A 57,671-nucleotide genomic window follows, 5' to 3' on the forward strand; every position below is an offset into this window, starting at 1 on the left:
CTGTACCGGGCATCTGCTTACGGACAGATCGCCATCATGTTCCCGATGATCATTTCGGTAAAAGAAGTGAAGCAGATCAAGGAGATCATCGAAGAGGTCAAAGCAGAGCTTCGTGAGGCACAGATCCCGTTCCGTGAGGATGTGGAACTGGGAATCATGATCGAGACACCGGCCGCCGTTATGATGAGCCGTGAGCTTGCAAAAGAAGTGGATTTCTTCAGCGTAGGAACCAACGATCTGACTCAGTACACGCTGGCGATCGACCGTCAGAATCAGAAGCTGGATGCCTTCTACGATCCGCACCACCCGGCAGTCCTTGCAATGATCCGCATGGCAGCCGAAAATGCCCACGCAGAAGGAAAATGGATCGGAATCTGTGGCGAACTCGGAGCCGATCTCGAACTGACGGAAGAATTCCTTGCCATGGGACTGGACGAATTATCTGTCTCTCCTGCAATGGTACTTCCGCTCAGAAAGAAGATCAGAGAGAGCAAATAGTTGCGGTATACAGCTACTATGAACAGTAATAGCGAATAAGAGTTAGAAATCAGAGAGAAAGTAATGTGTTTACTTTCTCTCTTTTTTTTGCTAAAATATTCTCTGCTACAAGAAAAATGTGCGAGGATATTTTAAGGAGTGAGAGGGAATATCCGAGACAGACAGCAGGAGGAAAACAATATGTTGGAAAAGGTGTTTAAGCTTAAAGAAAATCACACCGACGTCAAAACTGAGATTCTTGCAGGTATTACGACATTTATGACGATGGCGTATATCCTGGCAGTCAATCCAAGCATTCTTTCCGCAGCGGGTATGGATCAGGGGGCAGTCTTTACTGCAACAGCACTTGCATCACTGATCGGTACGCTGTGTATGGCAGCATTCGCAAATTATCCATTTGCACTTGCACCTGGTATGGGACTGAATGCTTACTTTGCTTATACTGTAGTAATCGGTATGAACTACTCATGGCAGACTGCACTGACTGCAGTATTTGCAGAGGGTATTATCTTCATTATTCTTTCCCTGACGAATGTCAGAGAGGCGATCTTCAATGCGATCCCAGTTTGTCTTAAGACAGCAGTCAGCGTTGGTATCGGATTATTTATTGCATTTCTTGGACTTCAGAATGCCAATATCGTTGTCGGAGGATCTACTCTGGTACAGCTCTTCTCTGTAGATGCATATAATCAGGCAAATGGAGTGGAAGCAAGCTTCAATAACGTTGGAATTACTGTACTTCTTGCAATCATAGGTGTGCTGATCACAGCAATCATGGTGATTAAGAACATCAAAGGAAATATCCTTTGGGGTATCTTGATCACATGGATACTTGGAATCATCTGCCAGATAGCAGGTCTTTATGTACCGAATCCGGAGATCGGATTCTACAGTCTGCTTCCGGATTTCAGTTCCGGACTTGCAATTCCAAGCCTTGCACCGGTATTTGGAAAGCTTGATTTTAAGAATGTATTTTCACTGGAATTCGTTGTTGTAGTATTTGCATTCCTTTTCGTAGATCTTTTTGATACACTCGGAACTCTGATCGGTGTATCTACAAAGGCAGGCATGCTTGACAAAGACGGAAAGCTTCCGAGAATTAAAGGGGCACTGATGGCAGATGCAGTTGCAACTACAGTTGGAGCAGTACTCGGAACTTCTACAACAACAACATTCGTAGAGAGTGCTTCTGGTGTAACAGAAGGAGGACGTACAGGTTTAACATCCCTGACAACAGCGATCCTGTTTGGAATTTCCCTTTTCTTATCACCAATCTTTCTTGCAATTCCGTCCTTTGCGACAGCTCCGGCACTAATCATCGTCGGCTTCTATATGCTGAGCAATGTGGCAGGAATTAACTTCAGTGATTACAGCGAAGGAATTCCGTGCTTTATCTGTATCGCGGCAATGCCATTCTGCTACAGTATTTCAGAAGGTATTTCCATGGGAGTGATTTCTTATGTAGTAATCAACGTACTTACAGGAAAAGCAAAAGAAAAGAAGATCAGTGTACTGATGTATGTACTGGTGATACTGTTTATCCTGAAATATATTTTCTTATAAGATGATGATACCAGGGTCAAAAAGGTCAGAAAGCCGATGCAAGCTTGCTTAGCAATGGAGCAATCTGATTACATCAGTGAGCGGCAAAATTTATTTTTGACACTCACATCATAAGATAAAAAGAATATGGGGATATGTGAAAGCATAGGGACTGTCCGGTAATGGATAGGATTCTGTGCTTTTTGCGTGTCAGAATCGGTGCCGGGTGAGATACTTTGGATTGACTAGCACCCGTACAAATTGCTATAATGGAAAAAGACAAAACAGAGAATCACAGGGGAAAATATATGAATTTACTGACAATGGAACATGTATCCAAAGCCTATACGGATCGTGTGCTTCTGGATGATGTGGGATTTGGAATCAACAAAAATGAAAAAATCGGTGTGATCGGAGTCAACGGAATGGGTAAATCCACTTTGCTGAAAATCGTTGCCGGAATCGAAGAAAGTGATGCCGGAACGATCAGCATGGGGAATCAGGTGAAGATCTGCTATCTTCCGCAGACGCCGGTATTTGAAGCAGGAACAACAATTCTTCGCGCGGCAACAGAAGGAAATTATGATGAGCTGAACCGCTGGACGATCGAGGCAGAAGCAAAGTCTATGCTGAATCAGCTTGGATTTACCGATTATGCTGAAAAGATTGAGCATATGTCCGGCGGACAGAAGAAAAGGGTGGCACTTGTCCGGGCACTTTTAACACCGGCAGACATTCTGGTCCTTGACGAACCGACGAACCATTTGGACAATGAGATGTCCGAATGGCTGGAAGAATATCTGATCCAGTTCCGGGGAGCGATCCTGATGGTTACGCATGACCGTTATTTCCTGGACCGTGTGGTAAATCGTATCGTGGAAGTTGATCATGGGAAATTATATAACTATCCAGGCAATTATTCCGAGTTTGTGCGTCTGAAAGCCGAGCGTCAGAACATGGAGCTTGCCACAGAACGTAAGAGAAAAAGCCTTTTGCGTACGGAGCTGGAATGGCTACACCGCGGCGCAAGGGCGAGAAGTACCAAACAGAAAGCGCATATTGACCGGATTCATGCTATGCAGGAAATGAAAGATATTCAGGAAGAAAAGCGAGTAATGCTGGATTCTGTGGCTTCCCGTATGGGGAATAAAACAATTGAACTTTCCGGAATCTGCAAATCTTATGGAGAAAAGAAGCTGATCGAAGATTTCTCTTATATTTTTCTGAAGAAAGACCGAATCGGAATTATTGGACATAATGGATGTGGAAAATCGACGCTGCTCAAGATTATCAACGGGATCATAAAACCGGATGTCGGAACTATTGAAATTGGACAGACAATCAAGATTGGCTATTTCTCGCAGGAGAATGAATATATGGATGAATCCAAGCGTGTCATTGATTATGTAAAAGAAGCAGGTGAGTACATTGCAACTTCTGACGGGAAGATTACCGCGTCCCAGATGTTGGAACGATTTCTTTTTGACGGGGCAATGCAGTGGTCGCGGATCGAAAAGTTATCCGGAGGCGAGAAACGGAGACTTTATCTACTACGTGTTTTGATGGAAGCACCAAATGTACTGATCCTGGATGAGCCAACCAATGATCTGGATATCCAGACGCTGACAATCCTGGAGGATTATCTGGATCATTTTGATGGTATTATTCTGATTGTATCCCATGACCGGTACTTCCTGGATCGTACTGTCAGTCGTATTTTTGCATTTAATGGAGGTGGAAAAATCCGCCAGTCGGAAGGTGGATACTCCGATTATCTGATCCGTGTGGAGCTTGAAAAACCGAAAGACGGACAGACAATTGCAGAAAATATGTCAGATGCAGCTTCTGCACAGACCGGTGAGTCTGACAGCAAAAAGACCTGGAAGCAGCGGGAGAAAAAGCTGAAATTTTCTTATAAAGAACAGCGGGAATACGAGACGATCGATGAGGATATCGCAAAGCTGGAAGAGAAGATCGAAAAGCTGGATCGGGAGATGGTTAAGAATGCCACCAATTCCGTGAAGTTGTCCGAACTTATGAAAGAGAAGGAAGAAACAGAGACAACACTGGAAGAAAAGATGGACAGATGGGTGTACTTGAATGATCTTGCTGAGCAGATAGAAAACCAGTAAAGTGATTGACAGATTTACAGATGATAAAGTATAGGTAGTGAGAATCATATCAATGTATTCAAAGGAGGAGAGGCATATGATGTGGAATAGAGCAGAACTTAAAATGAGAGGTAATATGGCATTTAAGAAGAATTATGTGTCAGCCGTTGTAGTTGCGCTTCTGATGGGAATCTTTGGCACAGTCTCTGGCGAATCCAGTGCAAGACGGGTAAGTGAGAATTCAGATATATATAGTGGAAATTTATTTAATGTGGGAATGATTACCGGATTGCTTGCAGGAATCGCAACGGTAGTAATACTGATTGTCCTTGTGGCAAAAGTATTTGTAGGTAATCTCCTGAAAATGGGTGGATACCGGTTCTTTATCCTGAACCAGACTGCACAGCCGGGAATCGGAACATTGCTTGACGGTTTCCGTTCCGGACATTATGTTAATATTGTTCTTACCATGTTTTTAAGAGATTTATTTACTGCACTTTGGAGTCTGCTTTTGGTGGTACCTGGAATCGTTAAGCATTATGAATATCTGATGGTACCATATATTATTGCTGAGAATCCGGCAATGGATTACAAAGAAGCATTCCAGATCAGTAAACAGATGATGGATGGAGAAAAAATGGAAGCATTTATCATGGATCTGTCATTCCTTGGATGGTATCTGCTGAGTGCGGTTACCTGTGGACTTCTTGCAATTTTTTATGTAAATCCGTATGTACAGGCATCCTTTGCGGAGATGTACACATTCAATAAGCAGAAGGCTTATCAGGAGGGATATATCCGGTAAGAGTTTCAGAAGGATAAATTTTAAAATGTAAGAATAGAGCGCAGACGCTGGCTTAAAATGAAGCGTCTGCGCTTTTATTTAGTGGGCGGCCTTCTCCGCAAAGGTAGTCGTAACTAGTTCTTCATAAGGAACACGCTCTTTCAGCTCACCGGAGTTTTCCAGAATATCCTGCAGCAGATTGAAGCTTTCTTCGTTGAAGATCAGATCCGATTTCCAGGTGTCTTGTTCGTAGTAACGGCTGACAATGGTTGTAATTGTAGCGAGATCGGTTTCCTTGAACTGTGGTGCAATGACTTTTGCAATCTCTTCCGGAGTATGGGACTGAACGAAATCCATTCCTTTTTGCAGGGCATTGGTGAATTTCTGGATGATGTTCGGATTAGCATTCAGATAACTTGTTTTGGCACTATAGGCGGTGTATGGGACATAGCCGGAATCAACGCCGAGAGAAGCAACGACATAACCGGAATTTTCCGCTTCAAGGGCAGTAGCGCTCGGTTCAAATTCGATGGTATAGTCTGCCTGCCCACCGGAAAATGCAGCAGCGGTTGAACCGAAATCAATACTCTGGTTGATAGAAAGATCCTTCTGTGGATTAATTCCGTTTTTTTTCAAAATATATTCAAAGACCATTTCCGGCATGCCACCTTTTCTTCCGCCAAGAACGTCTTTTCCTTTCAGATCATCCCATGAAAAATCCGGCATTTCTTCACGTGCGACCAGAAAGTTTCCGGCGCGCTGCGTAAGCTGCGCGAAGTTTTTGATGACATCATTTGCACCCTCCTGGTAAGTATAAATCGAAGATTCACTTCCCATAAAGCCAATATCTGCCTCACCGGAGAGGACGGCGGTCATAACTTTATCCGCCCCAAAACCAGTAACAAGAGTCAAATTAATTCCTTCATCCGCAAAATACCCATTTTCAATCGCAACGTATTGCGGGGCATAGAAGATAGAATGGGCGACTTCGTTCAGTGTCACAGAGACAGGAGAAGAATTGGTGTCATGATTGGCTTGGGAAGTGACGGTTTCAGCTTTAGGATTCGTAGCATTATCATCGGCAGGTGCAGAGCTGCAGGCTGATAAAAGGCCGACAGTTATAGCAGAAACAAAAAGTAAGGATATAAAATTTTTTTTCATAAGTCCTCCTGGGTGGTATAACATTCTCATTTAAGATATGCAAAAAATGTGAAATTGGTGTTTTTATCTGATAGCCAATCGCTCTCCGCTGAAGATTTTGAAACTCCAGAACAACCTGCAACTAAAAGTCCCTTATTTTATCATATAATTTATCCGAGTAATATGGCAGATAAATAATAGCAAAAGTATAAGCCATATGTTTCGATTCGGTTAAGTCATTTGTCCTTTTTTCACCATAATATTTGCTCATAAGTGGCTGACTTCCATCACCTACGCCCTGCAATATCAGGTTGATGATCACCAGTGAAATATTAGGAGTCAGAGCAAGTCCGAAAGGGGCGAGTCCTGCCTTAAAAATTGATTTGTATAGAGAACCGAATTCACCAGTATTTGCACAAATTTCCAGTTTTTTTTTACCACAAAATGCACAAGAACCGAAAACGGTTTGTTGATTAATTTGTCCCAAGAGAGTAAACTGAAACATAAGACATTTGGTGTGTGTGTATTTGAGAAAAACTGATAAAATAATGGAGGTGCGGTTATGGGATTCTGGATTTTTATGCTTATAATGGATTTACTGATTCCGTTTACAATGATCGGTTTCGGAAAAATGTTTTTGAAAAAAGCACCGGATCAGATCAATTATGTGTTTGGTTACAGAACGTCAATGTCAATGAAGAATCAAGACACCTGGGTATTTGCACATCATTATTGCGGAAAGATCTGGTATATCTGTGGACTTATTCTTTTGGTGGTATCTTTAATTGTGTTACTTCTGGTTATGGGAAAGTCTAATGATGCCATAGGAAATGTCGGTGGAATTCTGTGTGTATTTCAGATGATTCCACTGGTGGGTTCGATCATACCGACGGAGATTGCACTCAGGAAAAATTTTGATAAATATGGAAATAAAAGATAAATCAGGAGGATGCCATGAAAATAGCAGTATTTTTCCCAGGCATTGGTTATCATTGTGATAAGCCACTTTTGTACTATGCAAGAAAACTGGTTCAGGAATATGGATATGAAAAGATAGTCATGCAGGAGTATTCCTATAATGGCAAAAATATACGCGGCGATAAAAAGAAAATGCAAGAGGCATTTGAGTGCTTGTATGCGCAGGCAGAAAAGAAGCTTGAAGAAATCGCATTTGACGAGTACAGTGAAGTTTTATTTATTTCCAAAAGCGTAGGAACCATTATTGCATCCGCTTATGCTGAGAAATATAAGATAAAATGCTGCCAGATTTTGTATACCCCGCTTGAACAGACTTTTATGTTTGAACATGATGATGCAATTGCATTTATTGGAACTGCGGATCCGTGGAGCGATGTAAAAAAAGTAATTGCATGTTCAAAGAATCAGGCAGTTCCGATTTATGTGTATGAGGATGCCAATCATTCATTGGAAAAAGAAAATATTTTACAAAACATTGATATCCTGAAAAACGTAATGGAAAAGACACAGAAGTATTTGCGGTAGCTATTCCAGGAAAGCGAACCCATTTGCACTGGAGGTGTCGAATAAATCCCGTACAATCCGGATAACGTCGTGTGCATAGGATGGAAGATATCCTCCATGACGGTGTGCCACTGGGAAGGGGAGTTAAATAGGAAAAGCCTATTTTTTACCAGAAAGATCAGAAAAAAACTGATAGAGTAAAAAAATCAGGTTGTGGAGGAGAAGATGAGATTAAGGAATATCCTGATTGTCGTAAAAGACATTGAAAAATCAAAGAAATTCTATCATGATCTGTTTGGTCTGGATATCATTCTGGACAATGATGGAAACGTTATTCTGACAGAAGGACTTGTTTTACAGGACGAAAAAGTCTGGAAGGATGTTACAGGAAAAGAAGTTGTCCCGGAGAATAATTCCTGTGAACTTTATTTTGAAGAGCGGAATATTGAAGCATTTACTGAAAAATTAGAAAAACTGTATCCGGAAACCAAATATGTCACCAGGCTGATGACGTACAGCTGGGGACAGAAAGTGATCCGTTTTTATGATCTGGACGGCAATCTGATTGAAGTTAGGACACCGATGCGGGGATAAAGAGAAAATAACATACATCAGGAGGACAACAAAATGGCAGCGGTACTTTTACGTGCAGCATCTCTGGCGTTTGTCATGGTTCTTGGAATTTTATTGAAAAAGACGGGAATCGTCGGCAATCCGGCAAGGGTACTCCGAAAGGTTGAAAAATAGAAAATTTACGAGGTGAGAGAAGATGAAGATAAAATCAGTTGCAGTTTTAGGTGCGGGAGCAGTAGGCTCTTATGTGATCTGGGGTCTTTCTGAAAAATCAGATATCCGGCTTGGAGTGATCGCTGAAGGAGAAAGAGCAGAACGTCTGAAAAAGAACGGATGTGCGATCAATGGCAAGACTTACCATCCGGAAGTGTGGACTCCGGATGAGGCACATGACGTGGATCTGATGGTGGTTGCTTTGAAATACGGTTCACTGGAAGGTGCTTTGGAGAGTATACAAAAAGCAACAGGCGAGCATACGGCGATCATGAGTCTGATGAACGGTATTGACAGCGAAGAGATCATTGGCAGAACAGTGGGAATGGAGCATGTGTTACCGGCACTGATCAAAGTGGCTTCACATAAAGAGGAAGACGGTTATCATTTTGATCCACCGACCACACTTGGAATCATTTTCGGAGAACCGTCCGCACCGTTCGACAGCGAGCGGGTGAAAGCAGTGGAAGAGTTATTTGCAGATACCGGGATTCATTTCCGCTCCACAGAGTATATTCAGGAAGAGATCTGGTGCAAGTTCTGCCTGAATGTGTGCAGCAATCTGCCGCAGGCGATTCTGGGAGCAGGCGTTGGATGTTACCGTGACAGCGTGCACATGAAAGCAATCAGTGACGGATTAAAAAGAGAGCTGGAAGCAGTCGCACAGGCAAAAGGAATCGATATGAGCAAGACCGAAAGCTCGTCCGGACGTGGAAGTGCGGTTCCACCGTCAGCCAGATATTCCACCTTGCAGGATCTGGATGCCGGATGCCACACGGAAATCGATATGTTCTCCGGCGCGCTTGTTCGGATGGGAAAAGAGCTTGGAATCCCGATGCCGTATAATGAATACACCTATCATATGATCAAGGCGCTGGAAGAGAAAAACGATGGTAAATTTGATTATACCGGGAAGGAAGAACTGACCTGGTCAAAGTAGAAAATATAGAGCGGGTATGTTATGCTGAAATCAGCATAAATTAAAATGTGCGATTTCGGGACGAGATGTAAGATCTGATTCTCGTAAAAAGAATAATATAAAATGAAAAAAAGAAAGAGAGAGAAAGCATGAACGAATTATATGAAGCAATTGAAAAGAAAATCAAATCATCCGGATATCCGAGACTGATTTCCGGAGAGGATGTATACGATGATATCTGTGATCAAATTGAAGGAAAGGAAAATGGAGAATATATTTTACTTTCCAAATTTGATGATGATGTCGTGTTTGAATATCATATCACGATTCAGGATGATGATTTTAATCTTGGAATCCTGACCATGAAGACACCAGAAGGCGTATTTGAAGTAGATTTTGATGAGGAATAGAAGATGAAGATTACCGTTTATCTTGGTGCAAATGAAGGAAATGTTTTCCGAACGTCTGGAATTTCTCCAGAATAATTTTTATTCTTATGGCGAATATGCCATGGTTGGAACAAAGGGCTATTGCTATGAAGGAAAAGATACGATCGAACATTTTGAAAAGCTGCGCAGCCGGGAAATCGAGCGCCTGAGGGTTTCTTTGGAGATGGCGAAAAAGGCAGGATACCAGAAATTTACCGGGATGATTTTTGTAGAAAATGAGACAAAGGATGTTTTATGCTTTTTCATGTTATAGTAGTAGTTACCAGCGTAAATATAAGGAACGGTTTCGGACAAAAAGAGCGAAACCGTTCCTTATTTGGTTGATAGAAGTCACTCACATTTCTCCGGATCAATTTTCGGCGGCTGATAATGATAGACTTCTTCGTAGGATTCCAGCTCTGCTCTGTTTGTGGGACCGACAGGAATCAGACCGGTGCAGTCCTGCGCAGATGCTGCATTAGACAGATAATCGTAGGAATCGATGATCTTCTGATTGGATTTTTTGCGGGATGAAATATCAGAATGTTTTTCTTTTTTCATGGGGACCTCCTTATTTGATATGGCACAGGCAGAAAAAAGTGAAAATCTTAAAAACTGCCGGCAGGATAAGATAAGTATGTGCTGATAGGTAGAAAGTATGTATGAAAAAAACGGTTTCTGTCTCATTTGGGTTTGAAAACTATGTGAGATAGAAAGAAAGCCGTCTGTTAAACGCATCAGGGCAAAAAATACTTGCATTCTGAGTTTAAGAAGACCATAATAGCAAAGGGATTTTTTTGAAATTATTTGAAATCAGGAATGAAGTAAGAGAGAAGCAGAGGAAAAAGGGAGTTAAAAGAAAATGGAACAAAAGCATATGTTCACAAATAAAATGATTGCAAATCTTCTAATACCGGTCGTTCTGGAACAGCTTCTGAACTCCATCATGGGAACAGCGGACACAATGATGGTAAGCAATGTGGGATCTGCGGCGATTTCAGCAGTATCGCTGGTGGATTCGATCAATGTGCTGGTGATCCAGGCGTTTTCTGCGCTGGCGGCAGGAGGTGCGATCGTCTGTGCACAGTATATCGGACAGAAGAATGTGAAGCGGGCAAATGAATCCGCAAGGCAGGTGCTGTTTATTATTACGGCAATTTCGGTTGTGATCAGCCTGATTTGTCTTGTTTTCCAAAAGCCGATGCTGCGTCTGATCTTTGGATCAGTGGAGGCGGAGGTCATGCGTGCGTCGGAAATTTATTTCTTTTACACGGCACTGTCCTTTCCGTTTATCGCAGCTTATGATTCGGCAGCATCGATTTTCAGGGCACAGGATAATACGAAAGGTCCGATGCTCATTTCCATGATATCCAATGTGATGAACATTGCAGGAAATGCAATGCTGATCTGGGGATTTCATATGGGTGTTGCAGGGGCAGCACTTGCAACTCTGATTTCACGTGTTTTCTGTGCAGTTGTAGTTCTGGCCCAGCTGCGTCAGGACAGGCAGCCGATCGTGGTGCGTGATTATCTGAAAATCCGTCCAGACTTCCGGATGATCCGGAGAATTCTAAGTATCGGTATCCCGTCAGGGGTAGAGAACAGTATGTTCCAGCTTGGAAAGCTTGCAATTCAGTCCTCCGTATCAACGCTCGGCACAGTGGCAATCGCGGCACAGGCAATGACGAGTATTCTGGAAAATCTGAATGGAATTGCAGCAATCGGAGTTGGCGTTGGGTTGATGACGATTGTTGGACAGTGTATTGGGGCTGGCAGAAAAGATGAAGCGGTTTACTATATCAAAAAGCTTTGTATGATTGCGGAAGTGATTCTGATCATCAGCTGTCTGAGTGTATTTGTACTGACAAAACCGATCACGATCCTTGGTGGTATGGAAAAAGAAAGTGCGGATATGTGTATCCATATGACGATGTGGATCACGATTGTAAAGCCATTGGTATGGATTATGGCATTTATCCCGGGCTATGGTATGCGCGCAGCCGGGGATGTGAAATTTTCAATGCTCACATCTTGCACGACGATGTGGCTGTGCCGTTTTTGCCTCAGCGTATTTATGATCCGGATAGTTGGTGTCGGAGCGATGGGCGTGTGGATCGGAATGTTTTCAGACTGGACACTCCGTGGGATTGTTTTTTCGTGGAGATTCCACAGCAGAAAGTGGCTGAAGCATCAGGTGATTTAAAATTCTTACATAGATTTTACATGGCAGATCCTTTGGATTTTACATACCTTTGTTAAGATTCTGTTAAAGGTAAGGAATTTGGAAAGGAAGATGTAAAATGAGAAAGCTGTGGGATTTCTGGAAGAATAAAAAATATGGAAAAAAGAGTATGACAGGATGGTTTCTGCTGACGAATGCATTATTGTGTGGGGTTATAGGTGCAGCACTTTGGGGAGTTGTCAGTCTGGTGGCGTTAAAAGGAATATCCTGGCTGATCATATTTGCAGGATATGCGATTGTTTTCCCGGGATTCCTCGGAGGTGTACTTTTTGCAATGAATGCGGAAACAACGATGGATGAATTAGAGATAAAATAAACAGACAGAGAAGCGGAAATATCAGAAATGGTATTTCCGCTTTTTTCGATACAAATGATGAGGATTGCGAGAGTGCAAAGCACGTAGCAATCTGGTATCAAAGGGGTCAAAATACCTTTTGCCACAACATTAAATGATGTGAATGTCAAAAGTGAATTTTGATTCTTACATCATACAAATACAAATTTACAATTTTTACAGATTGTATAGAAAGAAAATACGGAAAAGACTGGTTATTATAGAGCTGATTTGGTAAAATAAAGACAATAATAAGAAGCAGGTGATGAAATATGGACAGTCAGAAGAAAGATCCGCTCTATAAGAGTTTTGGATACGCATTGGAAGGAATTGGTACCTGTATCAAAAAAGAGCGGAATATGAAGATTCACTGTGCGGCAGCGGTGTTGGTAGTGATTGCCGGAGTGATATTGAAGATCTCATTGCTGGAATGGTGCATCTGCCTGACGCTTTTTGGGCTTATCATGGCGCTGGAGCTGGTCAATACCGCAGTAGAAGCGGTGGTCGATCTGGTGACGGAAGAGCGGAAACCACTTGCAAAGATTGCAAAAGATACAGCAGCAGGTGCGGTTCTGATTGCAGCAATTATGGCAGCGATCGCCGGGATTATTATTTTTCTACCAAAGGGGCTTACATTCCTTGGACTTTAAAGCAGATTGAAATTGTGAAAGGAGATAGACGTTATGGGAAGCTTAGGAGATGGAGTTAAGAAAGTATTACTTGCAGGGATTGGTACAGTAGCAGTAACTGCAGAAAAGTCGAAAGAAGTTCTGGATAAGATGGCAGAACGTGGAGAAGCAGCTGTAGAACAGGGAAAAGTTCTGAATCAGGAACTTCGCCACAATATCAAGAAGACCGTAAAAGAAAATGTCAATGTTTCTGTTAAGACATCTTCACCGGAAGAACTGGATGAGCTGCTTGATAAGATGACACCGGAGCAGATTGAACAGCTCAAAGAAAGAATTTATGAACGTGAAGCAGCAGTTTCAGAAGAAGAAACAAAAGAAGTAGAAGAAGTTGTAGAACAGACAGGAGAGACGGCTGAAACTGTTGGAACAGAGACGGCAGAGGAAGCAGCAAAAGAAGTCGACGCAATTGAATCTGGCAACGAGGGCATGAATGAGTAACAAAAACCAGCCAAAAGAGTCAAATAAATATGGTTCCAGACTGCGGGAGATGACAGCAGTCCTCAGAAAACATGGGATTACCGGTGGACTTACCCCGGAAAAGCTCCGGCTGATCCTGGAGGATCTGGGGCCGACTTATATTAAGCTTGGTCAGATCATGTCACTGCATTCCGACATTCTTCCGAAAAGCTATTGTGAAGAACTGATGCGGCTTCATTCAGAGGTGACACCGATGCCATTTGAACAGGTAGCAGAAGTGATCCGCAAGTCCTACGGTTATGAGTGGAACGAAGTGTTCCAGAGCATTGATGTGCATCCTCTGGGATCGGCATCGATCGCACAGGTCCACCGGGCGGTTCTGAAGACTGGGGAAGATGTTGTCGTCAAAGTTCAGAGGCAGGGCATCTATAAGGTAATGTCCAGAGATATCAGTCTGCTCCACAAAGCGGCAAAGCTGGTCCCGCCAGGTACGATCAAGGACATGGTGGATATTAACATGGTTCTGGACGAGCTCTGGACTGTCACCCAGCAGGAGATGAATTTCCTTCTGGAGGCAGCCAGTATGGAAGAATTTGCCCAGCGCAATCAGGATGTGGCTTTTGTTACAACGCCTCGGCTCTATCGCGAATATACGACCAACCATGTGCTAGTGATGGAATATATTGATGGATTTGCAATCAACGATAAAGAAAATCTGCTGGCAAATGGCTATGATCTGAATGAGATTGGAACAAAACTTGTAGATAATTACATTCGCCAGGTTATGGAGGATGGTTTTTTTCATGCTGATCCGCATCCAGGCAATGTGCGTATCCGTGATGGAAAGATTGTCTGGATTGATATGGGAATGATGGGAAGACTTACCGAGCGTGACCGGGAACAGATCAGCAATGCAGTCAAAGGTGTGGCAGAGAATGACATCGGTCTGATCCAGGAAGCGGTGATGGCACTTGGCGAGTTCCGCGGAAAGCCGGATCAGAGCAAGCTGTATGAAGATATCAATAATCTGATGGCAAAATATGGAACGATTGATATGGGTGATATCGATATTGCGGAAGTTATGCAAGATCTGATGGAAGTGATGAAGGAAAATAAAATTTCCATGCCTCATGGACTTACTATGCTTGCAAGAGGACTCGCCAATATGGAAGGTGTGCTTGCCGAGATCAGTCCGCAGATCAACATGGTTGAGATTGCGGCGGCACGGATGAAGGAGAGCTTTCTGACGAAGGAACAGTGGAAAAAAGAGATAAAGAATGATGCAAAAAGACTGTATCGTTCTCTTCACAAGGCAATGGATATTCCTTCCCTTGCAGCAGACATCCTGCAGGGGCATATGAAAGGACAGACCAGAGTCAATCTGGATCTTCATACTTCGGATGAGCTTTCCGGGTTGCTAAGGAGGTTGGTGCGGAATATTGTAATGGGGCTGTGGGTGATGGCACTTCTGATCAGTTCCAGCATTATCTGTACAACCAATATGCAGCCAAGGTTGTGGGGAATTCCGGCAATCGGTGCGTTTGGATATCTGATGGCATTTGCTATTGTAATGTATGTTTTTATCAAACATATCTTTTCAAAAAAATAAATAAACAGGGGGAAAAGAGATGCGGAAGGAGTTTTATACAGGGCATCTTTTTGATGTATATCGTTATTTTGGAGCGCATAAAGAGGGTGAAAATTTTATTTTCCGTGTGTTTGCGCCATCGGCAAAAGGAGTGTGCGTATTTGGAGAGTTCAGTAACTGGACAGAGATCCCGATGTATCAGGAGGAACAGAGCGGTGTATATGTGTCAGAGCCAATTCCGGCGAAGACTGGTCAGCTGTATAAGTACTGCATTTACACAGCAAATGGAGGAAGGGTAGAGCACTGTGATCCATATGGCTTCCAGATGGAATTAAGACCAGGAGATTGCTCAATCTTAACGGATCTTTATAGTTATAAATTTAAGGATGAAAAATGGATGAAGAACCGGACAGTCGGATTTGACAGTCCGGTCAATATCTACGAGATCCATGCAGGATCCTGGAGAAAAAAAGGAGAAGGGAAGACCGACTGGTATACTTATATTGAGCTTGCAAAGCTTCTGATTCCTTATATAAAAAAGAATCATTATACTCATATTGAGATGATGCCGCTTTCCGAGCATCCTTTTGACGGATCCTGGGGATATCAGAATACCGGATTTTTTGCGCCGACCGCACGTTATGGAACACCGGATGAGCTGAAAAAATTTGTGGATGAGTGTCACCAGGCAGGAATTGGTGTGATCATGGATTTTGTTCCGGTACATTTTGCAGTCGATTATTATGGACTGAAAGAATTTGACGGAACCTGTCTGTATGAATATCCAAATGCGGCAGTAGGTGAAAGCGAATGGGGAAGCTGTAATTTCATGCATTCCAGAGGGGAAGTACGATGTTTCTTACAGTCGGCAGCAAATTACTGGCTGAGTGAGTTCCATTTTGACGGAATCCGTATGGATGCAGTCAGTCGTCTGATCTACTGGCAGGGTGACGAGGCCAGGGGTGTTAACGGAACGACACTGGATTTTCTGAAGGTGATGAACCAGGGACTAAAGTCCCTTCATCCGACAGCCATGCTGATCGCAGAAGATTCCACCAATTTTCCAGGTGTTACCAAACCGGTTGACCAGGGAGGACTTGGTTTTGATTACAAGTGGGATCTTGGCTTCATGCACGATACACTGGAATATTTCCAGAGTGCACCAGAATACAGAAGCAGAGATTATCATAAGCTGACATTCTCGATGATGTATTATTATAATGAGCATTTTTTGCTGGAATACTGTCATGACGAAGTGGTACATGGAAAGGCAACGATTCTCCAGAAGATGAACGGAGAATATGAGGATAAGTTCCCACAGGCAAGAGCTATGTATCTGTATATGATGGCGCATCCTGGTAAGAAGCTGAATTTCATGGGAAATGAATTCGGTCAGCTTCGCGAGTGGGATGAAAGCCGCGAGCAGGACTGGGATATCCTAAAATATCCGCTCCATGATGCATTTCACTGTTATATGATCGAACTGAACCGTATCGGTCAGGAAAATGATGCATTCTGGCATGATTATGATCCGGAGAATTTCAAATGGCTGGACTGCCATCAGGAAGAACGCTGTATCTATGCGATCAAAAGAAAAGGAAAAAATAAGAACTTTATCGCGATATTCAACTTCTCAGACGAAGAACAGGAAGATTACGAACTGGATACCGAAGAAGAAGGAAAACTCAGTGTGATACTGGATACGGACTGGGATGAATATGGAGGAAATACAAAAAAGAAAAAGACATTGCCGGCAAAAGCAAAAAAGGGGACGCATGTGACGCTGGACCTGCCGCCGTTTTCGGGGATTTTGCTGATGAGTTAGGTGATGGGGAAGGGACGCCCGGGGCAGAACGATATTTCTGCTTTCGGGCGCGCTTTCGCTCCGCAAAAAACGCAGCGGTACTAAGTTCGGTGATACCGCAAGCGTATCCCCTCACTAAGTGCCGGCGTTTTTTGAGGGCCCGCCAGCAGAAGTATTGTTCTGCCCCGGGCTGTGCTATGACACCAGAACCGCATCGGCGAAGGGAGAAGACGGCACCATACTAAGCGCACAAAAAACTGATACCAGAGGGACGGCATCCGCTGCGCATCGCCTGGATGTGGTGTCTGACGGGAAGTGGTGGCAATGGATTTGCAGAAGTACTGGAGGTATATTGATAAGGTATAAAGTTTACGTTCCTGAGCAACCTATCCCACTGAAATTAAAATAGTATTTTCCCAGTGCGGCAGCGAAGCGCCTCCGCACAACTTGTACTGGAGCGACAAACGCAAGCACCCATGCATTCGGAATGAACCCCATCGGAAACGTCGGTACTTAGTGAGAGGATGTCGTCAGACATCATCGAACTTAGTATCCGCTACGTTTGCGGACTAAGCGCGAGCGGGGGTGAATCCGAATCCATGGGTGCGTAACTTTGTCAACCACCTACAACTTACAAACTTCCCTGTCGTAAGTCATCAGCCCGTTTATTTCATCTTCGATGTCGGAGAGTTGTGTATATACTGCTCCGCACAATCCTTGTTCTTTGAGGGGGTCGATTTCTTCAGACATAAGTTTATGATAGGCTGCCTGGAATTCTTCCTGTGAAGAGCAGATTTTATATCCGTATGTCTTGCCGGAGCAGGTATGTCCTTTAACCTGGCAGGTGTAGCCTCCGTATTCGGAGATGATGAAAGCGCGGTCAGATGGAGTTACGAACTGCTTTGCAAAGTAGTTATGTTCACTTTTGAAATCTCCCTGCCGTCTGTCAAACCAGCCACTGGCGGAATCGATGAGCCGGGTGTCATCCAGTTCGCGGAATAAGGCAGTGAGCTTTTTTGAATCAAACTGTCCCCAGCCTTCATTGAAGATTACCCAGGTGCTGATGCATGGGAATGCTTTTAGGGCAGTGACAGTTTCTTTGCATTCACGGATGAATTCTTCTCTGCCATGTACATTTTTCCTGCCGAAGAGAGGATGAATCCGGTCACTGGTGTGAAGCTTGAATTTTGGAAAGAGTGCAGGCAGCCAGGTCATGAACGGAGCATTGTAGGTGCCACCGTTTACCATGTCCTGCCAGACGATCATTCCAAGGCGGTCGCAATGATAATACCATCTTGCAGTTTCAACTTTTACATGCTTACGGATCATGTTGAAGCCGAGATTTTTCATGGTCTGGATATCATAGATCAGCGCTTCATCAGATGGCGCAGTGTAAAGCCCGTCCGGCCAGTATCCCTGATCCAGGACTCCATTCAGAAAAAGTGGTTCATGGTTCAGGCAGAAGCGGGGAAGTCCTTTTTTATCCGGTTCGATGGTAAAGGTACGCATTGCAAAATAGCCGGTGACTTTATCTTCGCCTGCTTGTATCTCAATTGTATAAAGATAAGGATCATCAGGATTCCAGGGATGCATATTGTTGACGTCACAGTAGCAGGAGTAACAGCAAAGAGAGTCAGACTGATTGGTGCAGATCCCTTTGGAAATCAGGCGACCGTCCATGTCTCTGACGTGACAGACAACCGCTTCGGCATCGCTGCATCCGGAAATCGGATGATTTAAAAGAAGGGATACGTGTACCGTCTCTTTTTCATATAAAGGGGTGAGTTCCAGTTTTTTGACATAGACAGCCGGAACCCATTCCATCCATACTGTCTGCCAGATTCCACTCTGGGCGGTGTAGAACATTCCGCCACGCTTTAATTTCTGTTTTCCAACACTGTGATAAGAAGTGTCGGAACGGTCTTCAATGTGTACAGTCAGAGTGTTGCAACCCTCCTGCAGAGCATCTGTGATATCAGCAGAAAATGGAAGATATCCGCCGATATGTGAGACAACTACTTTTCCATTTACCAGAACTTTCGCATACTGATCGACTGCACCAAAATGCAAGATGCACCGGGATCCGTCGGAAGGAAGGCACTTGACTGACAGCAGACGCTCACAGAGCATTTTTTCGTGCGGCTTTAACTGGAAACCGGCACCGGAAAGAGGGGCTTCCGGAGAAAAAGGAACGAGAAGAGTTCCTTCTTTGGTTATGGTATTTTTTTCTGAAAGAACTGTGTAATTCCATTCTCCATTCAGGTTGATATATTGATCGCGGATCATTTGCGGACGTGGATATTCTTCCAGTATGTGCTGCGGATCAAGAGCTTTTCCCCAACGGGTAGTCAGTGTCTGATGGGAAGCTTTTCTGGGAAAGATCCGTACACTTGCAAGTGCTGCTAAAAGATTCATAAAAAAACCTCTTTCGTTAAATATTCTTATAGTCTATTGTACCATGTGACAACAAAAACACCGCACATTTTATAGAAATTTTAGAAATGAAAACAGTGGGGAAAAACGGATTGTAAAAAAGAAAGAATCAGTTTATCATAAGAATATAAGAAAAGATGAGCTGTGAGAACACAGACAAAGAGCAGGCAGGAGGAAATACCGATGAAAATAGTTTTAGATACACATGCACATACCATTGTCAGCGGACATGCATACAATACGATACGTGAGATGGCACAGATGGCGAAAGAGAAAGGACTGGAGGCATTTGCATTGACTGAACATGCACCGCAGATGCCGGGAACCTGTCATGAGTTCTATTTCCAGAATCTGCATATCGTACCGCGTGAAATGTACGGCGTGAGACTGTTCATGGGTGTGGAACTGAATATTATGAATGAAAAGGGAGAGGTTGACCTTCCGGAGAGCACACTTTGCCAGATGGATATTGCAATTGCAAGTATTCATGGACCTTGTTATAAAGGCGAGCGGACGGAAGAGGCAATCACGGCGGCATACCTTGCGGCAATGGAGAATCCGCTGATTCACATTATTGGACATCCGGATGACGGAAGATATCCGGTGGATTATGAACAGCTGGCCAAAAAAGCAAAAGAGACAGGAACCGTTCTGGAGGTAAATAACGGTTCGTTAAGACCTGGCGGATTCCGCGTGGATACCAGGAAAAATGATTTAAAAATGCTGGAATACTGTAAGAAATACGAAGTTCCGGTTACGATGGGAAGCGACGCACATATGGATGTAGATCTTGCAGATTACAGTTATGCGCTTCCGGTGATCGAGGAGAGTCATTTTCCGGAAGAACTGATCGTTAATACTTCTGCAGAGCTTCTGAAATCATGTATTCGGTATAAACGGAATATGTGGAAACAGAAAAAAGTGAATTGTTAATACGTCACTTACGTTAAAAAAGCCTGGATGAAAGATAGAGAAAAGACTTGATATCTAGTTTTTAATACTATATAATATCTATATTGAGGTGAAAAAGAATGACGATAAATACGGAAGATTTATTAAACAGTATCCTGGAAAGTGTCAGCAGAATTGATTATATTCATCCGGTAGATATTCCGAATATAGATTTATATATGGATCAGGTAACAACTTTTATGGAGGAACAGCTCAGTTCGACGAAGCGTTATGAGGATGATAAGATCCTGACGAAAACGATGATCAATAATTATGCGAAAAACAATCTGCTTCCGCCTCCGAACAAGAAAAAGTATTCCAAAGAGCACCTTCTGGTTTTAATTTTTGTCTATTATTTTAAAAACCTGCTCTCAATCAAAGATATTGAGATTTTGTTAAAGCCACTGACAGACAAATATTTTGCTGTGGATTCGGAATTTGACATGGAAAGTATCTATGAAGAAGTCTGTAAGATGGAAAAAAGCAGGATCGGAGAGTTGCAGGATAGTATTCGTAAGGCGTATGAGACTGCTGAGCATTCTTTTGTATGTGTGGATGATGAAGAAAGAGAACAGCTTCAGAAGTTTGCCTTTATCTGTAATCTCAGTTTTGATGTGTATGTGAAAAAGCAACTGATTGAAAAAATGGTGGACGAACTTCCAAAGCCGGATAAGAAAAAATAAAAGCGTTAGCTTTTTTAAGAAGAATAAAAAAAGGAACGGATTTCAGATTTTGAAATTCGTTCCTTTTTGCTATTATGTGTTTGGCAATAGCTGTTACTATCAACTCCTGCCGGTGTCTGTAAAATTAAGATTCGGATTCTTCAGCCCCTGCCTGAAGTCTCTCAAATACCATATCGTATCCATCATTACCATAATTAAGAGAGCGGTTTACGCGGCTGATTGTTGCTGTGGAAGCACCAGTCTTTTCTGCAATCTCCAGGTATGTTTTCTGATCACGTAGCATCTTAGCTACTTCAAAACGCTGTGAAAGCGATAAAAGCTCATTGATCGTGCAGACATCTTCAAAGAATGTGTAGCATTCTTCTCTGCTTTTCAGACTGAGAACGGCATCAAATAAAGAATCGACCGCTTCTGTTCTGATTTTTCTACTCATTATATTATCCCTCCATGACAAATAATCAATAAGAGTGTGACATAAACTGCCCCACTCATTCATACAATGACATATTAGCACATTAAAATTTTAAAGTCCAGATATTTTGCAAAATTTTACAGATAAGAAAAAAGGAGCTGGATTTTTCTATTTTTACGACGAAAAATAGGGACGAGAGATTCTTTGACACCCCACTTTTTTTATAATATAATGATGCAATAGAGCCTCGAGAGAGGAGAAGAAAGAGGAACAAAAATATGAGTATTTATGATACATTAAATGACAGACAGCAGGAGGCCGTTTTCTATACAGAGGGCCCGCTTCTGATCCTTGCCGGAGCAGGATCCGGTAAGACACGTGTCCTTACACACAGGATTGCCTGGCTGATCGATCAGATAGGTGTGAACCCATGGAATATCCTGGCGATCACATTTACGAACAAGGCAGCCGGGGAGATGCGTGAGAGAGTGGATCAGATTGTTGGATTCGGTTCGGAGAGTATCTGGGTGAGCACCTTCCATTCAATGTGTGTGCGGATCCTGCGCAGATATATTGACCGGCTTGGGTATGATACAAATTTTACGATTTATGATGCAGATGATCAGAAGACACTGATCAAGGATGTGTGTAAATATTTGCAGATTGATACGAAAATGTTTAAGGAACGGTCGCTTCTTAGTGCGATTTCTTCTGCAAAAGATGAGCTTGTCACACCGGAAGAGATGACACTTCGTGCGGAAGGGGATTGGGCGAAAAAGAAGATTGCACAGGTTTATACCGAGTATGAAAAGCAGCTGAAAGCTAACAATGCACTCGATTTTGACGATCTGCTTTTAAAGACGGTACAGCTTCTTCAGACACAGCCGGACGTGCTGGAGTATTATCAGGAAAGATTCCGTTATATCATGGTGGATGAGTATCAGGATACGAATACGGTACAGTTTAAGCTGGTAAGCCTTCTTGCCGGTAAGTATCAGAATCTGTGTGTAGTTGGTGATGACGACCAGTCGATCTACAAATTTAGGGGTGCGAATATCATGAATATCCTGAATTTTGAAAAAGAATATCCGAATGCGAAAGTGATCAAGCTGGAACAGAATTACCGTTCCACATCCACAATCCTGAACGCCGCAAATGAAGTGATCCGTCACAATACAGGACGAAAAGAGAAGTCGCTCTGGACCGAGAATGGTGAGGGGGAGAAGATTCAGTTCCGTCAGTTTGATTCTGCTTACGATGAGGCGGATTATATTGTCAGTGATATCAAAGAGAAGGTGAACAGTGGAAAAAGAGAATATAAGGATTTCGCTATTTTATACAGAACCAATGCGCAGTCACGTATATTCGAGGAAAAGATGGTGGTATCCAATGTTCCGTATAAGATCGTTGGTGGAGTAAACTTCTATGCAAGACGCGAAATAAAGGATCTGCTGGCATATTTAAAAACAGTAGATAATGGAAAAGATGATCTGGCAGTACGGAGGATCATCAATGTACCGAAGAGGGGAATCGGACTGACAACTATCGGAAGGGTGCAGGATTATGCAACGGAACGGGAGATCAGTTTCTATGAAGCAATCCTGGCTGCAGGATCGGTTCCGGGAATCGGACGTGCGCTTGGCAAAATCGAATCCTTTGCAGCCCTGATTGAGCATTTTAAAGCCGAAGGCGAACGCATGAGTGTAGCGGAATTGATGGATGAGATTATCGATGCGACTGGATATGTAGAAGAACTGCAGGCAGATTCTGATGAAGAAGCAGAAAGCCGTCTGGAAAATATTGAAGAGCTCCGGAATAAAATTGTTGCATACGAAGAGTCCTGTGAAGCAGAAGATGAAAAATCGACACTTTCCGGTTTTTTAGAGCAAGTGGCATTGGTTGCAGATATCGACAGTCTTGATGAGGAGACGGACTATGTGGTGCTGATGACTTTACATAGTGCGAAAGGCCTGGAATTTCCACACGTCTATCTCGCTGGCCTGGAAGATGGGATTTTCCCAAGCTATATGACGATCACGGCAGATGATCCGGCAGAGTTGGAAGAAGAGAGAAGACTCTGTTATGTGGGAATTACCCGTGCAAAGGAGAATCTGACGCTGACCTGTGCAAGACGACGGATGGTACACGGTGAGACACAGTATAATAAGATGTCCAGATTCTTAAAAGAGATTCCGCTGAGTCTGCTTTCTACCGGTGCCTTGTTCAAAAAAGAGCAGACAGAGGAGAAACCAAAGGTATCTGCTTACCGTCAGGCAAAGCAGGCATTTGCGACAAAAGCGTTCGCAGCGACAAAGCCTGCACAGCAGTTTACTGTGACCAAGGGAAAAGGTCCGGGATATGATGTGGGGGACAGAGTGCGTCATATTAAGTTTGGGGAAGGTCTGGTGACACAGATCACAGAAGGCGGACGAGACTATGAAGTGACTGTGGACTTTGATACGGCGGGCACGAAGAAGATGTTTGCCATGTTTGCAAAACTGCAGAAAATTGACTAAAATTGCACTATGTGCCTAAGAAACACATTCTTTTTCGGAAAATCTGTGCAATATGGTGGAAATTATGCATGGATTTGTGGTATACTAGCTATAAACAATGAGTGAGCCGAAGCAGAGAGTGACGGCAGAAAGGGCGTGTATGGAGATGAACAGAATCGAAGAATTACTTGCAACAACGAAACTCAACGATATGATGCATAAGAAAGATGATGATCAGAAGACAACTGTTCTCTGGATTCTTGCAATTATCGGTGCGGTAGCAGCAGTTGCAGCAATTGCATATGCAGTATATTGTTTCTTTACTCCGGATTATCTGGAAGACTTTGAAGAAGATTTTGACGATGATTTCGACAATGATTTCTTCAGCGATGAAGATGAAGTACAGTAATATTAAGAAAGCAGCGAAGGCAGGAATTGTCAAAGATTCCTGCCTTTTCTATGTGAGGGTATATAGATAGATGAAAAAAGGACAGGTATTAGAAGGATATATAGAAAGGGTAGATTTCCCGAATAAAGGATTTGCCGTGGTAGAGGACGAAGAAAAAAAAGTGATTGTGAAGAATACCATTCCGGAACAAAAGGTGCGTTTCGCGGTGAATAAGATACGAAAAGGTCAGGCAGAGGGACGGCTTCTGGAAATTCTGGAGCATTCACCGGAAGAATGTCAGCCGGCATGTCCGCATTTTGGAGTCTGTGGCGGATGCACTTATCAGAATCTGCCGTATGAAAAGCAGGTGGAGATGAAGGAAGCACAGATCCATGCAATGATGGATGCGGCGGTTGATGGTGATTATATCTGGGAGGGTGTTAAAGAAAGCCCGGTCAGAGAGGCATATCGCAATAAAATGGAATTTTCTTTTGGAGACGAATATAAGGACGGACCTCTTGCACTTGGCATGCATAAAAGAGGCAGCTTTCACGATATTGTAAATGTTACAGAATGCAAGATTGTGGATGAGGATTTCAGACGAATTATAAAGGCTGTTCTGGAGTTTGCGACAGATACAGGTCTTCCGTATTATCACAGAATGCGCCATACTGGATTTTTCCGTCATCTTCTTGTGAGAAAGGCAGTTCGCACCGGAGAAATTCTGATTGATCTGGTAACAACATCGGAGGCACAGCTAGATGAAGCCAGACTGGTGGAAAAGCTTACCGGTCTTTCTTATGATGGGAAGCTTGCCGGAATTCTTCATACAACCAACAACAGCCTTGCGGATGTGGTAAAAGATGAAGGAACCAAAATTTTATATGGACAGGATTATTTCTATGAGGAACTTCTGGGACTGAAGTTCAAGATCACACCATTTTCTTTCTTCCAGACTAATTCCCTTGGCGCGGAAGTGCTTTATGAAGCAGCAAGATCTTATATCGGTGAGACGAAAGATAAGGTAATCTTTGATCTCTACAGTGGAACCGGAACGATTGCACAGATCCTTGCACCAGTGGCAAAAAAAGTAGTAGGTGTGGAAATCGTTGAAGAGGCAGTAGAGGCTGCAAAAGAAAATGCTGCTTTAAATGGACTCGATAACTGTACCTTCTGGGCTGGAGATGTGTTGAAAGTAATCGATGATCTGGGTGAAGTACCGGATCTGATCGTATTGGATCCACCAAGAGACGGTGTGCATCCGAAAGCACTGGAAAAGATCATTGATTTTGGTGTGGAAAGAATGGTTTATATTGCCTGCAAGCCGACCAGCCTGGCAAGAGATCTGGAGATGTTGCAGGGAAGAGGATATCAGGTTGAACGGATTGGGTGTGTGGATCTTTTTCCGAGCACGGTTCATATAGAAACGGTCTGTTTGCTGTCAAGAAAAGCCCAATAAATAAAGGCTTAATAGTGACAAGTAACTATTTTGTCGCAGAGAACGGTGTGACCCGAAGGTCACGCCGTTTTTCTGTGTTCATAGGTTGTTTGCGTGATGATAGGCTCGGAAATAACGGGAATATCTACATCGTCCACGAAGTTGAAGAAAATCTTCACTTTCTGCTTGCGCGAGCCGCTGGATTTGTCCGGGGCATAGACGATGATTTTCTTGATATACTCGTTCACGATGGTCTGTGTCAGCTCCTCCACATCCACATATTTCTGTGTCAGGGCGATAAAGGCATCCAGACCGTCGTTCATTTCTTCCCGCTGTTCCACCCATTCTTCGATAACTTCAATTTCGAGCTTTAACCGTTCCTGCTCCGCTTCATAGTCCGCAGACATCTTTCTGTATCTGTCCTGATTGAGATTTCCAAGAACATAGTCCTCGTACAGCCGGGCGATGATGACATCCAGATCGGCAAGGCGTTTCTTTGCCTGTTCCAGCTTCTTTTTGTCATCCCGGATGCTGCGCTCCTGGTCAGTCCTGCGGCATTGCAGCCATTCCTCCTGAAAACCGTCCACATCGCTTCGGATATACTCATTGACTGCCCGGATGCGTTCCAGAACGATTTCACGAAGCACATCTTCCCGGATATAGTGGGCAGTACAAGTACCACGGTTGCTCTTGTAGTTGTTGCAGACGTAGTGATCCTGCTTGCCCTCAAAGCTTTTGCTTGTGGCAAAGTGGAGCTTGCCGCCGCAATCGGCACAAAACAGAAGCCCGGAGAACAATCCCTGCCGTTCCGCTTTTGCGGGGCGGCGTTTGTTTTTCCTCAGTTCCTGCACCCTGTCAAACTGTGCCTGAGATACAATCGCTTCCTGTGTGTCCGGCAGATAAAACATATTCTCCGGCTCATTGGGAATCCGCTTTTTCAGCTTGTAGGACTTGGAATAAGTCTTGAAGTTGCAGGTACAGCCTGTGTACTCCTGCCGTTCCAAAATCCCTGCAATGGACTGGTTGCCCCAGTGGTACGGTCTTTCCGGCATCGGCTTTTTCTTTCGCTTGGCATAGAGTGCCTTTGCGGTCATAATCTGCTTTTCTTCCAGAATCCTTGCAATCTGCTCCGGGCCTTTGCCGTCAATGCAAAGGTCGAAGATGAGCTTGACTACCGGAGCCGCTTCTTCATCCAGAATCCAGTGATCCTTGTCCTCCGGGTCACAGCGGTATCCGTAGGGCGGTTTGCCCATGTGCTTCCCACTGGTTCCTCTCTGCCGCAAACTGACACGGACTTTCTTGCTGGTATCACGGGGATACCACTCGTTGAACAGATTACGGATTGCGGCGAAGCCCTCGCTGTCTCCCCGGTTGCTGTCTACGCCATCATTTATAGCGATAAAGCGGACATCATAACTCGGAAAGATAATATCCGTATATTGTCCAACAGTCAGATAGTCACGACCAAAGCGGCTGAGGTCTTTGACCAGCCAGCAGCCCACAAGCCCCTGCTTGACAAGCTCAAAGCCTTCCTGCACACCGGGACGATTGAAGTTCGTCCCCGTATAACCGTCATCCACCAGAATTTTCAGGTTTGTATACCCGTGGTCACGGGCATATCGGGTTAAATACTCTCTCTGATTTGCGATACTGTTACTCTCGCCTTCCTGGGCATCCTCGTTGCTCAGACGGCAATAGAGAATGGTAATTTTCTGCTGATCCAACATAATATCCTCCTTCGGTGGTTGGTCAGCCGACAGTACCGTTGTGCATATTGGAATTATATCATGCTTTTGTGTCGCAGTCATTAACAAATCACCCCCTTGTCAGAAAAAATGAGCCGTTTTACCTTGTCGGTAAGTGGCTCATTTCCATCACACTCCGTTTCAATCACATACCATGTGTTTCCGATCTTGCACTCAATGGTTTTGCAGAAAGAGGACTGTGCCGCTTCCCAACGCTTGCGGCATTCTTCCAGAAAATCAATAGGCGGCTCAAAAATCGGATCGAAGCAGGAGCAAATATCAATATAGCCGATGGCATCGTTGATTTCTTCCATCGGGGCATCTTCCATAATCATCTTGTTAATTTCATCTACGGTTTTCTTCATAGGCAAATAGTTCCTTTCTTAAATTTCCATGTCCTGTCCACGATTGCGGGCAGGGTGTTTGTGTTCATACAGTTCCTTTCCCCTGGCGAGGATGGCATTGATAAAAGCCCAGACCTTTTCAGATGCAATCTCAATCGCATCCAGGAAAGGCTGGGCTTTTTGTTTCAGCTCCTCATAGTCTTTGTTCAGTTTTTCAAAACGGTCTTTCCATATCTTTGCGTTTTTATCTGCCTGCTCGAATTTCTGCTTGTATTTCAGCTTCTCAGACTTTTCCGCAAAGCTGCTGACCGCATAATCCTTTAGCGTGCGGCACTCATCCACCGTCATGGTAACATTTCCCGTAATGGGATTTTTCTTGCCCATCGACTCAATCTCATGTGCAGTCATAGCAACAGACTTAGCAGCCTGAGTTTCCTTTTTCAGAGCTTCCAGTTTCTTTTTCTGCTTCTCCGTGGCAGCTTTGGCATCCGCTAAGCTCTGCTCGGCCTGTGCCACCTGTCCGGTCACAGCTTCCAAACGCTGCTGTTCGGCCTGTACCTTGAACTGTGTCACCGTCAGATGTTCTTCGGTGCTGCCACATTCTCCACGCTCTACATCGGTATAACCAGCGTTTCGCATGAAATTGAAAAAGTCATCCTGCAGCACACTGTAGGACGACTTCAAAATCTTTTTCCCTTTTGCGTTCAACATAGGATTTCCGTTTTCATCAAGAACGGGTTTGGATTCCCACTTCTTACTGCGGCTGACCTGTGTGATCGTTTCCTTTACCGTTCCCCGGAGGGATTCATCCTTGCATCGCTTCGACCACAGGATTTGTTTCTCCACCACCGGGATATAAACCACATGAAGGTGATAGTGGTACACATCCTCACCCAGAGCTTCCGACATTGCCCGGTTGCGCTCGTCGGCATGCATTACAGCGGAGAGGATATACTGCTCACCGCCCACGATCTCCACGGCGGCTTTATAGGCATCGGCATAAAACTGTTTTGCAAACTCATAGCCGCCGTGGTTGTAGAAATAAGTGGAGTTCACATCGAAAACCAACTCGCCATATTTGACGGCATCCGGTTTCAGCCCTCTGGTGGAGATGATCTTGTCCTGCTCCATCTGCTCAAACATTTTTACATAATCGTCAGTGGGAGACTTGAAGTGAACATTCAGCGCAGTACGTTCCGGCACGATGTCCACATTGGAATAACGGTCTTTTTCACGCTCATTGTGTTCCTGTACTTTTGTCACATCATCCGGAGTTTCCAAGTCCTGATTTCTGGCTAAGGTACGATCAATTCCATCATTTCTTGCCATAGATTTTTGTCCTTTCTTTAAGATTTGCAGACAGCGGAGGGCTGAGGAACGGCACTTTTTCAAAGTGTAATAACCCACTATTACACTTTCATCCATGCTGGCTACAAAGTGCCGTGGGCTCTCCGAGGGCTCTCCCGAGGGGGAATGCGGTCACTGCGGTGACCTCTGCTGACCAAGGCAAAATGTCTGCGCCTTTTACCTTGGTCAGCCCGTCTGCATGAAGCTGTTCTGCGGAACATTTCTTGCAGACGATGGCAGCGAAAACCGTATCTTTCACTGCCTGTCCATGGGCAGCACTGCGGTGCGCCTATGGGGACGGGAGATGCGGAGGGCTGTTGCCGGGGTATCACTTCTCCCGTCTTTTCTGCCATACGATGTCGTAACCAAGCACAGCGGCAAGCTCCAATACTTCCTTGTATCGTATACTTTCCCGCTGTAATTTTGCGGACAGGTTGGAAACGCTGTCGCTCCATCCGTACTCGTCCGAGAGCAGGTCAACAACTTCCTGCATGGTCATCCCGGCACGGATGATCTGTGCCTTTATTTCGTTGCGTATATTCATATTGATAAAATCCTCCATAATTCAGTTCATGTGTCGGTGCAACCTCTGCGCTCCAAGGTGGAGTGGATGCACCGAACAGTGAAAAATCTGCAATCTCCGAAATCCGTTCAGAATTTCGCTTGTGATGTCCTGTCCATATATGACCATATCCCACTTTGCCGTTTTGTGTGGTTTGGTCTGGAACAGTGAAAACACCCATTGTTCCGTGAACAGGGTACACGGTTCAGAGAAGCACGATTTCGTGAAATAGTTTCGTCCTGCGGTCAAAAACTTTGCTGTTTCCATTACCATTGATTTTTAATGCCCGAAAACAGGTCAGCTTTGAAAGCTGCTGTTTCCTATAACGGAAGAAAACAGGGGTAAATGCTGCGTACATACGTACAGAGCATGACTGGCAAAATCAATCCCGCCAGTCCTCCGGTACGTACGTACACGGCGAAACATCGTAAAATCCATTTATATGAGGTCTTGCCACAGCTTCCACGCCCATAAAGCCCCACACCCGCCGTCCGGCAGAGTTGGTGATGTTGTTGCAATGCTCCAGATTGAATCTCCCGGCATTGGCAATCATGGCATCGCTGAAGCTACGGGCTTTCAGCGGTGCAAGGGAGTTTTCCTCACACCACATCCGGTAGATTTCATAGAAATCCTTAGAGCTGATGGAAGCATCCGCTTTCAATCGGATGTATCCCTCCGACTCCATGAAATCAAAGATATTGTTGTTGTCACGCTTGACCGCTTCCCGGTTTTTCCGGATACGGTCACTCTCCGTAAACTTAAAGTTGTTGGCAACAAGCCGCTGTAAGCCTTCAAATGCCCACAGGAAGATACCCTCGGCTTCAGCTTTCATCTTCTCTGCAAGGTCAGGATCATCGGCTCTGTCCATGGGCTTTTCTTTGGTGGTCAGCACAAGCTGTCTGCGGTAAAAACCATCGCTGCGATCATATAGGGCTTGCAGATCACCATTGCTGAATGCCAGCAACCGGGCAAACATCCAGCCCTGATAACTCTGCTTGCCCTTGCGTTCCAAGTCCATTTTGCCCTGTGCCGTCACGATGGATTTTACATAGCTGGTCTGACGCAGAGCTTCCATCCGCATATCATCATCCACGCACAGCAGGATGTGTTCCAGATCGGCACGGGCAAAACGGTTTTCAGAAATCTTCCCGATGCTGCCGTCTTTCATATTCGTGCCGAAGATGGTGGACAGCACCGCACCGATTTGAGATTTACCCTCGCCACCGTTGCCTTTAATCACCATCATGCGCTGCCCCTTGTTGGAGGGAATCAGGCAATAGCCGATAAACTCCTGCAAAGTTGGAATGTCCTCGGCGTAAAGCAACCCATCCAGAAAGTTCAGCCAGATCACCGGTGCAGGAGCATCGGGATTATAGCCGACAGGCAGACGGCTTCGCACGATAGCCGGTCTGCCTTCGGTGAAAGTGCCGTTCAAGAGCAGCGTACCGTTGGCAACATGGATGCGATCCTGCTCCGGAGGGAAGTCAGACACCTGCGCTTCCAGTTTCAGCACTTCCAGAATGTTGGTGATCTTCCGTGGGATGTTGTTCACGGCACAAAATTTCAGCTTGTCGTAAATCTCCCCACGCAGAGGAAGGTCATCCGTCACTCGACCATCGGGCGTGAAAAAAGCTCCGTTTGCGAAGATGATTCTGCGCTCATGCAGAAATTCTTCACAAAACAGAGCTTCGTTGATGTTCTGCCCGTCAAACCAGACAGGAAAATTCATATTAGGCGTTTTCCGGTTCTTCGCCACGGTGCGCCACCTCCTTTTTCTTTTGTGCGGTATACTCTTGCAGAAAAGCAATTTTGTCGTCCTGCATCAGCTTGTCCACCAATGCCACCCGTTCTTCCAGATCACCCACCGTCAGCACATCTGCCATATATTCGATATAGCAGTGCATCTGGCAGGCTTCCACAAAACGGTCATCCAGAGCATCTTCCGGTGTCTTGGGTGCGTATCGTATTTTCCAATCTTCCAGCAGATGCAGATAATCCGTCAGCACCCGGAAACACAGCATTTCATTCTCCCGGAACTGACGGATATAGGGACGCTTTGGCTTGACCATAGCTGCGGCAGTGGGCGGTTTCGGGTCAAGCCCGAAGTCCGCAGCCAGCTTTTGCGCTGCTTCATAACTGCTCAGATCGAACAGTCTTGCCACAAGGTCGATTACATCCCCCTTGGCTCCGCAGCCGAAGCAGAAGAAATAATCCTCGTTCAGCTTCAAGCTCGGATGCCTGTCGTTGTGGAACGGGCAGCAAGCCATACCATTGCGGTTGACATTCAGCCCGTAGTGTTTTGCGGCTTGCTTTACGCTGATTGCCGCCTTGATGATTTCATAGATTGTCATAGAAAAACCTCCGTTCATAGTATTTAGAAAGCACGAAACACCCGCCGTGATTGGCAGGGGTTTGGCTCCTTCTACTATGGTTATGCCGGATTTTTCAAAAAACAGGCTAATCGGAGGACAACCCCGTTTCAAAAAACAGGACAACTTATGGATAGATGTAGATTTCTTTACATTAGCATGATAGAATTAAGAAAATGAAAAAACAGGACAGGAGGGGCAAGCATGAACCAAGAACTGATGACATTGGATTTTTGGCAGGATACGGTCATATATGAGGGAAAAACACTTCCTGTCGGCGCTCTTGCCTGTGATGCGCTGAATGTCCCTGCGGATACCATCGCAAAGATGAACGAGCAATGCGAGAAAATCAATCTGCTGCTTGGAATATTAAACGCCGGACAGGATGCTTCTGCACTCTGTCCTATTGCAACGGAAGCTGCTCTGACGATGCTTGATATTCTCAGTCAAACACCGCCGTTCTCCTATATGAATATCTCAAAGCACAGAGAACGGATTGAAAAAGTCTTTACTGTGGACAATGCGCTGAAATATGTGGAGTTTGCCATAAAAGCCGCAACCAATTCTTTGCAATTTGAAGAAATCCAGAACTTTGCCGATGCGATGATGCTCCAACGCTATACCGCAGTTTTCGGGCATCTGGCATACTCCCTTGGGGAATACCAAACGGCCATGCTTGATTTTGCAGAAAAATCAGACGGCAATGAAGCAGAACGCACCGCAGAGGGTTTTGCAAAAATGTTCAGCGACTATTTTCCGCCGGAGTTCTCTATCACGGAGGGCAATGCCTGGATGTCTACTTTGAATAATTCCGTTCAGTATATATCGGTCATCCGTCCCGGCGAAAAAGTTGCGAAGCTGGTCAAGCGGATGCACTATGTATCCTTTGTAGGGATGTTCCGGTCTGATCTTTTTGAGGGCTTATGTGTTGGTCATGCCCCGAAAAAATGCAAAATCTGCGGCAAGTGGTTCCTCACCACCAACGCAAGGCACACCAAATACTGCGGCGGCTATGCACCGGGGGACAAGCTGCACCGCACTTGCCGACAGATCGGCAACCTGAAAGGCAGAGAACAACGGGAGCTTGCGGACGATCATCCGGTGAAACAGATTTATGAGAAACGGCTGAACACCATAAACCGCTATGTGAAGCGTGGTACTCTGGACGCTGATCTTGCAGAGGTTATGAAAAAGCTGGCAAAGGATAAAATGCTTCGAGCGCTGAGCAATGTCGCCTATGCCAAAGGTGATTACGAAAAAGAGATGGGACAGGCTGCTTTGAAGAAAGAAGCAAAATTACGGACGAAATGAGGAATATGTAATGGCACAGAAATATGATTTAACTGATATTGGGAATGCGCTTAGCCGGGTTATGGACAATCCTATGACCAAAATAATCCGTTCTGGCTCTATTGGTGTGTTGGGCGTAGTAAACCCAGTTGCGGGAATTGTAGGCGGAATAGGAAATGATCTTCTATCTGAATACAATACCTTCAAACTCGGCCATCTACTGAACGGTCTTGCATCTGGCTTTAATCTCGAAAGAAGATTGAACGAGCTTTACAACTATGTAAACTCCAGCCCGGAAAAGGCTATTATCGTAGCCAATCTGTTCAAACAAACCGTAAATGCAGAATGCCCAAAGGTTTGCGTTATTTATGGTCTAATTCTTGCAAACCATTTAGAAACACTTACAGAATTCACGCACGAAGAATTGATTGTCTGTAAAGCTTTGGAAAACGCTACGGATTATGATCTGAAGAATTTCAAAGAAATAATGGAGAACTATCTTAAGCCAACATCAAATGGAAGAAGAATTGTATTTCCAAAAGACTTTGCAGATATTGCTGCTTTCACCACCACATGCGATTGGTGTGTATATAATAGAATCTTTGTTTCTCGCACAGCAGAGTGGGGTGAAATGGAAGAAGGCATTTTGGATATGAGCACGTACTATTACGAGGCAAATCCTGCATCTGTTCTTCTGGATAATATAAATGCTGCAAGACAAACTTGGAATTATGGTTAATTATTCCCGCTGATTACTTAGAAGGGAGGTGCGCTATGCTAAATGATTTTTCGTGGAACATGACCGGATACATACCGAAGCACCAAGTTAATCCACACGGTGACGGCATCATCCCCTATGTGGCAGAGCGCATCTTCCAACTGGAACCGAAACCGCCAGCGGTGGACAGTCTGAATGAATATATCCTGTCTGCTTTGCGGGAAAAGAATTTGCTATATTTTTCGTTCTTTCTGCACCACTACGAAACGCAGCTCAACAAGCGCATCAAAGGCTTTCTCAGTGTGGACGGCGGCAATCTGTACGACACAGACCGATTTATCGATATAAAGATCTCCTGCCGGGAGCAAATGCTCCAAAAGCTGATGGACTATGATCCTGCCAAGGGTGCGGAGTATGCTACATACATCTATCCGTTCATCTGGGATTCTATGCTCCGTTTCCGCATGGGCGAAGAAAAATGGTCGGTATCCTCTCTGACCAATTACAAAATGGTGCGATCAATGGCGTGGCTGTACCATAACACCAAAGATGCGGTCAACCAGTTTTCCAAGAAGTATAACTGCGACCTTGCTCTTGCGGAAGAATATCTGAAAGTTGTCCGTGGAATCCGCAACCAGCAGCCGTTCTATATAACGGACGAGGACGGCGAGGAAACAGGCGAGGATATAGCCCTTGACGATAGCTGGAACTATACCGACATCCTCTGGAACGGCATACAAGCAGAAAAGGTACAGCGGGCATTTGAGAAGCTGAATTACCGGGAACAGACCTTGCTCGAAAAACGGTTAGCAATCTGTATGACCTGCGGGCGAGTTGGCTCATGGAAGAACCGCCCCACTTTTGAAGAATTGGCGATTATGTTTGAGGGCAGCACAGCCAGCGGTGCAGAGCGAGCCTACCGGAAAGCGGTGGACAAACTGACAGAACTGCTGGTTGCCGAAGGTGCGCTCCATGCTGTCCGGCTGAAACAGAAAACCAAAACCAAGCGCAAAAAGAAAATCGCCGCCGCAATCTACGAATATCAAGCAGACTGCGACGGCGAATGGGGCGAAATTTCAGTTGATTTTGAGAACGGCACAGCAGAGATTATCCGACTTGCTGATTGGGATACAATTAAAACGAACTGGTTTGCCAAGGAGGCGATCCGGTATATTTTATCATTGTCGCCTGATGCTCTTACAAAATATATGCTCGTCCCCCTTGAGCCGCCACTTATATCTTGAATCCTTACAACCACTGTAAGTGGTATTTGCTGTGTTCCCATGCTATCATTTTATTACAAATGATAGGAGGTATTCACATGAAACCCATTTTGAATATTGAAAATTTAACAAAAATCTATGGCAATGTGCCAAGTCAAACAAAGGCACTGAATGGGATCACCTTCCAGGTGATGCCGGGAGAGTTTCTCGGCATTATGGGAAGCAGCGGTTCCGGTAAATCCACACTGCTCAATTGTATTGCGACTGTGATTCAACCCACAGGTGGAAGCATTCAGGTGGAAGGCGATACTCTGCAATCCCTCAAGGGAAAGGCTCTTGCAGAGTACCGTGGCAAAAAAGTTGGTTATCTATTCCAGAACTTTGAATTGCTGGACAACCTGACTGGCAGGGAAAACATCCTGCTCCCGACTTCCTTGCATGGGGTATCCGAAGCAGAAAGCAGCCAGCGGCTGAAGCAGTTGGCTGACTATCTGGAAATCACTGATGTTCTGGATAAGTTTCCGTCCAAGATGTCCGGCGGCCAGCGTCAGCGTGTTGCGGCAGCAAGGGCTCTGATCTTACATCCCCAAATGATCCTTGCCGATGAACCGACGGGTGCGCTGGATTCTAAGAACGCAAGAAGTCTTATGGAGAAGCTGTCCGGCCTGAATCGTGACGAACAAGCTACGATCCTGATGGTAACCCATGATTCCAATGCCGCCAGCTTTTGCAAGCGCATTCTGTTCATCCAGGACGGCGTGATCTTTCATGAGCTTCGGCGTGGAGACGAAAGCCAGCAGGAGTTCTACGGGCGCATCCTGAAGGTGATGGCGCAACTGGGAGGGGGCAGCGCAAATGTTCTCTAATCTCATTCTTCGGAACAGCCACCGCAGCCGAAAGGAAAACGGTCTGTTTTTCAGCTCCCTGGTGATTTCTATTGTTGCCTTTTACATGATTCTTTCCATCTCCACTCAAGATGTGATGCTCTTTTTGCAGAAAATGGAGAGTGACGCAGTTGACAAACTCCTGCTTCTGATTCCTGCGTTTTATGGGATGACCCTCGGTATTCTGTTCTTTTTGATCTATTTTGCCTGCAAGTATCAGTTCGAGCGCAGACGGCATGAGTTTGGTGTTTATCTAATGTTGGGGATGCGTAGAAGTAAACTGTTTGGTATGCTTCTGGCGGAAGATTTCCTGACCAGTATTCTTGCCATGCTCATAGGCTTACCTGTGGCTGTGGTGCTTTCAGAAATTGTCAGTCTTGTCACCGCCAAGCTGGTAGGCATGGGGATCATCGGTCATCAGTTTTCTTTATCCTGGTCTGCAATTGAATGGACGCTGGCAGGATTTCTGGCAATTAAGCTGACGGCACTTCTGATTTTGAGTGGACGAATCAGCCGCCAGGAGATCGGTACTTTGCTATCCCAGCCAACGAACCGCCCCAAAAAGCAAATGCCATCTGTTATCTATGGACTGGCTGCTATATGCGGAAGTGTGATGTTGGCAGTGGCTTACTACATGGCGATTCAGGGAATTGCATGGACAAAGGTAAGTATGATGGGACTGACTTTGCTGTTGGGCATAGTTGGTACGATGCTGCTTTTCTATGGGATGCGTGCGCTGATTGCTTTGATTGTTAAGAAAGGAAAAGGAAATAAGCAGCTTCATGTATTTACCTTCCGGCAGATTCAGGAGAATGTTATTCATCAGTCAACCTCCATGGCCATCAGCTCCCTGCTGATTCTGGCGGCGCTGTGTTGTTTTGGTGCGGGCGTAGGAATTGCAGGAACGAATAGCCTGTCTTCTGGCCATGTAATCGACTATACTTTTGAAGATCATACTGCAGAAGATTCATCGCAGGTTCTTCCGAATATAAAGGCAGCCCTGAAAGAAAACGGTTTGGAAAATCAATTTTCAGAGCTTTTTGAAATGAGGGTTGGGCGTATTCGCACCACAGAAGATTATGATAATGCCTACAGCATGGACGCTGTTATGGACTCTCTTCGGAGCCTGCCCCAGTCGGAAGACCGGGATGTCCTTCTGAACAATCTTGGTTATGCCACATACCCATATTTGATTTGTTTATCGGACTATAATCGTTTGTTGGAATTGTCCGGCAAACCGGCTCTCCAATTAGGCGAAAAGGAGGCCGCTGTCTATATTGATACAGAGTTTACTACGGTAAGTCGTACCGCAATGCTGAACCAAGTATTGGCCGGACAGCCCAAGGTGGAACTGGATGGTAGTCCGATTCATCTTACAGGAGAGGTTCAGTCTGTGAATTTGGTCACGGACCGTTCTATAACCTTGTCCTTTGCATTGATTCTTCCGGATGAAGCATTCCTATATTATAGCCAGGGAATGTATGATACCTATGTCAATGCGGTGCTCAGTGAGCAGGCTCTGGATGGAAATAGCCTTATGACTGCATATTTGGATTTGAACGAGAAGCTGGACGAAACTGGCATTGAATATGAAAGCTATCTTCAGAATATAGGTCGTCAGCTTTTCTACACCATAGCATCCAGTTATATTACCCTCTATCTTGCGATTGTTTTCCTGGTAGTTGCCAACACCATCGTGGGTGTTCAGTTCCTGATGAGTCAGCAGAAAACCGGGCGCAGATACCAGACCCTGATCCGCCTGGGAGCTACTTACGAAACCCTTTGCCAGTCTGCTGGAAAGCAAATTACCTGGTTTATGGGACTTCCTGTATTGGTTGCGGCTGTCAGCAGTCTGTTTGGAGTCAGGGCGTTATTTACAGGGATACTCTCGTCCCGAACCCGTGGGACAGTGTCTGAAATGCTGCTTGTATCTGCTGCTATGATTTTACTACTTTGCGTGATAGAATATATTTATATGAGAGTGGTCAAGCGCTCCAGTGATCGGTATTTGCTGACACTGATGCAGCCGCAGAGAGAAGAATAATTTGGAAGGAGGTGCTGTCATGAAAAGAATTGCTGTTGTGGAAGATGAAGTCTATATGCGGGAAGAACTCTGCGATATGCTCCAAAAGGACGGCTATCTTGTGGAGGCAATTACCGAGTTTGAAGATGCCGCTCGGCTCTTGGCAGCCCTCCGCCCTGACCTTGTGATCTTAGACCTGAACTTGCCGGAGATCAGTGGCTTTCAAATCTGCCAGGAGCTAAAGAATAAAACTGCTATCCCCGTCCTGGTGCTGACTTCCAGAGATCAGGTAAAGGATGAACTGCAAGCGTTCCAGTTGGGTGCCGATGAATATTTGACGAAGCCGTGCAGAAAAGATCGACTTCTTGCCAGGGTATCCAATATTCTCAAAAGGTATGAAGGCCGTACCAATCTCATAGAGGGACCAGATTTCCTGTTAGACCAGCAGACCTACACGCTTTATATTCATAATACCTCTGTGGTGCTTCCAAAAAATCAGGGAAAACTGTTGGTCGCTCTTTTGTCCGGCGGCGATGCTCTGGTCACGACGGAGCAGCTTTGCATGGCACTATGGGGAACCACGGAATACATAGATGAAAATGCCTTGCAGGTTAACCTAACCCGGCTGAAAAAAACGATGTCCGCCCTTGAAATGAAGCAGCGAATCGTTGCAGTTCGAGGAATGGGCTACCGTTTGGAAGCGGAGGTGTCTCTATGAAGCAGCTTTGGCACATGATAGAACGGTACTACCCCTGGCTTCTGTTGCTGCTGGGCGTGGATTGCTTTTGCGCTGTCATTCTTTGGATTTCTGACATTCAGGTATTTCAAACCTTGATCGGGTTAGTAGTTCTGACGAGCATCCTTTTGTTTTCAGCGATTCTGTTTGTACTAAACAAGAGGGAGAACACCCACATGGAACTGTTCCGAGATTTCCTCAGTGATCCTACCATCTGCAATGAAGAACGGCTGCTCAGTGCCATTAGTCAGAAAGAAGGAGAATCTGTCCGATTTTTGGCTTCGGTTTTACGGGAATACAAAAACGAGAGTAACAATATGGCGGATGCCCTACGGGACTATGAAGAATACGTGGAGGGCTGGGCACATGAAGCGAAAACGCCCCTATCGTTGCTGACCATGCTCTTGGATAACCGGAACGATGAAATCTCTCCTTCCCTGCAAGCAAAGCTGGATTATGTCCGCAGTCAGCTTCAGGAGGATGTCACGCAGATGCTGTACTATGCCCGGTTGAAGAGCAGTACAAAGGATTACCGATTTGAGGATGTCAATTTGAATGACTGCTTGGGTGAAGTTCTGGAGGACTATGCCCCACTTCTTGAAGAGAAGCATTTTGTCATTCTCAACAAACTGCAATCTGAAACAGTCTATACAGACCGTAGAGGACTTCAGTTTATGTTGGGACAAATCGTTAGCAATGCCATCAAATATAGCAGCGATAGTCCCATGCTTACAATTTCCGTGATACATTCGGAGACTGCAGATATCCTTTCTGTTGAAGATAACGGCATTGGCGTAAAAAAATATAATCTGCCGTACATTTTTCAAAAGGGCTTTACCGGGGATTCTACTGACAGCAGAAAGAAGGCTACCGGTATGGGACTTTACCTGGTTAAGAAGATGGCCGACGATCTAAATCTTCATCTGGAAGCAGCTTCCCAGTGGGGAAAGAGCTTCAAGATTGTCATCTTCTTTCCTAAATTGAGATCCAACGGAGGGAAATAATATAAACAGAAAAACGCCCGCAGGATTTTCTCCTGCGGGCAGCGTGTTGTCAGCTATCCCAAGGCTTGTATTCTGTTACAGTTTTCAAATAGGTTTCGGGATCGCCGTTCAAGATAAGGTCTGCATACTCCAAAGGAGCGTTGTAGATCAAATAATCCAGCTCTGACCGCTGATACATATTGTCAGCAATCTCGTTCTCAACGACGATAGTGTCAATCGCAATCATACTGCCGTCGCTGAATTTCACTTCCACACAGCAATTATCCATATTGTAGGCACAAGATATTAAGGTTTTCATGGTATGTCCTCCATAATTCGTAATATAAAGCGAAAATCCCGTCTGACTTCCTGTTAGAAATCAGACGGGATTTGTCCGTATGCACCCCGGAAACCGTCAGCTAACAGTTGATAAGTAAATTAGTTCCTTATCACTGTTAAGCCAAAGGTTTATGCGATTTTGGAAGAAAAATGGATGTGTGTTTCTGTTTCCACAGAGTGATGATATAAGTGAAGGTCTACCCCAGGGGATAGGCTTTGGAGAACGGGAAATATACATTTTTGCAAAAGGATACTTTTTCGCAAAAGTGAAGACGTTAGGAGGAGAGCAAATGGAAAACAACGGAACATGTTTTGTGTGTGGAGCTAAAGCATATATGCAACATTCCATGGACCCGGTCAAATATTTTTATTCATGTCCGATTTGTGGCAGATATGAGTATTATGTGCAATTTGCAGAATTAACAGAGTTCAATTTGAATCACTTGAGTTCATACCTGCTGTACAATGGATTTAAGGAAAGCATGAAAGAATACAGATATTTTACTACTATGAGTAAAGAGCGCTGTGATGAGTACAAGAAAAATTTTGAACATGGAGATGTTATACACGGGCATCCAGTCAGATTGGAAAATGAAAACGTAGAAAACTGGTATCCAAAAACTTTTACTGAAAAAGTGGATAATATTTTACTTCACTTGAATTCTCGTATTAGGCACATGGGTGAATATGTTAAACTACCAAAAGAGGAAATGATCAGTTGTCTTTTTGTTGATAGATACGATTATAAAGATGGTAATTATAAAAAGAGGACTGATGATGCAATACAGGCACAGATGAATTATATGATAAAGTTTTTAGTTGATAGGAATTACATCTTATCACCACAGTCATGGAATGGTGGAGAAAATGATCGACCTATCACATTATCACCAGAAGGTTATGCCAGAGTAGATGCTATTCAGAAGAATACTGCAAATGGTAAAAATGTTTTAGTTGCCATGAAATTTGGAGATGATACAAAAAAACTCAGAGAAATGATACGCCAAGGTATAATGTCAGCTGGCTATGTAGCAATTTTTATTGATGAAGTAGAACATAATGATTTTATAACTCCAGAGTTATTAAAATACATAAGAGATAGTAAATTTGTTGTGGTAGATTTGTCGCATCAGAATAATGGAGCGTACTTTGAAGAAGGATATGCGATGGGCTTAGGAAAGCCAGTGATCCAATTATGTAAAAAGGATGTGCGGTTACATTTTGACATAGCACAAAAGAATACAATCATTTGGGAAACAGAGGAAGAAATTCCGGAAAGATTAAAAAATCGAATAATAGCAACTATTGATTAGAATGGGTAGTTATTTTACGGGGGTAAATCTTATACCCCACTTTGAAAATATATTGCATACTTTTGCTATGCAGTATAAAATCAAAGTTCAGGGGAATATTGAAACCGTTTGTCTGCTTTCAAAGAAACCTTGATTTTCTGCGGTTTGTAGGATATTAAGGGGAGAAAATGAATGTGTGTTTTCAGGTCTTTTGAATGAAGCATTTGAATATTGAAACAGTGGGGTGTTTTGAGACTCTGCTGAATAATAGGCTTTTGCTAAAAGGTATCACTTTTGCGAAAATGTATGATACCTTCCGGCAGAAGCCTTTTTATATAAAGCTTGGTATCAGGGCGCAGGTTCAGCATTTGAAAGCCTATGCTTCCACAGTGGATTTGAAGAATGAATGCGTTGATCCACGCTTCAAGTATGCCGCAAGAGGCTGTGCGGAATATGTGGAGTGGTTTGGACAGAAAGAAAATCCAGCCGGAAAAGGATGGGCAGCAGGAGCCGGATATGGTGCAAAGATTATTACAATCTTAAATGCTATGATTGGAATTAAGAGCGAGGCAGCAGAACTGGAGGAAGTCTGGTACCGTGTGCGTAAGATATGGGCAGATTTTGGCACGCAGAAAGGTGCATTCCATAGTTTGGAAAATGCCAAGAGGTGTGCAGATGAAAATGAAGGATATTCCGTATTTGATGAATCCGGTAAAGTGATTTATTCCAATGATATATTTACACCGTATCTTGTGAGAGTATCCATCGAAGATTTGAACATCCGCAAGGGTCCGGGAACAGACTACGACAAAACAGGTAAGTACACCGGAAAAGGTGCTTTCACTATTGTGGAAGAAGCAGAAGACAAGGGTGCGAGCCTTTGGGGGGTTTCTGAAATCTTATCAGAAAAATCGTGATGGATGGATTTCACTGGATTATGTTCACAGGATTTAGTTATTAACATTGGAATGTACAAATTAAAACGAAAACGAAGTACCACTTGACAAAAATAACATTTTATGTAAAAATTAAAAACAGAATAAAGTCAGGAGGTAATTTCGTTGGACGTGAATAGAAATACTCAAATAGTAATCAATGATGATTTACTCAGAAAAATTGTTTATTGCATAGAGAAAGCTATCGGGGATGATTTGCAACAATATTTAAGAGAAAATCATCGGGAAACTAATAATGCGATTATACTTCTAAGAGGGGACAATATCAATACAAACTTAAGAACACATGTGGTGAAAGATGACATTGATCTTGTTCCTTTCCAGAGGTATGGTTGGTCTGGAAGAATGGTCATTGATCGAAAAGAGCATATTACCTATTCGATAATGACAGAAGGTACATTGTCTGGCGTTCCCAAAAAGAAAAATCGTGAAAATCCACACTATTTACAATCAGTTCTTTATGTCGAAAATAAGGATTGTATTGCGAAAGAAAGACAAATGACATTAGAAGATTTTGGAATCACGATTTTTGATACAGATGTGTTGGAACAGGATTTTGAAAAAATTAGTCAGGGAATGATTAATGTAGAAGAAGATTATAAACATTATATTATTGCATATAAAGCGGAGAATGGAGAAATCAAAGATATTAAACTGAGGTTTTTAGATAAAGATTTTAATATTGTAGATGAAGCGTCTCTTATGCAATATATTAAACCAGACTTTGCACGGCTTACAGATATTGGGCCTTCAGAAGATACAGACGAAGATGCGAAGCCGGATAAGAAGGGCTTAGTTGCTATAAAGAGTGGTATAAAGCCAAAACTTCGGGAAATCGAGAAAAGGGCCTGAAAATAAATTCAGGAGATATTGATTATGATAGAAAAAAAGTTTTACGGTGAGAGATTAAGAAGTGCAAGAATGTATAGAGGGTTGACGCTTACTGAATTAGCGAAGCGGACCGAAATCAGTAAGCAGTCAATTTCCTTATATGAGAATGATAATAACACACCAGATTATATGAAAGTTAGGCTCTTGGCATCGGAGCTTAACTTTCCGTATGATTACTTTTTTCAAAAGGATAGTTATGCTGCAAAAACAGAAACAACCTATTTTCGTTCATTGGCAAGTGCTACAAAGAAAGATAGAACAGCGCAGAGTATTAAGTTGGAATATGTAGCAAAAATGTATGAGATACTTCTGGAATTCATTTCATTTCCTGAAATGAATTTACCAAGTGTTGATTTTGTAGGATGTGATGATGTATTTGAGTGTGAGAACGAGGATGCAATTCAAGAAATAGAGGATATTGCTGCTCAGGTAAGAAAATATTGGGATATTGGTACTGGACCAATAAAGGATTTACAGTATCTTTTAGAAAAAAATGGAATAATTGTAACGGGATTTGATACCAACGAAGATAAAATAGATGCGTTTAGTCAGCGAACTATAGTGGCAGGAAATGATATTTATTTTATTGCAGTTGCATTAGGAAACAGACCAGAAGGCAGAATTCGCTTTGACATGGCTCATGAGTTGGGACACATATTATTGCATCCATGGAGTGAGGATCTGGAAGCTATAACAAAAGATGAGTTTAAAGCAAGAGAACGTCAGGCGAACATGTTTGCGAGTGCATTTTTGTTACCTAGAGACAGCTTTGGTAAAGACATTGCTTCATATCCTACAGATTTAAAATATTATCAGTTCTTAAAAAATAAGTGGAAGGTATCTATTCAGGCAATGATTTACCGGACACACCAGTTGGGCATTATGTCTGATAACCAGTATCAGTATTTAATGCGTCAAGTTTCAAAAAATGGGTGGAGAATTAAAGAACCTGGCGATGTACCATATTCCTTGAATGAAAATATATTTCAAGGAGCCATTGATTTACTGATAGAGCAAAATGTACTTACGGCGAAAGAAGTATTGGATTTATTCAAAAAAAATGGAGTGACTTTATATCCAGAAGATATGGAGAAACTTCTTCATTTGCGTCCAGATACCTTAAAGGTAGAGGAAAAAGTTGTACCAATATTGCAGTTGCGAAAAAAATAAGTGATTAGTATGAAAAGATCAGGCGAAATGTCTGGTCTTTTTTTATTGAATAAGTTTGGACAGAGTGGAAAAAGAGTGGGTGGAAACCGCAGAATTGCTTGACTTTACAGGGGGTTAGAGTGATTTATACACTACCAAAAACGAAATGCAGAGTATATTAGAGATCGACTTAGACCTGGACGAGCTGGATGCCACTAGTGCCGAGTTGAAAGCAACCTATCAGGAAATCAAAGATTATGTGCTGAAAGAATTTGGCTTGAAGGTTTCAAATTTATATATTTCTCAGGTAAAACGCAAATGTGGAATTGAAGTGGGAGAAAACTATAATATTCCAAAATCAGAAAATGCAAGAGTTCCACAATGCCCGAAAGAGAAAGAAGATGCTATCAAGGCTGCCCTGAAATACTTTGCGATGATCTAAGGACATCGCTGATTTCAAGGAGGAATAACACATGAAAAGCACATTTAAAAAAATGGGTGGAACCTACACACTTGGCGCAGACGGAATTTACTATCCGAATCTTGTCAGTACAGATGAAGAACCGCATTATGGGAAATATGGAATGATGCGGAAAACATATCTGAAAGAGCATCGTCCGGCAATGTATTCACTGTATATGTTGGAAGACAGATTGACAGAACATTTGAATACTGTGGACGATGAAGCACAGGAGAGAATGGATATTCTGGTGCGTCAGATGATGGAGAGGCAGGGCATTACGGAATTGGAATACATAAGAAAAACGAGAATTGATGAGAAACAAAAAAATAGTGCAGTGGTATCATCGTTATATCAATATGGGTTAGTAGAACAAGATTCAAATGAAACGGAAGTATATTATCTCTTTTCCGGATTTGGGAAGGCATTAAAAGGAAATTGTTTAAATTATGGTGATAATACAAAATGTAAGGTGTTTAAAACATACAACGATGTATCTCCATTATCTATTTCTGAGCCTGCTTTAATGGGGGATATAAAACAATTATTTATTGAAACAGTTGATGGTTAATATCGGAAAGGAATTTACTATGAATGACAGTTATTTGAATACTTTTGGAGAGTTGTTTTTTAAGATTGATGAAAATGATGAGGTGAAGAATATCATAGATCAAGCTAGTCATGTATTGGCATCTTTAATAACAAGATTTGGCGAGGTTGAAAATGAGCTTTGCTATGGAACTTCAAGGCAAGATGATTTTATCGACACGGTATTATGTCTTTTTATTAGAAAGATTATGGAACAACTTGACATAATTAATGTATTGTTTTCGATTGGTTCATTTTCAGAGACTCAAATTATTTTAAGGTCGCTAATTGAAAATATTGTTAGCTTGGATTACAATCCTTTCGCTTACATCCGGAGCGAAAAGGACATTCTGAAACTCGTAAACACAATCATTGTAAATACCAAAGGGGAAGAACAGCAAGCCTCTGAGGATTTCTGGGTGAAAGCCGAAAAGCTCTATTACACAGCACTGATCGCATATATCTGGTACGAAGCACCGAAGGAGGAACAGAATTTTTCCATGCTGATTGATCTGGTGGATGCCAGTGAAGCAAGGGAAGATGATGAGAAATTTAAAAATGCGGTTGACCTGCTGTTTGAGGAACTGGAGCAGAAGAACCCGAACCATTTTGCAGTAAGGCAGTATAAGAAGTATAAACTTGCCGCAGGAAAGACAGCAAAATCTATTTTGATTAGCTGTGGTGCAAGGTTAGCACCATTTGACATCAAGGAGTTGCGTGACCTGACTTCTTATGATGAACTGGAGCTAGATACACTGGGGGAGAAAAAGACAGCATTATTTGTTATTATCTCTGATACCGATGCGACATTCAATTTCATTGTCAGTATCATGTATTCGCAGTTGTTCAATCTGCTTTGTGACAAGGCAGATGATGTATATAACGGAAGATTGCCGATTCACGTCCGGTGCTTACTGGACGAGTTTGCGAACATCGGGCAGATTCCACAGTTTGAGAAGCTGATTGCTACCATTCGTAGCCGGGAAATATCAGCTTCTATTATTTTGCAGTCAAAGTCACAGCTAAAGGCTCTGTATAAGGACAACGCATCGACCATTGAAGGAAACTGCGATACAACCCTGTTTTTGGGAGGAAAAGAGAAAGATACTCTGAAAGATCTGGCAGAAATCCTTGGAAAAGAAACGATTGACCTTTACAATACCTCAGATACAAGGGGAACGAGTCAGTCCTACGGTCTGAATTACCAAAAGACCGGAAAGGAACTGATGAGCCAGGACGAGATTGCGGTCATGGATGGCAGCAAGTGTATCATGCAGCTTAGGGGCGTGAGACCTTTTTTCTCAGATAAGTTTGATATAACGAAGCACAAGCAGTACACGCTGTTATCCGATTATGACAAAAAGAATGAGTTTGACATTGAAAAATACGTCAAGAACCGCAACAGACTCCGCTTTAAGAGGAATGATGTGGTGGATGAGGTATGCGATGTCGGAGAAATCACAGCTTAACTTCTGGACATTGTGACCAGAAATTGTTTTACAACTGAATATGGAACTTATGACATGGGAGCTTTTCTAAAAATTATAATTCAGAGAAGCTCCCTTTTTATTTTTTGAAAAAGGAGACAAACAAATGGGCTTTTTTACAACATCAGTAACAGGACTTAAAACAGTAGTAACCACAATCGGCGCAGGTGTGGGTGTATGGGGAGTTATCAATCTTCTCGAAGGATACGGAAATGATAATCCCGGTGCAAATGCTCATGTGCCATAAAGTAACACACCGATAAATGCAGACAGCCAACCTCTATTCCGTATAAAATGGCGTATGTGGCATTTCAAATATGTGGTTTAGAAGTAGAAGAAAACTGAAAACCGTATTCCACGATTTGAAAGGATAGAGGTAAATGAGCATGGAAAAAACAGTATATATCACAGAGAAAGAACGGGAAATGTGCTACAAAGTAATTGGTGCGTTTGCGGAACTGTACGAAATGGAAGATGAAGATATTTTAGTGGTTGATGTTGGTAGGTACGGTTTTGTTAAATTGCAGTGCTATACACCGTCATATGGCTTTGAAGAACTTGACACCTATACAGACAGCCATAGTTTATTTGAAGGGCTTTGGGAGGAATGGCTTAGTCTAAATGTGTTTTTACTTGCTAGGGAAATGCAGTTAGACGATATTCTTTATGAGGATTTATTCAATAATCTGCCAAAGGAAAAACAGTCGGAACTTACCGGGAGAAAAGGCTATTTTGCAAAAAAAGCGGGTATCATTCTGTAAAATGAATTTTGCAGAAAGAAAACGCTCTATGTAGAGGGTAAAAAGATTAGAATGGCTCTGTATATGATAATATGCAGGGCTTTTCTTAATAACCAATATGCTCATTTTGATAAAGACCAAAAGACAAGCATTATGGAAATGTGCATAACTGGCTATGGAATCATGGATAACTCTATTCACAGCACATGGAAAAGCTAAAGTGCAGCTTTCCCACGTCCTGCAAACAGAGTTACCCACAATTCCATGATACAGCCAGTTATACACATTACGCACAATGCCGACTACTACGGAATCCAAATCATTTTTTCACAGAACAAGATTTGCTTTTACAGAAAGAGATTATAGGTTGGAATGGAGATAAGGGAACCTGCATAGAGCACAGCGGAAAAGTTGAAGAAACTGATTGAGGAAGAATTTGCCGGGCTTGTGTTTCTGTCTGCTGAAGATATGGAGTAATAACAAATTGGGACATAATGGTATAACTCTTTGTCCCAATTTGTTTATTGTTTAAATTACCCGTATTAGAATTGATATGCTTGCAGAAATCAAATATCTAACATAATTCCTCCCACTGTAATAATACCATACAAATTTTATGAATACAAGACTGTTTATATAAGCTGACACATGCTAAACTAGCCTAGCAATGTTTCAGTAAAACTTTCTTTCATTTTTCAAGGAGGTCATAATCATTATGGGGAATAATCAGACAGAAAAAGCGTTTGAAGAAAAAAGATTAGCACAAACAATCTCTTTAGCCGAGGAACAATTAAAGCAGGCAAAAGAAGCGGCAGACAAAAAAAAATCAGAAATTATCGAAGCCAAAAAAGATGTGCGTGAAAATACAGAACACGGCATTACATCACTGTACACATCAGACGGTTTCGAGGCACTTGTTGAATTAAGCCAATATATCAATCCTGTTACAGACAAAATTATAGATTATGAAGAAGAAGAACATAAAATACTTCTGTTAGAAAAGATGATAAAATCGCCCTATTTTGCCCGAATTGATTTTAAATTTGATGATGAGGACGAATTTGAAAAAATATACATTGGACGTTCTTCTCTACGAAAAAACAGCTATCAAGAGATGTATGTTTATGATTGGAGATCGCCGATTGCCAGTGTTTTCTATCGTTTTATGACAGGCGAAGCGTTTTATGACGCTCCATGTGGACGAGTAACAGGCGAACTCAATTTGAAACGCCAATATGAAATAAAAAACGGAACACTGGAATATTTTTTTGATTCAGATGTTCAGATTGTTGATGAATTTTTAAGGCAATTACTGTCACAAAACACTACTGCTAAAATGAAAGCTATTGTTGAAACAATTCAGCATGAACAGGACGTGGTTATTAGAGATATGGAAAATGACCTGCTAATGGTACAGGGTGTAGCGGGAAGTGGAAAAACCTCTATTGCTCTCCACCGGGCTGCTTATCTTATGTATCAAGGTTTACAAACAAAGCTGTCCGCAAATAACATTATGATTATTTCCCCAAATTCTATATTTGAGCAATATATTTCAAATGTATTGCCCGAATTGGGAGAAGATAATGTTATTTCTTCCGTGTTTGAAGATATACTTAGTGAGTTATTAAATGGCAGGAAAATTCAGTCAAGAAATGATTTTTTAGAAAACTTGATTGTCAATTCAAAATACAAGGAAATTTCAAGAAATAGTATAGAATTTAAAACGTCAAGTTTTTTTAGGGAAATTTTAGACCAATTTCTCATTGATATACCCCGCCAGTGGATAGAATTTGAAGATGTTTATTATGAGGGAAAATGCGTTGTAAGCGGGCAAATTCTAAAAGACAAGATATTAGGAAGACCAGAAACACCATTAGGCATAAAATTAGAACAATTAGAAGATTATATTTTAGAACAAATATTTGGAACAGGAAAAGGGCGGGGGCATAAAGAAGAAAAAAATCTAATCAAGCAGGAAATACAGAAATTTATAAAAATTGACATTGTTGAATTATATAAAATATTATTTAGCAATGAAGCCTATTTTTATAGCCTGCTGCAAAATAGCAATCCGTCACAAAACATAAAAAATATTTGGAAATATACTAAGGAAAATTTGGAAGCAGACAGCTTGTATTATGATGACGCAATAGCAATCGCTTATTTGTATTTAAAAATATACGGAACAAATAAATATAAAAATATTAAGCAGGTAGTCATTGATGAAGCACAGGACTACTACCCTCTCCAATATGAAATATTTAATTTTCTTTTTTCTAATGCCAAATTTACTATTTTAGGAGATATGAAACAGACTCTTGCCAAAAAAGAAGATATTTCTTTCTACGAACAAATTCAAAAAATATTGAACAAGAAAAAATCTTCTCTTATTATGTTGGATAAAAGTTTCCGTTGTACGAATGAAATTTTAAATTTTAGTTTAAAGTTCATTGAACAAAGTTCACAGATAAAAAGTTTTAATCGGAATGGCGATAGCCCAAAAGTATATATTGCTGATAATTCCGAAATCTTCATTGATGAAATTGTTAAGGAAATAAAATTATGCCAAGAGAAAGGGTTTCAGTCGATATGCTTAATTTGTAAAACCGAAAAAAATTCAACCTATCTATTTAATAAAATTAAACACAAACTTGATATTCAATTAATTAAAAATGGGAGCGTATCAGATTTACAAGGCGTGTTTATCTTACCAGTATATATGTCAAAGGGATTAGAATTTGATACTGTCTTAATTTGTGATGCAGATAGCCAAAACTACCATGATGAAGATGATAAAAACCTCTTATATGTTGCCTGCACAAGAGCGCTTCACAAACTTAGCTTATTTTGTGAAAATGAGGTTAGCCCGCTGATATAGATAAATTTACAATATATTGAATTGCCTAAATGCCAAACGCAGCGTAAGTGCATATGAACAAAATGATAATAATTAGACAGACCATCTTTCTCTTTTAATGGCATTAAATTGACATTACGCTCTCTATCATATATATTTGTTGCTTACTGTCAAAAACACGACAGAAAAATATAGTTTAAATTCAACGGATAAAAGAGGTAATGAACATGGGGAAATTACTACTGCTGACACTTAACGAACAAGAGGAAACAGCGATTGACAAAATCATATCGGCAATATCTGATTATATACAGATTGAACCCATGCAGATCACAACCGCTTCCGTGTTATCTTTTCCGGGACTGGAAATAAAGCAGAACCAACGCCAGGTATTTCAAGACGGGGAGGAAGTAAGCCTTACCCGCCTTGAATACAGTACCCTTGTATATCTTGCTTCCAACCCCGGCATTGTCCTCACACGGACACAAATATTTGAAGCCGTTTGGCACATGGAAAGTGAAAGCTGCCAGTCAAGCGTTGCAAATGTGATTTACAACCTGCGGAAAAAAATAGAGTCGGACAGCCGCAAGCCCATTTACATAAAAACCGTTTTAGGTATGGGCTACAAGTTTGCTTCCGGGGAATGACAACAGAATAACCGCCGCCCGTTACAGCGGCATACCATGACAGGAAATCAGAAAAGGTTTCCTGTTTTTTTGCACCAAAAACCGCGCTGATTTTCCAGCTTTGTCGAAAAGTTTTATCAAAAAGTTTTTCAAAACTTTGCCATATTTGCATTTCTCTGCGTAGTAAGGAGTAAAGGGGGAGTTTCGCCGTTTTCTTAGAGCAAGATTCTACCGAGGTGCCAAAATTCGCTTTTCGCTCATTTTGCCCCTGCGGGAATCTTGTTGGGGAGTGCCTTCCCCAAACCCTGCTTATGCGGCTTGCGCCGCTTAAAAATCCCTCAAAATATTTTTTCGGATTTTTTCAAAAACAGTTCCGTTTTACCCCCTGTTTTTCTCCTATTAGTGAGAGAACACCACGCACAGAAAGGAGGTCTGCCGACCATGAAAAGATACAACACACCGCACCGCAGCCGGGTAGTCAAGACACGCATGACCGAGGAAGAATACGCCGAGTTTGCGGAAAGGCTTTCTGCTTACCACATGAGCCAAGCCGAGTTTATCCGGCAAGCCATAACCGGGGCAGCCATACGCCCCATCATAACCGTTTCCCCCGTCAATGACGAGCTGCTTGCCGCTGTCGGGAAGCTGACCGCCGAATACGGCAGGATCGGCGGCAACTTAAACCAGATAGCCCGGACGCTGAATGAGTGGCACAGCCCCTACCCGCAGCTTGCCGGGGAGGTACGGGCGGCGATTTCCGACCTTGCTGCCCTAAAGTTTGAAGTCTTGCAGAAAGTGGGTGACGCTGTTGGCAACATTCAAACATATCAGCTCTAAAAATGCCGACTATGGCGCAGCGGAAGCCTACCTCACATTTGAGCATGACGAGTTTACCATGAAGCCCACCCTTGATGAAAACGGGCGGCTGATACCGAGGGAGGATTACCGCATTTCTTCCCTCAACTGCGGGGGCGAGGATTTCGCCGTTGCCTGTATGCGAGCCAATCTCCGCTATGAGAAAAACCAAAAACGGGAAGATGTGAAAAGCCACCACTATATCATCAGTTTTGACCCACGGGACGGGACAGACAACGGCTTGACCGTAGACCGGGCGCAGGAGCTGGGCGAGCAGTTCTGCAAAGAGCATTTCCCCGGACACCAAGCCCTTGTATGCACCCACCCGGACGGGCATAACCACAGCGGCAATATCCATGTGCATATCGTCATCAACTCCCTGCGGATTTACGAAGTCCCGCTTCTGCCCTACATGGACAGACCAGCCGACACACGGGCGGGCTGCAAGCACCGCTGCACCAACGCCGCTATGGAATATTTCAAGAGTGAAGTCATGGAGATGTGCCACCGGGAGGGGCTTTACCAAATCGACCTCTTGAACGGCAGCAAGGAACGGATAACGGAACGGGAATACTGGGCGGCAAAGAAAGGGCAGCTTGCCCTTGATAAAGAGAACGCTGTCAGAGAAGCCGCAGGACAGCCGACCAAGCCCACCAAGTTTGAAACGGACAAGGCGAAGCTGCGCCGGACGATACGGCAGGCACTTTCCCAAGCTGGCAGCTTTGACGAGTTTTCTTCCCTTTTGCTGCGGGAGGGCGTAACTGTCAAGGAGAGCCGGGGGCGGCTTTCCTACCTCACGCCGGACAGGACAAAGCCTATCACAGCCCGGAAGCTGGGGGACGATTTTGACAAGGCTGCTGTCCTTGCCCTGCTCACGCAGAACGCCCACAGAGCCGCCGAACAGACCAAAGCCATACCCGAATACCCCCACACCCAAAAGGGACGCTTGCGGGAGGAAAAAGCCGCAAAAACCACCCCGGCAGACAACACCTTGCAGCGCATGGTTGACCGGGAAGCCAAGCGAGCCGAGGGCAAGGGCGTGGGCTATGACCGCTGGGCGGCAAAGCACAACCTAAAGCAAATGGCAGCTACTGTTACCGCCTATCAACAGTACGGCTTTTCTTCCCCGGAGGAACTGGACGAAGCCTGTTCTGCCGCTTATGCCGCCATGCAGGAAAGCCTTACAGAGCTGAAGCAGGTGGAAAAGACGCTGAACGGGAAAAAGGAGCTGCAACGGCAGGTGCTTGCCTATTCCAAGACCCGCCCTGTCCGGGACGGGCTGAAACAGCAGAAAAACGCCAAAGCAAAAGCAGCCTACCGACAGAAGCACGAAAGCGACTTTATCATAGCAGACGCAGCCGCCCGTTATTTCAAGGAGAACGGCATTTCCAAGCTGCCGAGCTATAAAGCCCTGCAAGCAGAGATTGAAGCCCTTATCAAAGAGAAAAACAGCGGCTACAACGATTACCGGGCAAAACGGGAGGAATACCGCCGCTTACAGACTGTCAAGGGCAATATCGACCAGATTTTACGCCGGGAGCGCAAGCCTGTGAAAAGGCAGGAACAGGAACGATAAAAACCACCCCAAAATGTACCCGAACCCATACAGAACAAGGGGGCTGCCCCGTACTCTACCCGCAATACCAAAGGATTTTTTAACGGGCTTACAGGGCAGAAAAACCCCGAAAATGATACCGAGATGATACAGAATTACCGTCGATACCGCCACACCAGCGGAAACGGCAGAAAGGAGCGCACCCATGCCAAGAATGAGCAAGAAACGGCGGCTGGAATGGTCTTTTTTCCTGCGGCAAGTAAAAGTCGGGAATACCACCTGCGACCGTATCACATACAACGACCTCTGCCGGGGCTGTACCCATAGCTGTAAGCAGAGCTTCCGGGCGGTTATCATACTTTGCCCCCGCTACTACTCCAAACGCCGGAAAAAGGAGGACAGGGACAATGGCAGATAACCGCAAGTATTACTACCTCAAGCTGAAAGAGAATTTTTTTGACAGCGACTCCATTGTGCTGCTGGAAGATATGAAAGACGGGATTTTATATTCCAATATCCTCTTGAAGCTGTACTTAAAATCTCTGAAAAACGGCGGGAAGTTGCAGCTTGACGAGCATATCCCCTACACAGCGCAGATGATAGCGACACTGACCCGCCACCAGATAGGGACGGTTGAAAGGGCTTTAGAGATTTTCCGGCAGTTGGGGCTTGTGGAGCAGCTTGACAGCGGGGCTTTTTATATGACCGATATTGAGCTGATGATAGGACAGTCCTCTACCGAAGCCGAGAGAAAACGGGCTGCAAGGCTGGAAAACAAGGCACTTTTACCGCCCCGGACAAAAGGCGGACATTTGTCCGACATTCGTCCACCAGAGATAGAGATAGAGTTAGAGAAAGAGATAGAAAAAGAGAGAGAGGGAGAAACGGGACACCCCGCCCCCGCCGCTTATGGCAGATACAACAATGTGATACTGACCGATACAGAGCTTTCCGGGCTGAAAACAGAGCTGCCCGACAAGTGGGAGTATTATATTGACCGGCTTTCCTGCCATATCGCTTCCACCGGGAAGCAGTACCAGAGCCATGCAGCCACCATTTACAAGTGGGCGCAGGAGGACGCTGCCAAAGGCAAGGCTGCCCCGAAACAGGGCATACCCGATTATTCATGTAAGGAGGGCGAGAGCTTATGAAAAACGAGATTGAAGCTATGATTACGGATATTACAACCACTACCGCCGAAGCGGAGGACTACACAGGCGAGGACGGGCTTTTATACTGCGGCAAGTGCCATACGCCCAAAGAAGCCTACTTTTCAAAAGAAACCGCCCAATGGTTAGGGCATGACCGACACCCAACAGACTGCGACTGCCAGCGGGCAGCCCGTGAAAAGCAGCAAGCCGCCGAAAGCCGACAGAAGCACCTTGAAACAGTGGAGGACTTGAAACGCCGGGGCTTTGCCGACCCCGCTATGCGGAACTGGACATTTGAGCATGACAACGGCAGAAACCCACAGACCGAAACCGCCCGCTTTTATGTGGAGAGCTGGGAAACCATGCAGGCTGAAAATATCGGCTACCTGTTTTGGGGAGGCGTGGGGACAGGAAAAAGCTACCTTGCCGCCTGTATCGCCAACGCCCTTATGGAAAAAGAGGTTGCCGTTCGCATGACAAACTTTGCAACGATACTCAATGACCTTGCTGCCAGCTTTGAGGGCAGGAACGAATATATTTCCCGCCTTTGCAGCTACCCCCTGCTGATACTTGATGATTTCGGTATGGAGCGAGGGACAGAATACGGGCTGGAACAGGTTTACAGCGTGATTGACAGCCGTTACCGAAGCGGCAAGCCGCTGATCGCCACGACCAACCTCACGCTGGAGGAATTGCAGCACCCGCAGGACACACCCCACGCCCGTATCTATGACAGGCTGACTTCCATGTGCGCCCCTGTCCGCTTCACGGGCAGCAACTTCCGAAAGGAAACCGCACAGGAAAAGCTGGAACGCTTAAAGCAGCTGATGAAGCAGCGAAAGGAGAGCCTATGACAGAAACGAAACAGACAAGCACCACCAAAACAGACCGCCGCCCGGACTGTGTAACGGAAATCCGCATGGGCAACTCCGTCCTTACCGTTTCCGGCTTCTTCAAGCAGGGCGCAACCGACACCGCAGCCGACAAGATGATGAAAGTGCTGGAAGCGGAAGCTGCTACACAAAAAACGGCGATTTGACCGACCATAAAGAAGCAGATTTGACGCTTTTGCCGCTATACAGACAGCCGCCCCATGTGGTACAATCAAGGTACGGAATAGTGGGGCTGGCTGTCGGAAACGGAGGATTTTATGTTAAGACAGACCAACCAACAACCAATTACCGCCCTTTACCCAAGACTTTCCCATGAGGACGAGCTGCAAGGCGAGAGCAATTCCATTTCCAATCAGAAGCGTATCCTTGAAACCTATGCAAAGCAGAACGGCTTTTCCAATCTGCGCTGGTACACGGACGACGGTTATTCTGGTGCGAACTTTCAAAGACCCGGTTTTCAAGCCATGCTTGCGGACATTGAAGCCGGAAAAGTCGGGACAGTTATCGTAAAGGATATGTCGAGGTTAGGGCGAAACTACCTGCAAGTGGGAATGTACACAGAAATGATTTTCCCACAGAAAGGTGTCCGCTTCATCGCTATCAATGACGGAGTGGACAGCGCACAGGGCGACAATGACTTTGCCCCGTTGCGGAATATATTTAACGAATGGCTGGTGAGAGATACGAGCAAGAAAATCAAAGCAGTAAAACGCTCAAAAGGTATGAGTGGCAAGCCCATCACAAGCAAGCCTGTGTATGGCTACCTCATGGACGAGGACGAAAATTTTATTATTGACGAGGAAGCTGCACCCGTAGTCAAGCAGATATACAACCTCTGCCTTGCTGGGAATGGTCCGACTAAGATAGCCCGTATGCTCACAGAGCAGCAAATCCCCACGCCGGGGACGCTGGAATACCGCAGGACGGGCAGCACCCGCCGCTACCACCCCGGCTATGAGTGCAAGTGGGCGACTAATACCGTAGTGCATATCCTTGAAAACCGGGAATACACAGGCTGTCTGGTAAATTTCAAGACAGAAAAACTTTCTTACAAAGTCAAGCACAGTGTAGAAAATCCCCTGGAAAAGCAAGTGATTTTCGAGAACCACCACGAGCCTATCATAGACACCCAAACATGGGAACGGGTGCAGGAGCTTCGCAAACAGCGCAAACGCCCCAACCGCTATGATGAAGTGGGTTTGTTCTCCGGCATACTGTTCTGTGCGGACTGCGGCAGCGTGATGTATCAGCAGCGATACCAGACGGACAAGCGCAAGCAGGACTGTTATATCTGCGGCAACTACAAGAAGCGCACCCATGACTGTACGGCGCACTTTATCCGCACCGACCTCTTGACCGCTGGTGTACTCTCCAATCTGCGGAAAGTGACAAGCTATGCGGCAAAGCATGAAGCCCGGTTTATGAAGCTCTTGATTGAGCAGAACGAGGACGGGGGCAAGCGCAGGAACGCCGCCAAGAAAAAGGAACTGGAAGCCGCCGAGAAACGCATAGCCGAGTTATCCGCTATCTTCAAGCGGCTGTATGAGGACAGCGTGACCGGGCGCATATCAGACGAGCGTTTCACAGAGCTGTCGGCAGACTATGAAGCAGAACAACGGGAGCTGAAAGAAAGAGCCGCCGCTATCCAAGCGGAGCTTTCCAAAGCACAGGAAGCCACCGTGAACGCAGAAAAGTTTATGAATGTTGTCCGGCGGCATACCAGCTTTGAAGAACTTACCCCTACTCTGCTGCGGGAGTTTGTAGAGAAAATCGTTGTGCATGAGTGCAGCTATGACGAGAACAAGACCCGCAGACAGGACATTGAGATTTATTATTCTTTTGTTGGCAAGGTGGACTTGCCCGAATAACCGCCCGACCTATCCGACACAATGCGCAAGTGCCGGATAGGAACGGCAAAATTTTTTACACTTCTTTTACTTCTTTATCTCACTTGAGCAAAATCACAGGGCATCAAGCACTTAATGTCTTCTATGTGAAAAGATTTTAAAGGAAAAATGCACATCCTACGCAGATAACATGACAA

Annotated in this window: 55 protein-coding genes and 6 pseudogenes (1 of these 61 cut by a window edge); 48 read left to right on the top strand and 13 right to left on the bottom strand. The window is 44.0% G+C overall.

Going from position 1 to position 57,671, the window contains the following annotated elements; translation table 11 throughout:
• From PGU50_RS14175 to PGU50_RS14190, 4 genes are all read left to right on the top strand, one after another.
• A partial coding sequence (locus PGU50_RS14175; RefSeq protein ID WP_270247244.1) for an aldolase/citrate lyase family protein occupies positions 1–498 on the top strand: 498 nt, incomplete at its 5' end.
• 180 nt (positions 499–678) lie between these two features.
• Positions 679–2,061, top strand: coding sequence for an NCS2 family permease (locus tag PGU50_RS14180; protein ID WP_270247245.1), 1,383 nt, complete (start codon positions 679–681; stop codon positions 2,059–2,061).
• Positions 2,062–2,348: 287 nt separating this feature from the next.
• Positions 2,349–4,172, top strand: coding sequence for an ABC-F family ATP-binding cassette domain-containing protein (locus PGU50_RS14185; protein ID WP_118219852.1), 1,824 nt, complete (start codon positions 2,349–2,351; stop codon positions 4,170–4,172).
• A gap of 79 nt (positions 4,173–4,251) precedes the next feature.
• Positions 4,252–4,956: a DUF975 family protein gene (locus PGU50_RS14190; protein WP_055157747.1), complete on the top strand. Its 705-nt coding sequence runs from the start codon at positions 4,252–4,254 to the stop codon at positions 4,954–4,956.
• A 78-nt stretch (positions 4,957–5,034) separates the two neighbouring features.
• On the opposite strand, the gene PGU50_RS14195 is transcribed toward PGU50_RS14190, so the two are convergent.
• Together PGU50_RS14195 and PGU50_RS14200 are read right to left on the bottom strand one after the other, a co-directional pair.
• Positions 5,035–6,096, bottom strand: a complete 1,062-nt coding sequence (locus tag PGU50_RS14195) for an ABC transporter substrate-binding protein (protein WP_117823751.1) — start codon at positions 6,094–6,096, stop codon at positions 5,035–5,037.
• A gap of 121 nt (positions 6,097–6,217) precedes the next feature.
• Entirely contained in the window at positions 6,218–6,580 is a 363-nt protein-coding gene (locus PGU50_RS14200) for a hypothetical protein (protein WP_270247246.1), read from the bottom strand.
• Positions 6,581–6,637: 57 nt separating this feature from the next.
• Here PGU50_RS14200 and PGU50_RS14205 point away from each other — a divergent pair, with 57 nt between their 5' ends.
• From PGU50_RS14205 to PGU50_RS14230, 6 genes are all read left to right on the top strand, one after another.
• Positions 6,638–7,015, top strand: coding sequence for an SdpI family protein (locus PGU50_RS14205; RefSeq protein ID WP_117558887.1), 378 nt, complete (start codon positions 6,638–6,640; stop codon positions 7,013–7,015).
• Positions 7,016–7,029: 14 nt separating this feature from the next.
• Positions 7,030–7,578 (top strand): alpha/beta family hydrolase, encoded by a 549-nt coding sequence (locus PGU50_RS14210; RefSeq protein WP_055249293.1) that lies wholly within the window; start codon positions 7,030–7,032, stop codon positions 7,576–7,578.
• Positions 7,579–7,782: 204 nt separating this feature from the next.
• The gene (locus tag PGU50_RS14215; protein WP_055262281.1) at positions 7,783–8,151 is read left to right on the top strand and encodes a VOC family protein; all 369 of its coding nucleotides are present in this window, start codon (positions 7,783–7,785) and stop codon (positions 8,149–8,151) included.
• Positions 8,152–8,326: 175 nt separating this feature from the next.
• Complete coding sequence (locus PGU50_RS14220; RefSeq protein WP_117558891.1) at positions 8,327–9,283, top strand: ketopantoate reductase family protein; 957 nt, start codon at positions 8,327–8,329, stop codon at positions 9,281–9,283.
• Positions 9,284–9,411: 128 nt separating this feature from the next.
• The gene (locus PGU50_RS14225) at positions 9,412–9,672 is read left to right on the top strand and encodes a hypothetical protein (protein ID WP_008369481.1); all 261 of its coding nucleotides are present in this window, start codon (positions 9,412–9,414) and stop codon (positions 9,670–9,672) included.
• 31 nt (positions 9,673–9,703) lie between these two features.
• Positions 9,704–9,964: a hypothetical protein gene (locus PGU50_RS14230; protein WP_117558893.1), complete on the top strand. Its 261-nt coding sequence runs from the start codon at positions 9,704–9,706 to the stop codon at positions 9,962–9,964.
• Between the two features lie 77 nt (positions 9,965–10,041).
• On the opposite strand, the gene PGU50_RS14235 is transcribed toward PGU50_RS14230, so the two are convergent.
• The gene (locus PGU50_RS14235; protein ID WP_055262275.1) at positions 10,042–10,251 is read right to left on the bottom strand and encodes a hypothetical protein; all 210 of its coding nucleotides are present in this window, start codon (positions 10,249–10,251) and stop codon (positions 10,042–10,044) included.
• A gap of 301 nt (positions 10,252–10,552) precedes the next feature.
• On the opposite strand from PGU50_RS14235, the gene PGU50_RS14240 reads away from it, so the two are divergent.
• The 6 genes from PGU50_RS14240 to glgB all read left to right on the top strand — a co-directional run bounded on the left by PGU50_RS14240 (position 10,553) and on the right by glgB (position 16,785).
• Complete coding sequence (locus PGU50_RS14240) at positions 10,553–11,893, top strand: MATE family efflux transporter (protein WP_270247247.1); 1,341 nt, start codon at positions 10,553–10,555, stop codon at positions 11,891–11,893.
• A 97-nt stretch (positions 11,894–11,990) separates the two neighbouring features.
• Positions 11,991–12,248: a hypothetical protein gene (locus PGU50_RS14245; RefSeq protein ID WP_055249282.1), complete on the top strand. Its 258-nt coding sequence runs from the start codon at positions 11,991–11,993 to the stop codon at positions 12,246–12,248.
• A 290-nt stretch (positions 12,249–12,538) separates the two neighbouring features.
• Positions 12,539–12,916 carry a diacylglycerol kinase family protein gene (locus tag PGU50_RS14250; protein ID WP_270247248.1) on the top strand — a complete coding sequence of 126 codons (378 nt, stop codon included), beginning with the start codon at positions 12,539–12,541 and terminating at the stop codon, positions 12,914–12,916.
• A 33-nt stretch (positions 12,917–12,949) separates the two neighbouring features.
• Entirely contained in the window at positions 12,950–13,393 is a 444-nt protein-coding gene (locus PGU50_RS14255; protein WP_270247249.1) for a phasin family protein, read from the top strand.
• Complete coding sequence (locus tag PGU50_RS14260) at positions 13,386–14,981, top strand: ABC1 kinase family protein (protein ID WP_022220317.1); 1,596 nt, start codon at positions 13,386–13,388, stop codon at positions 14,979–14,981. Before PGU50_RS14255 ends, PGU50_RS14260 begins: the two co-directional genes overlap by 8 nt.
• Positions 14,982–15,000: 19 nt before the next feature.
• Positions 15,001–16,785: a 1,4-alpha-glucan branching protein GlgB gene (gene glgB / locus PGU50_RS14265; protein WP_270247250.1), complete on the top strand. Its 1,785-nt coding sequence runs from the start codon at positions 15,001–15,003 to the stop codon at positions 16,783–16,785.
• Positions 16,786–17,388: 603 nt separating this feature from the next.
• Here glgB and PGU50_RS14270 read toward each other — a convergent pair.
• On the bottom strand, positions 17,389–19,179 hold the full coding sequence (locus PGU50_RS14270) for a glycoside hydrolase family 2 protein (RefSeq protein WP_270247251.1): 1,791 nt from the start codon (positions 19,177–19,179) through the stop codon (positions 17,389–17,391).
• A gap of 201 nt (positions 19,180–19,380) precedes the next feature.
• Here PGU50_RS14270 and PGU50_RS14275 point away from each other — a divergent pair, with 201 nt between their 5' ends.
• Together PGU50_RS14275 and PGU50_RS14280 are read left to right on the top strand one after the other, a co-directional pair.
• Positions 19,381–20,130, top strand: a complete 750-nt coding sequence (locus PGU50_RS14275) for a phosphatase (RefSeq protein WP_055249273.1) — start codon at positions 19,381–19,383, stop codon at positions 20,128–20,130.
• A 98-nt stretch (positions 20,131–20,228) separates the two neighbouring features.
• The gene (locus PGU50_RS14280; protein WP_270247252.1) at positions 20,229–20,831 is read left to right on the top strand and encodes a DUF1836 domain-containing protein; all 603 of its coding nucleotides are present in this window, start codon (positions 20,229–20,231) and stop codon (positions 20,829–20,831) included.
• Positions 20,832–20,955: 124 nt separating this feature from the next.
• Here the strand turns inward: PGU50_RS14280 and PGU50_RS14285 are convergent, their stop codons facing one another.
• On the bottom strand, positions 20,956–21,264 hold the full coding sequence (locus PGU50_RS14285; RefSeq protein WP_022220320.1) for a YerC/YecD family TrpR-related protein: 309 nt from the start codon (positions 21,262–21,264) through the stop codon (positions 20,956–20,958).
• A gap of 257 nt (positions 21,265–21,521) precedes the next feature.
• On the opposite strand from PGU50_RS14285, the gene pcrA reads away from it, so the two are divergent.
• The 3 genes from pcrA to rlmD all read left to right on the top strand — a co-directional run bounded on the left by pcrA (position 21,522) and on the right by rlmD (position 25,585).
• Positions 21,522–23,759, top strand: coding sequence for a DNA helicase PcrA (pcrA, locus tag PGU50_RS14290; protein ID WP_270247253.1), 2,238 nt, complete (start codon positions 21,522–21,524; stop codon positions 23,757–23,759).
• Positions 23,760–23,904: 145 nt separating this feature from the next.
• Positions 23,905–24,147: a hypothetical protein gene (locus tag PGU50_RS14295; RefSeq protein WP_044998722.1), complete on the top strand. Its 243-nt coding sequence runs from the start codon at positions 23,905–23,907 to the stop codon at positions 24,145–24,147.
• A gap of 70 nt (positions 24,148–24,217) precedes the next feature.
• Positions 24,218–25,585: a 23S rRNA (uracil(1939)-C(5))-methyltransferase RlmD gene (gene rlmD, locus PGU50_RS14300; RefSeq protein ID WP_270247254.1), complete on the top strand. Its 1,368-nt coding sequence runs from the start codon at positions 24,218–24,220 to the stop codon at positions 25,583–25,585.
• Between the two features lie 59 nt (positions 25,586–25,644).
• Here the strand turns inward: rlmD and PGU50_RS14305 are convergent, their stop codons facing one another.
• The 7 genes from PGU50_RS14305 to PGU50_RS14335 form a co-directional block, all read right to left on the bottom strand.
• Complete coding sequence (locus tag PGU50_RS14305; RefSeq protein ID WP_330672558.1) at positions 25,645–27,291, bottom strand: recombinase family protein; 1,647 nt, start codon at positions 27,289–27,291, stop codon at positions 25,645–25,647.
• Between the two features lie 80 nt (positions 27,292–27,371).
• The gene (locus tag PGU50_RS14310; protein ID WP_033121834.1) at positions 27,372–27,674 is read right to left on the bottom strand and encodes a hypothetical protein; all 303 of its coding nucleotides are present in this window, start codon (positions 27,672–27,674) and stop codon (positions 27,372–27,374) included.
• Positions 27,675–27,692: 18 nt separating this feature from the next.
• Complete coding sequence (locus PGU50_RS14315; protein ID WP_186877821.1) at positions 27,693–28,982, bottom strand: plasmid recombination protein; 1,290 nt, start codon at positions 28,980–28,982, stop codon at positions 27,693–27,695.
• A gap of 88 nt (positions 28,983–29,070) precedes the next feature.
• A complete protein-coding gene (locus tag PGU50_RS14320; RefSeq protein ID WP_117856474.1) occupies positions 29,071–29,259 on the bottom strand; it encodes a hypothetical protein in 189 nt (62 codons plus the stop codon).
• 69 nt (positions 29,260–29,328) lie between these two features.
• Entirely contained in the window at positions 29,329–29,544 is a 216-nt protein-coding gene (locus tag PGU50_RS14325; RefSeq protein WP_055228675.1) for a hypothetical protein, read from the bottom strand.
• Positions 29,545–29,944: 400 nt separating this feature from the next.
• Positions 29,945–31,318, bottom strand: a complete 1,374-nt coding sequence (locus PGU50_RS14330; protein WP_330672560.1) for a phage/plasmid primase, P4 family — start codon at positions 31,316–31,318, stop codon at positions 29,945–29,947.
• Positions 31,293–31,913 carry a CHC2 zinc finger domain-containing protein gene (locus PGU50_RS14335; RefSeq protein ID WP_186877820.1) on the bottom strand — a complete coding sequence of 207 codons (621 nt, stop codon included), beginning with the start codon at positions 31,911–31,913 and terminating at the stop codon, positions 31,293–31,295. The genes PGU50_RS14330 and PGU50_RS14335 overlap by 26 nt, the downstream gene beginning before the upstream one ends.
• 222 nt (positions 31,914–32,135) lie before the next feature.
• On the opposite strand from PGU50_RS14335, the gene PGU50_RS14340 reads away from it, so the two are divergent.
• From PGU50_RS14340 to PGU50_RS14370, 7 genes are all read left to right on the top strand, one after another.
• Complete coding sequence (locus PGU50_RS14340; protein WP_270247256.1) at positions 32,136–33,242, top strand: DUF6076 domain-containing protein; 1,107 nt, start codon at positions 32,136–32,138, stop codon at positions 33,240–33,242.
• Between the two features lie 10 nt (positions 33,243–33,252).
• Entirely contained in the window at positions 33,253–33,960 is a 708-nt protein-coding gene (locus tag PGU50_RS14345) for a hypothetical protein (RefSeq protein WP_055228676.1), read from the top strand.
• A gap of 35 nt (positions 33,961–33,995) precedes the next feature.
• Positions 33,996–35,183 carry a hypothetical protein gene (locus PGU50_RS14350; protein WP_270247258.1) on the top strand — a complete coding sequence of 396 codons (1,188 nt, stop codon included), beginning with the start codon at positions 33,996–33,998 and terminating at the stop codon, positions 35,181–35,183.
• A 77-nt stretch (positions 35,184–35,260) separates the two neighbouring features.
• Complete coding sequence (locus PGU50_RS14355) at positions 35,261–36,028, top strand: ABC transporter ATP-binding protein (protein ID WP_033121505.1); 768 nt, start codon at positions 35,261–35,263, stop codon at positions 36,026–36,028.
• On the top strand, positions 36,018–38,090 hold the full coding sequence (locus PGU50_RS14360; protein WP_055228677.1) for an ABC transporter permease: 2,073 nt from the start codon (positions 36,018–36,020) through the stop codon (positions 38,088–38,090). The genes PGU50_RS14355 and PGU50_RS14360 overlap by 11 nt, the downstream gene beginning before the upstream one ends.
• A gap of 19 nt (positions 38,091–38,109) precedes the next feature.
• A complete protein-coding gene (locus PGU50_RS14365) occupies positions 38,110–38,787 on the top strand; it encodes a response regulator transcription factor (protein WP_055228678.1) in 678 nt (225 codons plus the stop codon).
• Positions 38,784–39,809, top strand: coding sequence for a sensor histidine kinase (locus PGU50_RS14370; protein WP_055228679.1), 1,026 nt, complete (start codon positions 38,784–38,786; stop codon positions 39,807–39,809). Before PGU50_RS14365 ends, PGU50_RS14370 begins: the two co-directional genes overlap by 4 nt.
• A gap of 49 nt (positions 39,810–39,858) precedes the next feature.
• On the opposite strand, the gene PGU50_RS14375 is transcribed toward PGU50_RS14370, so the two are convergent.
• Complete coding sequence (locus PGU50_RS14375) at positions 39,859–40,107, bottom strand: DUF6061 family protein (protein WP_033121501.1); 249 nt, start codon at positions 40,105–40,107, stop codon at positions 39,859–39,861.
• A gap of 310 nt (positions 40,108–40,417) precedes the next feature.
• On the opposite strand from PGU50_RS14375, the gene PGU50_RS14380 reads away from it, so the two are divergent.
• From PGU50_RS14380 to PGU50_RS14470, 20 genes and pseudogenes are all read left to right on the top strand, one after another.
• On the top strand, positions 40,418–41,440 hold the full coding sequence (locus PGU50_RS14380; protein WP_270247259.1) for a hypothetical protein: 1,023 nt from the start codon (positions 40,418–40,420) through the stop codon (positions 41,438–41,440).
• A 317-nt stretch (positions 41,441–41,757) separates the two neighbouring features.
• Positions 41,758–42,373 (top strand): annotated as a pseudogene (locus PGU50_RS14385) (N-acetylmuramoyl-L-alanine amidase); the annotation flags it as partial.
• A 113-nt stretch (positions 42,374–42,486) separates the two neighbouring features.
• Positions 42,487–43,227 carry a DUF5986 family protein gene (locus PGU50_RS14390; protein ID WP_270247267.1) on the top strand — a complete coding sequence of 247 codons (741 nt, stop codon included), beginning with the start codon at positions 42,487–42,489 and terminating at the stop codon, positions 43,225–43,227.
• Positions 43,228–43,251: 24 nt separating this feature from the next.
• On the top strand, positions 43,252–44,436 hold the full coding sequence (locus tag PGU50_RS14395; RefSeq protein WP_270247260.1) for a helix-turn-helix domain-containing protein: 1,185 nt from the start codon (positions 43,252–43,254) through the stop codon (positions 44,434–44,436).
• 157 nt (positions 44,437–44,593) lie between these two features.
• Positions 44,594–44,857: pseudogene (locus tag PGU50_RS14400) on the top strand (23S rRNA (uracil-5-)-methyltransferase RumA); the annotation flags it as partial.
• Positions 44,858–44,888: 31 nt separating this feature from the next.
• A pseudogene (locus PGU50_RS14405) lies at positions 44,889–45,176 on the top strand (TnpV protein); the annotation flags it as partial.
• A gap of 589 nt (positions 45,177–45,765) precedes the next feature.
• Positions 45,766–46,932, top strand: a pseudogene (locus PGU50_RS14410) (VirD4-like conjugal transfer protein, CD1115 family); the annotation flags it as partial.
• Between the two features lie 124 nt (positions 46,933–47,056).
• A pseudogene (locus PGU50_RS14415) lies at positions 47,057–47,185 on the top strand (Maff2 family mobile element protein); the annotation flags it as partial.
• A gap of 151 nt (positions 47,186–47,336) precedes the next feature.
• Positions 47,337–47,711 (top strand): hypothetical protein, encoded by a 375-nt coding sequence (locus PGU50_RS14420; RefSeq protein WP_071144610.1) that lies wholly within the window; start codon positions 47,337–47,339, stop codon positions 47,709–47,711.
• 694 nt (positions 47,712–48,405) lie between these two features.
• Positions 48,406–50,568, top strand: a complete 2,163-nt coding sequence (locus tag PGU50_RS14425; protein WP_109215850.1) for a HelD family protein — start codon at positions 48,406–48,408, stop codon at positions 50,566–50,568.
• A gap of 206 nt (positions 50,569–50,774) precedes the next feature.
• Positions 50,775–51,194 (top strand): winged helix-turn-helix domain-containing protein, encoded by a 420-nt coding sequence (locus PGU50_RS14430; protein WP_270247262.1) that lies wholly within the window; start codon positions 50,775–50,777, stop codon positions 51,192–51,194.
• A gap of 420 nt (positions 51,195–51,614) precedes the next feature.
• Complete coding sequence (locus tag PGU50_RS14435; protein ID WP_109215851.1) at positions 51,615–52,010, top strand: plasmid mobilization protein; 396 nt, start codon at positions 51,615–51,617, stop codon at positions 52,008–52,010.
• A complete protein-coding gene (locus tag PGU50_RS14440; RefSeq protein WP_109215852.1) occupies positions 51,982–53,604 on the top strand; it encodes a relaxase/mobilization nuclease domain-containing protein in 1,623 nt (540 codons plus the stop codon). Before PGU50_RS14435 ends, PGU50_RS14440 begins: the two co-directional genes overlap by 29 nt.
• A gap of 184 nt (positions 53,605–53,788) precedes the next feature.
• Positions 53,789–54,001, top strand: a complete 213-nt coding sequence (locus PGU50_RS14445; RefSeq protein ID WP_005927784.1) for a hypothetical protein — start codon at positions 53,789–53,791, stop codon at positions 53,999–54,001.
• Positions 53,991–54,734 (top strand): phage replisome organizer N-terminal domain-containing protein, encoded by a 744-nt coding sequence (locus tag PGU50_RS14450; protein ID WP_109215853.1) that lies wholly within the window; start codon positions 53,991–53,993, stop codon positions 54,732–54,734. The genes PGU50_RS14445 and PGU50_RS14450 overlap by 11 nt, the downstream gene beginning before the upstream one ends.
• A complete protein-coding gene (locus PGU50_RS14455) occupies positions 54,731–55,588 on the top strand; it encodes an ATP-binding protein (protein ID WP_098924872.1) in 858 nt (285 codons plus the stop codon). The genes PGU50_RS14450 and PGU50_RS14455 overlap by 4 nt, the downstream gene beginning before the upstream one ends.
• Entirely contained in the window at positions 55,585–55,773 is a 189-nt protein-coding gene (locus PGU50_RS14460; RefSeq protein WP_002569233.1) for a transposon-encoded TnpW family protein, read from the top strand. The genes PGU50_RS14455 and PGU50_RS14460 overlap by 4 nt, the downstream gene beginning before the upstream one ends.
• Positions 55,774–55,884: 111 nt before the next feature.
• Positions 55,885–57,495, top strand: coding sequence for a recombinase family protein (locus tag PGU50_RS14465; RefSeq protein WP_098924870.1), 1,611 nt, complete (start codon positions 55,885–55,887; stop codon positions 57,493–57,495).
• Positions 57,496–57,516: 21 nt separating this feature from the next.
• Positions 57,517–57,579: pseudogene (locus PGU50_RS18265) on the top strand (Maff2 family mobile element protein); the annotation flags it as partial.
• Between the two features lie 85 nt (positions 57,580–57,664).
• On the top strand, positions 57,665–57,671 hold the start of the coding sequence (locus PGU50_RS14470) for a TnpV protein (protein WP_270247263.1). Its footprint extends 374 nt past the window's final position; only the first 7 of its 381 coding nucleotides appear in the window; its start codon is at positions 57,665–57,667; the stop codon falls past the right edge of the window.

The sequence above is a fragment of the Coprococcus sp. AM11-30B genome (assembly GCF_027674365.1).
Taxonomy (GTDB): domain Bacteria; phylum Bacillota; class Clostridia; order Lachnospirales; family Lachnospiraceae; genus Allocoprococcus; species Allocoprococcus comes.

Coding starts and splice junctions, on each gene's coding strand:
- PGU50_RS14455 (WP_098924872.1), top strand. CDS start 54,731: ATGAAAAACGAGATTGAAGCTATGATTACGGATATTACAACCACTACC.
- PGU50_RS14260 (WP_022220317.1), top strand. CDS start 13,386: ATGAGTAACAAAAACCAGCCAAAAGAGTCAAATAAATATGGTTCCAGA.
- PGU50_RS14245 (WP_055249282.1), top strand. CDS start 11,991: ATGAGAAAGCTGTGGGATTTCTGGAAGAATAAAAAATATGGAAAAAAG.
- PGU50_RS14340 (WP_270247256.1), top strand. CDS start 32,136: ATGAACCAAGAACTGATGACATTGGATTTTTGGCAGGATACGGTCATA.
- PGU50_RS14345 (WP_055228676.1), top strand. CDS start 33,253: ATGGCACAGAAATATGATTTAACTGATATTGGGAATGCGCTTAGCCGG.
- PGU50_RS14355 (WP_033121505.1), top strand. CDS start 35,261: ATGAAACCCATTTTGAATATTGAAAATTTAACAAAAATCTATGGCAAT.
- PGU50_RS14365 (WP_055228678.1), top strand. CDS start 38,110: ATGAAAAGAATTGCTGTTGTGGAAGATGAAGTCTATATGCGGGAAGAA.
- PGU50_RS14225 (WP_008369481.1), top strand. CDS start 9,412: ATGAACGAATTATATGAAGCAATTGAAAAGAAAATCAAATCATCCGGA.
- PGU50_RS14435 (WP_109215851.1), top strand. CDS start 51,615: ATGAAAAGATACAACACACCGCACCGCAGCCGGGTAGTCAAGACACGC.
- PGU50_RS14370 (WP_055228679.1), top strand. CDS start 38,784: ATGAAGCAGCTTTGGCACATGATAGAACGGTACTACCCCTGGCTTCTG.
- PGU50_RS14280 (WP_270247252.1), top strand. CDS start 20,229: ATGACGATAAATACGGAAGATTTATTAAACAGTATCCTGGAAAGTGTC.
- PGU50_RS14255 (WP_270247249.1), top strand. CDS start 12,950: ATGGGAAGCTTAGGAGATGGAGTTAAGAAAGTATTACTTGCAGGGATT.
- PGU50_RS14220 (WP_117558891.1), top strand. CDS start 8,327: ATGAAGATAAAATCAGTTGCAGTTTTAGGTGCGGGAGCAGTAGGCTCT.
- PGU50_RS14430 (WP_270247262.1), top strand. CDS start 50,775: ATGGGGAAATTACTACTGCTGACACTTAACGAACAAGAGGAAACAGCG.
- PGU50_RS14335 (WP_186877820.1), bottom strand. CDS start 31,913: ATGACAATCTATGAAATCATCAAGGCGGCAATCAGCGTAAAGCAAGCC.
- PGU50_RS14180 (WP_270247245.1), top strand. CDS start 679: ATGTTGGAAAAGGTGTTTAAGCTTAAAGAAAATCACACCGACGTCAAA.
- PGU50_RS14210 (WP_055249293.1), top strand. CDS start 7,030: ATGAAAATAGCAGTATTTTTCCCAGGCATTGGTTATCATTGTGATAAG.
- PGU50_RS14310 (WP_033121834.1), bottom strand. CDS start 27,674: ATGAAGAAAACCGTAGATGAAATTAACAAGATGATTATGGAAGATGCC.
- PGU50_RS14285 (WP_022220320.1), bottom strand. CDS start 21,264: ATGAGTAGAAAAATCAGAACAGAAGCGGTCGATTCTTTATTTGATGCC.
- PGU50_RS14185 (WP_118219852.1), top strand. CDS start 2,349: ATGAATTTACTGACAATGGAACATGTATCCAAAGCCTATACGGATCGT.
- PGU50_RS14270 (WP_270247251.1), bottom strand. CDS start 19,179: ATGAATCTTTTAGCAGCACTTGCAAGTGTACGGATCTTTCCCAGAAAA.
- PGU50_RS14425 (WP_109215850.1), top strand. CDS start 48,406: ATGGGGAATAATCAGACAGAAAAAGCGTTTGAAGAAAAAAGATTAGCA.
- PGU50_RS14360 (WP_055228677.1), top strand. CDS start 36,018: ATGTTCTCTAATCTCATTCTTCGGAACAGCCACCGCAGCCGAAAGGAA.
- PGU50_RS14305 (WP_330672558.1), bottom strand. CDS start 27,291: ATGTTGGATCAGCAGAAAATTACCATTCTCTATTGCCGTCTGAGCAAC.
- PGU50_RS14450 (WP_109215853.1), top strand. CDS start 53,991: ATGGCAGATAACCGCAAGTATTACTACCTCAAGCTGAAAGAGAATTTT.
- PGU50_RS14275 (WP_055249273.1), top strand. CDS start 19,381: ATGAAAATAGTTTTAGATACACATGCACATACCATTGTCAGCGGACAT.
- PGU50_RS14240 (WP_270247247.1), top strand. CDS start 10,553: ATGGAACAAAAGCATATGTTCACAAATAAAATGATTGCAAATCTTCTA.
- PGU50_RS14235 (WP_055262275.1), bottom strand. CDS start 10,251: ATGAAAAAAGAAAAACATTCTGATATTTCATCCCGCAAAAAATCCAAT.
- PGU50_RS14380 (WP_270247259.1), top strand. CDS start 40,418: ATGGAAAACAACGGAACATGTTTTGTGTGTGGAGCTAAAGCATATATG.
- PGU50_RS14445 (WP_005927784.1), top strand. CDS start 53,789: ATGCCAAGAATGAGCAAGAAACGGCGGCTGGAATGGTCTTTTTTCCTG.
- PGU50_RS14215 (WP_055262281.1), top strand. CDS start 7,783: ATGAGATTAAGGAATATCCTGATTGTCGTAAAAGACATTGAAAAATCA.
- PGU50_RS14250 (WP_270247248.1), top strand. CDS start 12,539: ATGGACAGTCAGAAGAAAGATCCGCTCTATAAGAGTTTTGGATACGCA.
- PGU50_RS14230 (WP_117558893.1), top strand. CDS start 9,704: ATGAAGGAAATGTTTTCCGAACGTCTGGAATTTCTCCAGAATAATTTT.
- PGU50_RS14420 (WP_071144610.1), top strand. CDS start 47,337: ATGGAAAAAACAGTATATATCACAGAGAAAGAACGGGAAATGTGCTAC.
- PGU50_RS14465 (WP_098924870.1), top strand. CDS start 55,885: ATGTTAAGACAGACCAACCAACAACCAATTACCGCCCTTTACCCAAGA.
- PGU50_RS14325 (WP_055228675.1), bottom strand. CDS start 29,544: ATGAATATACGCAACGAAATAAAGGCACAGATCATCCGTGCCGGGATG.
- PGU50_RS14460 (WP_002569233.1), top strand. CDS start 55,585: ATGACAGAAACGAAACAGACAAGCACCACCAAAACAGACCGCCGCCCG.
- glgB (WP_270247250.1), top strand. CDS start 15,001: ATGCGGAAGGAGTTTTATACAGGGCATCTTTTTGATGTATATCGTTAT.
- PGU50_RS14200 (WP_270247246.1), bottom strand. CDS start 6,580: ATGTTTCAGTTTACTCTCTTGGGACAAATTAATCAACAAACCGTTTTC.
- PGU50_RS14395 (WP_270247260.1), top strand. CDS start 43,252: ATGATAGAAAAAAAGTTTTACGGTGAGAGATTAAGAAGTGCAAGAATG.
- pcrA (WP_270247253.1), top strand. CDS start 21,522: ATGAGTATTTATGATACATTAAATGACAGACAGCAGGAGGCCGTTTTC.
- PGU50_RS14295 (WP_044998722.1), top strand. CDS start 23,905: ATGAACAGAATCGAAGAATTACTTGCAACAACGAAACTCAACGATATG.
- PGU50_RS14375 (WP_033121501.1), bottom strand. CDS start 40,107: ATGAAAACCTTAATATCTTGTGCCTACAATATGGATAATTGCTGTGTG.
- PGU50_RS14190 (WP_055157747.1), top strand. CDS start 4,252: ATGTGGAATAGAGCAGAACTTAAAATGAGAGGTAATATGGCATTTAAG.
- PGU50_RS14205 (WP_117558887.1), top strand. CDS start 6,638: ATGGGATTCTGGATTTTTATGCTTATAATGGATTTACTGATTCCGTTT.
- PGU50_RS14315 (WP_186877821.1), bottom strand. CDS start 28,982: ATGGCAAGAAATGATGGAATTGATCGTACCTTAGCCAGAAATCAGGAC.
- rlmD (WP_270247254.1), top strand. CDS start 24,218: ATGAAAAAAGGACAGGTATTAGAAGGATATATAGAAAGGGTAGATTTC.
- PGU50_RS14195 (WP_117823751.1), bottom strand. CDS start 6,096: ATGAAAAAAAATTTTATATCCTTACTTTTTGTTTCTGCTATAACTGTC.
- PGU50_RS14350 (WP_270247258.1), top strand. CDS start 33,996: ATGCTAAATGATTTTTCGTGGAACATGACCGGATACATACCGAAGCAC.